Source organism: Pseudomonas rustica, from assembly GCF_049959085.1.
Classification (GTDB): domain Bacteria; phylum Pseudomonadota; class Gammaproteobacteria; order Pseudomonadales; family Pseudomonadaceae; genus Aquipseudomonas; species Aquipseudomonas rustica.
Genome location: NZ_CP188200.1, coordinates 3,295,401 through 3,353,071 on the forward strand (window position 1 = coordinate 3,295,401; position 57,671 = coordinate 3,353,071).

48 protein-coding genes and 1 pseudogene (2 of these 49 cut by a window edge) are annotated in these 57,671 nt (G+C 61.0%); 19 read left to right on the forward strand and 30 right to left on the reverse strand.

Annotated features, from left to right (window positions below):
• The 6 genes from ACP3TY_RS15020 to ACP3TY_RS15045 form a co-directional block, all read left to right on the forward strand.
• Nucleotides 1-888: the 3' portion of a lipopolysaccharide biosynthesis protein gene (locus ACP3TY_RS15020; protein ID WP_053119195.1), read on the forward strand. Its footprint begins 420 nt before the window's first position; only the last 888 of its 1,308 coding nucleotides appear in the window; the start codon falls outside the window, past its left edge; the stop codon is at nt 886-888.
• Nucleotides 885-2,807, forward strand: coding sequence for a hypothetical protein (locus tag ACP3TY_RS15025; RefSeq protein WP_426617853.1), 1,923 nt, complete (start codon nt 885-887; stop codon nt 2,805-2,807). Before ACP3TY_RS15020 ends, ACP3TY_RS15025 begins: the two co-directional genes overlap by 4 nt.
• Nucleotides 2,808-3,031: 224 nt before the next feature.
• A complete protein-coding gene (locus tag ACP3TY_RS15030; RefSeq protein ID WP_426617854.1) occupies nt 3,032-3,721 on the forward strand; it encodes an N-acetyltransferase in 690 nt (229 codons plus the stop codon).
• Nucleotides 3,722-3,725: 4 nt separating this feature from the next.
• A complete protein-coding gene (locus ACP3TY_RS15035; RefSeq protein WP_426617855.1) occupies nt 3,726-4,910 on the forward strand; it encodes a GNAT family N-acetyltransferase in 1,185 nt (394 codons plus the stop codon).
• A complete protein-coding gene (locus ACP3TY_RS15040; RefSeq protein WP_426617856.1) occupies nt 4,882-5,673 on the forward strand; it encodes a ChbG/HpnK family deacetylase in 792 nt (263 codons plus the stop codon). The genes ACP3TY_RS15035 and ACP3TY_RS15040 overlap by 29 nt, the downstream gene beginning before the upstream one ends.
• A 113-nt stretch (nt 5,674-5,786) precedes the next feature.
• Nucleotides 5,787-6,479, forward strand: coding sequence for an N-acetyltransferase (locus ACP3TY_RS15045; protein ID WP_426617857.1), 693 nt, complete (start codon nt 5,787-5,789; stop codon nt 6,477-6,479).
• 209 nt (nt 6,480-6,688) lie between these two features.
• Here the strand turns inward: ACP3TY_RS15045 and ACP3TY_RS15050 are convergent, their stop codons facing one another.
• On the reverse strand, nt 6,689-7,486 hold the full coding sequence (locus ACP3TY_RS15050; protein WP_426617859.1) for a class I SAM-dependent methyltransferase: 798 nt from the start codon (nt 7,484-7,486) through the stop codon (nt 6,689-6,691).
• Between the two features lie 311 nt (nt 7,487-7,797).
• Here ACP3TY_RS15050 and ACP3TY_RS15055 point away from each other — a divergent pair.
• Together ACP3TY_RS15055 and ACP3TY_RS15060 are read left to right on the forward strand one after the other, a co-directional pair.
• Nucleotides 7,798-7,938, forward strand: a pseudogene (locus ACP3TY_RS15055) (DNA-binding protein); the annotation flags it as partial.
• Nucleotides 7,939-8,152: 214 nt separating this feature from the next.
• Nucleotides 8,153-8,500 carry a hypothetical protein gene (locus ACP3TY_RS15060; RefSeq protein ID WP_212549114.1) on the forward strand — a complete coding sequence of 116 codons (348 nt, stop codon included), beginning with the start codon at nt 8,153-8,155 and terminating at the stop codon, nt 8,498-8,500.
• A gap of 111 nt (nt 8,501-8,611) precedes the next feature.
• Here the strand turns inward: ACP3TY_RS15060 and ACP3TY_RS15065 are convergent, their stop codons facing one another.
• The 5 genes from ACP3TY_RS15065 to ACP3TY_RS15085 form a co-directional block, all read right to left on the reverse strand.
• Nucleotides 8,612-10,042, reverse strand: a complete 1,431-nt coding sequence (locus ACP3TY_RS15065; RefSeq protein WP_426617860.1) for a sigma-54-dependent transcriptional regulator — start codon at nt 10,040-10,042, stop codon at nt 8,612-8,614.
• On the reverse strand, nt 10,011-11,501 hold the full coding sequence (locus ACP3TY_RS15070; RefSeq protein ID WP_426617861.1) for a sensor histidine kinase: 1,491 nt from the start codon (nt 11,499-11,501) through the stop codon (nt 10,011-10,013). The genes ACP3TY_RS15065 and ACP3TY_RS15070 overlap by 32 nt, the downstream gene beginning before the upstream one ends.
• A 94-nt stretch (nt 11,502-11,595) precedes the next feature.
• Nucleotides 11,596-12,675 (reverse strand): SCO family protein, encoded by a 1,080-nt coding sequence (locus ACP3TY_RS15075; protein ID WP_426617863.1) that lies wholly within the window; start codon nt 12,673-12,675, stop codon nt 11,596-11,598.
• Nucleotides 12,676-12,692: 17 nt separating this feature from the next.
• Nucleotides 12,693-15,500 carry a multicopper oxidase domain-containing protein gene (locus tag ACP3TY_RS15080; RefSeq protein WP_426617864.1) on the reverse strand — a complete coding sequence of 936 codons (2,808 nt, stop codon included), beginning with the start codon at nt 15,498-15,500 and terminating at the stop codon, nt 12,693-12,695.
• 268 nt (nt 15,501-15,768) lie between these two features.
• Complete coding sequence (locus ACP3TY_RS15085; RefSeq protein WP_426617866.1) at nt 15,769-17,217, reverse strand: sensor histidine kinase; 1,449 nt, start codon at nt 17,215-17,217, stop codon at nt 15,769-15,771.
• A gap of 424 nt (nt 17,218-17,641) precedes the next feature.
• Here ACP3TY_RS15085 and ACP3TY_RS15090 point away from each other — a divergent pair, with 424 nt between their 5' ends.
• The 6 genes from ACP3TY_RS15090 to ACP3TY_RS15115 all read left to right on the forward strand — a co-directional run bounded on the left by ACP3TY_RS15090 (nt 17,642) and on the right by ACP3TY_RS15115 (nt 24,024).
• A complete protein-coding gene (locus ACP3TY_RS15090) occupies nt 17,642-18,988 on the forward strand; it encodes a hypothetical protein (protein WP_400646282.1) in 1,347 nt (448 codons plus the stop codon).
• Nucleotides 18,989-19,023: 35 nt separating this feature from the next.
• On the forward strand, nt 19,024-21,252 hold the full coding sequence (locus ACP3TY_RS15095) for an Ig-like domain-containing protein (RefSeq protein WP_426617867.1): 2,229 nt from the start codon (nt 19,024-19,026) through the stop codon (nt 21,250-21,252).
• A 70-nt stretch (nt 21,253-21,322) separates the two neighbouring features.
• Nucleotides 21,323-21,787: a curlin gene (locus ACP3TY_RS15100; RefSeq protein WP_053119098.1), complete on the forward strand. Its 465-nt coding sequence runs from the start codon at nt 21,323-21,325 to the stop codon at nt 21,785-21,787.
• A 28-nt stretch (nt 21,788-21,815) separates the two neighbouring features.
• Nucleotides 21,816-23,267 carry a curlin gene (locus ACP3TY_RS15105; protein ID WP_426617869.1) on the forward strand — a complete coding sequence of 484 codons (1,452 nt, stop codon included), beginning with the start codon at nt 21,816-21,818 and terminating at the stop codon, nt 23,265-23,267.
• 276 nt (nt 23,268-23,543) lie between these two features.
• Complete coding sequence (locus ACP3TY_RS15110; RefSeq protein ID WP_053119193.1) at nt 23,544-23,750, forward strand: type II toxin-antitoxin system RelB family antitoxin; 207 nt, start codon at nt 23,544-23,546, stop codon at nt 23,748-23,750.
• A complete protein-coding gene (locus ACP3TY_RS15115) occupies nt 23,740-24,024 on the forward strand; it encodes a type II toxin-antitoxin system RelE/ParE family toxin (protein WP_082341417.1) in 285 nt (94 codons plus the stop codon). Before ACP3TY_RS15110 ends, ACP3TY_RS15115 begins: the two co-directional genes overlap by 11 nt.
• A 173-nt stretch (nt 24,025-24,197) precedes the next feature.
• On the opposite strand, the gene ACP3TY_RS15120 is transcribed toward ACP3TY_RS15115, so the two are convergent.
• The 21 genes from ACP3TY_RS15120 to ACP3TY_RS15220 form a co-directional block, all read right to left on the reverse strand.
• The gene (locus tag ACP3TY_RS15120) at nt 24,198-24,569 is read right to left on the reverse strand and encodes a DUF6124 family protein (protein WP_426617871.1); all 372 of its coding nucleotides are present in this window, start codon (nt 24,567-24,569) and stop codon (nt 24,198-24,200) included.
• Nucleotides 24,570-25,651: 1,082 nt separating this feature from the next.
• Entirely contained in the window at nt 25,652-26,512 is an 861-nt protein-coding gene (locus ACP3TY_RS15125; protein ID WP_053119091.1) for a CsgG/HfaB family protein, read from the reverse strand.
• A 28-nt stretch (nt 26,513-26,540) separates the two neighbouring features.
• Nucleotides 26,541-26,972 carry a curli assembly protein CsgF gene (locus ACP3TY_RS15130; RefSeq protein WP_282357072.1) on the reverse strand — a complete coding sequence of 144 codons (432 nt, stop codon included), beginning with the start codon at nt 26,970-26,972 and terminating at the stop codon, nt 26,541-26,543.
• A complete protein-coding gene (csgE, locus tag ACP3TY_RS15135) occupies nt 26,969-27,361 on the reverse strand; it encodes a curli production assembly/transport protein CsgE (protein ID WP_008086660.1) in 393 nt (130 codons plus the stop codon). Before csgE ends, ACP3TY_RS15130 begins: the two co-directional genes overlap by 4 nt.
• Nucleotides 27,358-27,897, reverse strand: coding sequence for a type II secretion system protein (locus ACP3TY_RS15140; RefSeq protein WP_008086659.1), 540 nt, complete (start codon nt 27,895-27,897; stop codon nt 27,358-27,360). Before ACP3TY_RS15140 ends, csgE begins: the two co-directional genes overlap by 4 nt.
• Nucleotides 27,872-28,246, reverse strand: a complete 375-nt coding sequence (locus tag ACP3TY_RS15145; RefSeq protein WP_007919395.1) for a type II secretion system protein — start codon at nt 28,244-28,246, stop codon at nt 27,872-27,874. The genes ACP3TY_RS15140 and ACP3TY_RS15145 overlap by 26 nt, the downstream gene beginning before the upstream one ends.
• A 5-nt stretch (nt 28,247-28,251) precedes the next feature.
• A complete protein-coding gene (locus ACP3TY_RS15150) occupies nt 28,252-28,725 on the reverse strand; it encodes a type II secretion system protein (protein ID WP_008086657.1) in 474 nt (157 codons plus the stop codon).
• Between the two features lie 2 nt (nt 28,726-28,727).
• Nucleotides 28,728-30,575, reverse strand: coding sequence for a secretin N-terminal domain-containing protein (locus ACP3TY_RS15155; protein WP_008086656.1), 1,848 nt, complete (start codon nt 30,573-30,575; stop codon nt 28,728-28,730).
• Nucleotides 30,572-31,084, reverse strand: a complete 513-nt coding sequence (locus ACP3TY_RS15160; RefSeq protein WP_426617875.1) for a hypothetical protein — start codon at nt 31,082-31,084, stop codon at nt 30,572-30,574. Before ACP3TY_RS15160 ends, ACP3TY_RS15155 begins: the two co-directional genes overlap by 4 nt.
• Nucleotides 31,084-31,632 carry a GspMb/PilO family protein gene (locus ACP3TY_RS15165; RefSeq protein WP_426617876.1) on the reverse strand — a complete coding sequence of 183 codons (549 nt, stop codon included), beginning with the start codon at nt 31,630-31,632 and terminating at the stop codon, nt 31,084-31,086. The genes ACP3TY_RS15160 and ACP3TY_RS15165 overlap by 1 nt, the downstream gene beginning before the upstream one ends.
• Nucleotides 31,619-32,164, reverse strand: coding sequence for a PilN domain-containing protein (locus tag ACP3TY_RS15170; protein WP_426617877.1), 546 nt, complete (start codon nt 32,162-32,164; stop codon nt 31,619-31,621). The genes ACP3TY_RS15165 and ACP3TY_RS15170 overlap by 14 nt, the downstream gene beginning before the upstream one ends.
• A 1-nt stretch (nt 32,165) precedes the next feature.
• A complete protein-coding gene (locus tag ACP3TY_RS15175; RefSeq protein ID WP_426617879.1) occupies nt 32,166-32,969 on the reverse strand; it encodes a hypothetical protein in 804 nt (267 codons plus the stop codon).
• The gene (locus tag ACP3TY_RS15180) at nt 32,950-34,671 is read right to left on the reverse strand and encodes a GspE/PulE family protein (protein ID WP_426617881.1); all 1,722 of its coding nucleotides are present in this window, start codon (nt 34,669-34,671) and stop codon (nt 32,950-32,952) included. Before ACP3TY_RS15180 ends, ACP3TY_RS15175 begins: the two co-directional genes overlap by 20 nt.
• An 81-nt stretch (nt 34,672-34,752) precedes the next feature.
• A complete protein-coding gene (locus tag ACP3TY_RS15185) occupies nt 34,753-35,283 on the reverse strand; it encodes a response regulator (protein ID WP_008086646.1) in 531 nt (176 codons plus the stop codon).
• Nucleotides 35,284-35,502: 219 nt separating this feature from the next.
• On the reverse strand, nt 35,503-36,264 hold the full coding sequence (locus ACP3TY_RS15190; RefSeq protein WP_159815033.1) for a peptidylprolyl isomerase: 762 nt from the start codon (nt 36,262-36,264) through the stop codon (nt 35,503-35,505).
• 15 nt (nt 36,265-36,279) lie between these two features.
• Nucleotides 36,280-37,830: an ABC transporter substrate-binding protein gene (locus ACP3TY_RS15195; RefSeq protein WP_426617883.1), complete on the reverse strand. Its 1,551-nt coding sequence runs from the start codon at nt 37,828-37,830 to the stop codon at nt 36,280-36,282.
• A gap of 9 nt (nt 37,831-37,839) precedes the next feature.
• Complete coding sequence (locus tag ACP3TY_RS15200; protein ID WP_426617884.1) at nt 37,840-38,460, reverse strand: SCO family protein; 621 nt, start codon at nt 38,458-38,460, stop codon at nt 37,840-37,842.
• Nucleotides 38,457-39,107 carry an SCO family protein gene (locus ACP3TY_RS15205; protein WP_426617886.1) on the reverse strand — a complete coding sequence of 217 codons (651 nt, stop codon included), beginning with the start codon at nt 39,105-39,107 and terminating at the stop codon, nt 38,457-38,459. Before ACP3TY_RS15205 ends, ACP3TY_RS15200 begins: the two co-directional genes overlap by 4 nt.
• A 14-nt stretch (nt 39,108-39,121) precedes the next feature.
• Nucleotides 39,122-41,044, reverse strand: coding sequence for a YncE family protein (locus ACP3TY_RS15210; RefSeq protein WP_426617888.1), 1,923 nt, complete (start codon nt 41,042-41,044; stop codon nt 39,122-39,124).
• A gap of 945 nt (nt 41,045-41,989) precedes the next feature.
• Complete coding sequence (gene mnxG / locus ACP3TY_RS15215; protein WP_426617890.1) at nt 41,990-47,824, reverse strand: manganese-oxidizing multicopper oxidase MnxG; 5,835 nt, start codon at nt 47,822-47,824, stop codon at nt 41,990-41,992.
• A 200-nt stretch (nt 47,825-48,024) separates the two neighbouring features.
• On the reverse strand, nt 48,025-48,633 hold the full coding sequence (locus ACP3TY_RS15220) for a lytic transglycosylase domain-containing protein (protein WP_426617891.1): 609 nt from the start codon (nt 48,631-48,633) through the stop codon (nt 48,025-48,027).
• Nucleotides 48,634-48,838: 205 nt separating this feature from the next.
• Between ACP3TY_RS15220 and gspG the strand changes: the two genes are divergently transcribed.
• The 3 genes from gspG (at nt 48,839) to ACP3TY_RS15235 (ending at nt 51,089) form a co-directional block, all read left to right on the forward strand.
• Complete coding sequence (gene gspG, locus ACP3TY_RS15225) at nt 48,839-49,267, forward strand: type II secretion system major pseudopilin GspG (RefSeq protein ID WP_053119057.1); 429 nt, start codon at nt 48,839-48,841, stop codon at nt 49,265-49,267.
• 14 nt (nt 49,268-49,281) lie between these two features.
• Complete coding sequence (locus ACP3TY_RS15230) at nt 49,282-50,469, forward strand: type II secretion system F family protein (protein WP_282357050.1); 1,188 nt, start codon at nt 49,282-49,284, stop codon at nt 50,467-50,469.
• 74 nt (nt 50,470-50,543) lie between these two features.
• The gene (locus ACP3TY_RS15235; protein ID WP_426617893.1) at nt 50,544-51,089 is read left to right on the forward strand and encodes a hypothetical protein; all 546 of its coding nucleotides are present in this window, start codon (nt 50,544-50,546) and stop codon (nt 51,087-51,089) included.
• 1,078 nt (nt 51,090-52,167) lie between these two features.
• Here ACP3TY_RS15235 and ACP3TY_RS15240 read toward each other — a convergent pair.
• Nucleotides 52,168-53,067, reverse strand: a complete 900-nt coding sequence (locus ACP3TY_RS15240; protein ID WP_159815779.1) for a LysR family transcriptional regulator — start codon at nt 53,065-53,067, stop codon at nt 52,168-52,170.
• Nucleotides 53,068-53,295: 228 nt separating this feature from the next.
• On the opposite strand from ACP3TY_RS15240, the gene ACP3TY_RS15245 reads away from it, so the two are divergent.
• Nucleotides 53,296-54,315 carry an alpha/beta hydrolase gene (locus tag ACP3TY_RS15245; RefSeq protein WP_159815778.1) on the forward strand — a complete coding sequence of 340 codons (1,020 nt, stop codon included), beginning with the start codon at nt 53,296-53,298 and terminating at the stop codon, nt 54,313-54,315.
• A gap of 108 nt (nt 54,316-54,423) precedes the next feature.
• Nucleotides 54,424-55,851, forward strand: a complete 1,428-nt coding sequence (locus ACP3TY_RS15250; RefSeq protein WP_426617895.1) for a mechanosensitive ion channel domain-containing protein — start codon at nt 54,424-54,426, stop codon at nt 55,849-55,851.
• Nucleotides 55,852-55,936: 85 nt separating this feature from the next.
• Here the strand turns inward: ACP3TY_RS15250 and ycaC are convergent, their stop codons facing one another.
• Both ycaC and ACP3TY_RS15260 read right to left on the reverse strand, forming a co-directional pair.
• A complete protein-coding gene (gene ycaC, locus ACP3TY_RS15255; protein ID WP_007913541.1) occupies nt 55,937-56,560 on the reverse strand; it encodes an isochorismate family cysteine hydrolase YcaC in 624 nt (207 codons plus the stop codon).
• Between the two features lie 71 nt (nt 56,561-56,631).
• Nucleotides 56,632-57,671, reverse strand: the 3' portion of a protein-coding gene (locus tag ACP3TY_RS15260; RefSeq protein ID WP_282354532.1) for an amidohydrolase. Its footprint extends 799 nt past the window's final position; the window shows 1,040 of its 1,839 coding nt (coding positions 800-1,839); its start codon lies off the right edge, out of view — the gene reads right to left on this strand; it ends in the stop codon at nt 56,632-56,634.

Sequence of the window (57,671 nt, forward strand, 5' to 3'; positions counted from 1 at the left end):
TCGGGTGGCGTGGTCGCGTTCAATGCCTTGCGTCTGGTCGAATCGCTGGCGCCGCTGCTGCTGTTTCTCGCGCTGTTCTGGATGTGGAAAAGCGCCGCCCTCGAAGCCGCGCTGATCAGTTGGCTCGCCGGAATCAGTCTGGTGGTGCTGGCCGGTTGGGTCTGGCTCAAACGCGCACAGCCGTTACAGCTGCAATGGGATCGCGCCAGCCAGAAAGAACTGCTGCGCTACAGCGCGCGCAGTCATCCGGATCTGCTGTTTCAGCAAGTGATATTGCGCTCGGATTATCTGTTTATCGGCGCCCTGCTCGGCAGCACCGCCCTCGGTCATTACGCAATGGCCAGCGCCGCCGCCGAACTGCTGCTGATCGTCCCGGAAGCGGTAACCACGCCACTGATGAAACGCCTGCTGCAACAAGACGAAGGCATGGACAAGGTCACGCCGCTGGCCCTGCGCCTGACCGCGACGGTGATGCTCGGCGCGTGCCTGACCATGGCGGTGATTGGCGAATGGCTGATCGTCACGCTGTTTGGTGCGGTGTATCAACCGGCCTATCCGGCGCTGCTGGCTTTGCTGCCGGGGCTGTTGGGCCTGTGCTACGCAAGCATTTTACGCCTGGACTTGCTCGGTAAAAACCGCCCCGGCACGGTGTCGATGCTGATGGGTTTGGGCGCGCTGCTGAATCTGGCGCTGAACCTGGTGATGATTCCGGCTTACGGCATCGTCGGCGCGGCGGCGGCTTCGTCGATTGCGTATCTGGCGGTGACGGTGGCGATGCTGGTGCTTTATTGCCGCTTGAGCGGCGTGCCGTTCTGGCAAACCCTGATCATCCTGCCGCGCGACGTCACACCGATGTGGCTGATGCTGCAACGGCGGAAAACCGCATGAAAGGCCTGGCCCTGCTGCTCGGTCTCGGCCTGTCGCTGGACGCCTTTGCGGCGTCGATGCGCTGGGGCGAGATTCGCGACGGCAGCCTGTATCTGCAAGCGGATCGTCCGGACACGGTAACCGTGCGCTGGACACCGGCGTGGCAGGCTGAGGCCAATGAAGAACATGTCTATTTGCTCGATGGCCAAGGCAAGTTGCAGGGTGATCGGTTCATCAAGGCCAGTGAAACCCGTGGCAGTCAGAGCTGGCCGCTGCTGCCCGGCGCGGCGAGTTATCGACTGGAAATTCCCGGCTACAGCTTCCGCAATTACCGCGTCGAACATGACGAGCGCACGGTGGCGTTGTTCGCCCCAGCGAAAGTGCATTTCAGCGCCGATACGCACAATGGCGACGAGTTGTATTTCAAAGTCGCAGCGGGCGAGCACGCAGTGCTGGCCGGCAAGTTTCATGGCGGCGTCAGCGGTTTGCAGGCGCAGCGCGTTGGCGATGATCAGCAACTGACGTTGGCACTGAAACCCTATCGCGCCTATTGGCAGTTCGATCAGGTCGCCCTGCCCGTCAGCGAGCGCGAACAGATCTGGCGCCTGCGTTTGCAAGGCAGCGGCAAAGCAGCGTTCTGGCTGGATGGCACGGCCAACCTGTTTGCGCAGAATCCGCAGCAACTGAAGCCGCTGCGCGAAGACGCCGGGCACACCCGTTTGACCCTGCACGACAAAGTCCTCGGGCGCACGCCGGATCTGGGCATCGCCCTGCCCTACGTGATGCCGCCGCCGGCCAGTCACGCCGTGCTGGATGCGCTGAAACCGAGCGCTGCGAGTTACTACAGTTTTGTCGATGTGACGGCGAAGAACCCGCATTTCGAAGACGCGTTCCGAAAGGTGTATCAGGATCGTTTCGGCATCAAACAAGACATCACCTTGCTCGCTGGCAGTCAGCGGCAGGCGGATCTGCGCGCCGATGTGCAGAGCAACAGCGGCCTCGATGCGTGGCTGGCCAGCACCCGAGCGCTGGGCGGCAAAGGCACGCATTACATTGGTTTTGCCGATGAGCCGAATCTCAACTATTCGAGCTACGCGCAATATCAGGCGATTTTCGCCAGCATGGCCCGGCAGGTGCGCAGCGATCCGGCGAATGCCAAGGCTGGTGTGCGCATTGCCATGCCGGCCAGTTCGCGACTGGTCAACGGGCCGTTTGCCGACAACGCGGCGGATAAACGCGGGATCGATTGGGCGCGGCGTTTGCTTAGCGAATCAGGCGATCAGGTCGATGCGCTGGCGTGGCACGAATGGATGATTCGCGACCTGCTCGCCACGCGCGTTTATCGCGACAGCGTGCGCCGCGCCGCCGACCTGGTTGGCCTCGACAGCAAAGGTCAGCCGCGCAAGGCCTTGCTGCTCGATCAGACCAATATGTCCAGCGGCTCCAGCCTCAGCCCCTACGATCAGGAAACCCACTACGCTTCGCTGTGGTGGGCGTCGGTGGTGATCAACGCTTCACAGGACGGCTTGTTGAGCATGCTCAACTGGTTCCAGGCTGCCGATGAGCCGCAATATCCCAAGGGCATGTTGCGGGTTTCGGCGGATGAACAACGTTTCGAGTTGAAACCGGTCGGCCTGGCGCAACAGTTTATCGCCCAGCATTGGCTGCATCAGGTGTTGTGGCTGGAGAACGATTCCTTTGAAGTCGATGTGCTGGCGATGGCCGGCGACGATCAGCGTGGCTTGCTCGGGGTGAACAAGGGCACACGCCTGCAGCGCATGGAACTGAGCGGCGCCAAGTGCCCGCTGCACAACGGCGCCTTGCGCTACTTCGGCACCGACAACCGCAGCCGCGACGCACCGTTCACCTGCCGCGATGGACGCGTCAGCTTTGATCTGCCAGGCCAGACCCTGTTTGCACTGAGCTGGATCGCGTCATGAAGCCAATTCCGAACATTCATGAGAAAGGCCAGGCGAACTTTAACCCCGATGTGATTGAGCTTTTGTGGCGAGGGGATTTATCCCCGTTCGGCTGCGCAGCAGTCGTCGCTTCTTATCCTGTTAAAGCGGGGCCGCTTCGCAGCCCAACGGGGATAAATCCCCTCGCCACAGGAGTTCTCTCACCAATTGGGGTCGCTGCGCCGAAAGGTTCAGGAGCACACACCATGGGCATCGTCAGCAAACTCAGCGAGCACATCAAACAAAAAGGCCTGCGCGCCACTTTGGCGAAAGCCTGGAAACACTACGTTTTTTCCCATCAGGAACTGCTGTGGATGGAGCGTGATCTGGTCAGCCCGGTGCCGCCGCACAACCTCAAACCCTACCCGCCGTTGCAGGTAGTGAAGATCACGCCAGACAACGCCAGCGCCTTCGCCCGCAACTTCGGTGACCGCGTCGGCACCATGGCTGAACTGGCCGACGAAGGCCACACCGGGCACATGCACCTGGATGACCAGGGCGCTGCCGTGGCGTTTATCTGGGGCAGTTCGCGGGACTATTTCGACCGGCATTACTACGGCTGCCTGTTCCCGGTGAAACCCGGCGAGTTCTTCGAGTTTGGCGGCGAGTTGACCCGCAAATATTGGGGTACCGAGCTGTCGGTGGATCTGCAACTGGAGCTGTGGAAAGCCATGGCTGCACAGGGTTGCGACAAGGTCGTCGATGTCTGCGAATTTCACAATATCCCGGCGCTCAAGCTGCACCTGCGCATGGGCTATACCGAACAGGGACGGATCATGAATGTTTACACCTTGTTCAGTCGCTGGCGCTTCTACCGCGAAACCCGCTACAGCGGCTCGCGTCTGGACGCACTGCGCAAACCGTCCCGTCCACCCGTAACAGCAACGGCGGCCTGAGCCTATGGCGACGCGATTCGAATGGCGCACTTCACTGTGCGCCGCCGATTTCCCCGAAGCAGCGTATGAAGCGCTGCGTCTGCGGGTGACGGATCACACGCCGTTCAACAACCTTGGTTGGTTGTGCGCGGCCGAGCAGGCCCTTGGTACGGATGAGCGTCTGCACATCCTGCTGGGTTGGGAGGCGGACGAATTGCGTCTGTGTCTGCCGCTGGTGGCAAGTCGCGAACGCTTTGCCGGCGTGCCGTTTCGGGTGCTGCATCACTTGGGTTATCCGCTGGCGGATCGCTTGGCGCTGCTGTCGTTGTTGGGCGCTGAGGACATGCGTCAGGCGCTGAATATGATTCGCCAACGTGTGCCCCACGCGCTCCTGCAACTCAATGAATTGTCCGAACCTGCCGGTGAAGAAAGTGCGCTCACCGAATGGATGGCGCACAGCTCGACCGGTGAACGATGGCTGAGTTGTCGAGTGCCGGTGCACCTGATAAGCGAGGCCGATCATCAGGAAGTCTCCGGTGATCCGCGCTACAAACTGCGTCGGGCACGCAAGCGGATCGCCGCGTGTGGCGCTGAAGTGCGCAGAATTACTCCCGATGCGATGAGCATGGGCCCGTTGTTGCAGACCATCAGCGAAGTCGAAGCGGTGAGCTGGAAAGGTGACGAAGGCGTAGGTATTTTTGCCAGCGAACCCAGTCGCCAATTGATCGAACGCGCGTTCATCGCCCTCGCCGGCCAAGGCCTGGTTCGGGTGGTCACGCTGGAGTTGAACGGGCGCTGCATCAGCTATCGCCTCGGTCTGCTGGAGCAAGGTCGGCTCTACGATTACAACCTCGCCTTCCTGCCGCAATACGCCGATCTGGGCAGTGGCCGGGTGTTGCTGGAGGAATGGATTCGCTGGGGGCTCGACGATCACTGGCACTGGATCGATGCCTCGCGGGTCAGCCTGGAAAACTCCAGCCATCAACTGCACGAACGCATGACCGGACAACTGGAGCACTGGCGCTGGAGTTTTTATTCCTGGCGGCCGAGTGGTCTTGTCCTCGGCCTGGGCTTGCGCCTGTGGCATCGACTCAAGCCGCGCGTACAAGCCTGGCGGGCACGGCGTGCCGAGCAAGCGAAACCTGTTTTGAAACCTGTTGCGATCACCACGGAGGGCGAACATGCCACGCCAAGTCATAGTCAACGCTGACGATTTCGGCCTCAGTCCGAACGAAAACGCGGTGATCTTCGCTGCCTTTCAGGCCGGTGTCATCAGTTCTGCCACGGCCATGGCCAACATGCCGGCGTTCGAAGCGGCGTGCGCGATGGCCCGGCATCCGACGTTGCAAGGCCGGGTTGGACTGCACTTCAACCTGACTTACGGGCGGCCGTTGAGTCAGGCGATTCTCAAGCGTCGCACCTTCTGCGACGACCATGGCGTGTTCGACTTGAGTCTGCCGCGCCATCGGTTGTGGCTCAGTCGCGAAGACCGAGAGGCGGTGCGTGAAGAATTGCAGGCGCAGTGGCAGCGTTGCGTCGATCACGGCGTGCGGCCGAGTCATATCGATTCGCACCAGCACGTGCACAACATCTGGCCGATCGGCGAGATCGTCGCGCGCTTTGCCGCGCATCAAGGTGTGCCGATTCGACTGGCGCGCAATCTGGGGCAAAACCTCAATCTGCCCAAGCGCGTGTTCAAGGGTTTGCTCAATTGGCGCTTGCAGAGTCTGGCGGGTGTGACGGCTGACTATGTGTGCACGCCGATCGACCTGCGCAATGACATTTCGCCGACCGACGGCGTGCTGGAAATCGTCGCCCACCCGACGCAACTTGGCAGCGATTTTGGTGATGCTTATCTCAACCCTGACGAGTCCCTGAGCCGCGTGCTAGAGCAGCGGTTGACGGGCGTTCCACGGGTTTCCTACGCCGATCTGAACAAGGATTTTCTACGCGGTACCGCCGCACTCGATTGAGTTACATACCTTGCAATACTTTCGAAGATGGCACTTTGAAATGAACCCCCAAGGGTGATCTATACCCACAAAAGCGACATCCACAACACCGGGCTTCGGCCACGGAGGGCATCATGAGCTTCATCAAAAAACTACAAGAACGCATCCGCCAAAAAGGCTTGGGCCGCACTTTCGGCACGTTGTGGAAACGTTACGTGTTTTTCCATTGGGAACTGTTGTGGATGGAGCGCGACCTGGTCACTCCGGTGCCGCCGCACAAGCTGCGTCCATACGAGGGCCTGAGCAAAGTCGATATCACCGCAGAGAATGCCGTTGCCTTCAGCAAACATTTCGGTGACCGCGTGGAGACAATGGCCGAACTTGCCGCCGAAGGTCACACCGGGCACATGTACCTCGACGCTGCCGGCGATGCCGTCGGATTCATCTGGGGCAGCATTCGCGACTATCACGATCGTCACTATTACGGCTGCACCTTCCCGGTGAAGCCGGGTGAGTTCTTCGAATTTGGTGGCGAGATGATCCGCACCTATTTCGGCAGCAGCCTGTCGGTGGACGTGCAGGTGGCGCTGTGGGAAGCGATGGCGGCGCAGGGTTGCAACAAAGTGGTGGACGTCTGTGAGACGCACAATATTCCGGCGCTAAAGCTGCACATTCGCATGGGCTATCACGAGCAGGGGCGTGTGATGCACGTGTATTGCCTGTTCGGGCGCTGGAAGTTTTTCCGTGAGACGCGGTATGAGGGCTCGCGGCTGGAACCGCTGCGTAAGCCGGGGCGGCCGGTGGTGAGTGCGGCGGCGCAGGCTTGATTCAGTTCCGGAATTTGTATCGGCACTGATGTCGTCATCGCGAGCAGGCTCACTCCTACAAGGGATCTGCTATGCGCCGAATACCAGTGTAGGAGCTGCCGAAGGCTGCGATTTTTTGATCTTCAAAGTCAAAAGATCGCAGCCTTCGGCAGCTCCTACAGGGATTTGTGTATGGCGCATAGCCAATGTGGGTCGACTCACTAAAGCATTCAGACCTTGGTAGCAACCAAGGTAAAGCACATCGGCATCTGCGCCTCTTGATTCAAATACTGGTCATACACCTCTTCCCGGTTCGAGTGCGCATACTCCTTGAAGTGCGCAATATTCAGCCCCGCCGCAATCGCGCCACTGAAAATATCCCCCAGCGTATGCACAAACCAATACGACTTCGCTGCCTGCTGCTTGACCTTGCCGACGTAAACAATCGGCTCCTCCTGCACAAACGGCTCGGTGCGGAAGTAAGAGGTGGCCAGCCGATATGGATCCTCGCCGTCCGGGTCGACCATTTCCAGAAACGGATGGGTTTCATAGATCACCAGTTTCCCACCCGGTTTCAGCGTCGAGACGACATGACGGAAAAACTCGCCAATGTCCGGCATCCAGCCGAACACGCCAATGGTGATCAGCGCCACGTCAAAACGGTTGTGCAAGGACGCCGGCAAATGATGGATATCGGTCTCGATGAACTCGGCGTTGTGCGGTGAACGGCGGTTCAGCTCACGCGCCTGATCAAGAAACTCCACCGACTGATCGACCCCGACCACACTCCGCGCACCGTGGGCAAACAACGACAGACTCTCGCGGCCATTGTTGCAGCACAGCTGAATCACATCCTTACCATCGACCTCAAGCAACCCGCTCAAGGTCTCATCAAGACAAGAGAAATCCGCCTGCGCAACTTCGGCAAGCAAGGCCTGCCAGTCAGGCGAATCCTCATGATGGCGGGCGGAATCGTTCCACGCCTGTCGATTGCTCTCGATGGCGGTTTTGTTATTAGGCACTTCCATGGCGCACTCCGGACGATGCTCGTAATTGAGCGAAACCGAGTCTAGATCACCCCGCCAATCCCGATTGTTGCAAACTTGTAAGCCACTCCGTGTAGGAGCTGCCGCAGGCTGCGATCTTTTGATCTTGTTTTAAGATCAAAAGATCGCAGCCTGCGGCAGCTCCTACATATCTGAGTGTTTATGCCTACAAGTGTCGGCGAATTATCAAAACAGATAGCGGACACGGCTGACTATTCAACTCGGCTCACATGGATATCCTCACGAAGCGCAGACATCCGCCGCGCACAAAAAATGGCTAAGGAGGTTTAACCATGAGCCAGACTTTGACGAATTTCGACATGGCAGCACTGCTGGACAGTGACGAAGCCATCAGCGAATACCTGTCTCAGGTACTCGCAGACGGGGATAACGAAGAATTTCTTCGCGCAAGCGACTATGTGCTCAACGCGCGTCGGACGGATCTATGTGCAGAGCCTAGACATGCGATCCACCCGGTTTCCTGAATGTAGGAGCTGCCGCAGGCTGCGATCTTTTGATCCTGCTTTTAAAGATCAAAAGATCGCAGCCTGCGGCAGCTCCTACAGGGATCCGATGTGGATCGGGCGTTAGTGGCGTGGGCAGCTATAGTTAATAGCCTTGGGGAATACCGCACTCGCAGGTGCCGCCATGCTGATGCTCGAACGGCTGTTGTTGATGGGTTGTCTGCTTGCTGCCACTCAGGCGCAGGCGCTGGACAGCAATTTTGTGTACTACGGGCCGAACCAGCCCTTTGCCCACCCTGCCCCGTATTCACTGAATGCGACGCCGCCGCGATCTTATGAAGAGGCGGCGCCGCAGGATTTTGTGGTGATCCCGGGTGACCATGAGTTCTACGATTCACAACTGCCGACGGTGGCGGATGCGACGGTACGGGTGTTTATTCGCACGTACGATGCCGAACGCGGGATTTATGTGAATGACGAGGTGCTGGATCCCGGTTGTTTGCTGGAGTGTTTGAGCCGGCAGCAGCACTGAATACCGTACGCCCACTGTAGGAGCTGCCGAAGGCTGCGATCTTTTGATCTTGATCTTAAAACAAGATCAAAAGATCGCAGCCTGCGGCAGCTCCTACATTGTGTGCAGGGGTTACCACTGGCGTTTATCCGGGCGGGCCAGGCCGAGTTTTTCGATGCGGTAACGCAGCATGTCGCGGCTCAGGCCGAGCAGGCGCGCGGATTTGGTGACGTTCCAGTCGGTCTTGTCGAGCATCTTGCGCACCATATCGCGCTCCACCTCCGGCAGGTTCATCGACTCCATATTGCTCGCCGGCCGTGGTTCGTAGTGCACCGGCGCTTCATGAATATGCAGCGGCGGCTCGTCGACCAGGCTCATGCACACATTGAGCTGATGCGCGGCAATCGTATCGCTCGGCGCCAGCAGCACAGTTTGCTCAAGCATGTTGCGCAACTCGCGCACGTTGCCCGGCCAGGTGTAACTGAGCAGCAACTCCTCGGCCTGCTGGCTGAAATGCAGATTCGGTTTGCCGTAACGCTTGCCATGGCTGGCGAGGAAATGCCGCGCGAGCAGCAAAATATCGTCACCGCGCGCATACAAACGCGGCACTTTGATCGAAATAATCCGCAGCCGGAAAAACAGATCACGCCTGAATTTGCCCTGCTGCACCATCTGCTCCAGGTTGCAGTTGGTCGCACTGATCACCCGCAGATTGACCTTGCGCTCCTTCACCGAACCCACCCGGCGAATCGTACGATCCTCCAGCAACTTCAAGATCTTCGCCTGCAACAGCAGATCCATCTCGCCAATCTCATCGAGAAACAGCGTGCCGCCATCCGCCGCCTCCACCAGTCCGACCCGGCGATCCTTGGCGTCAGTGAACGCGCCCTTCTCATGCCCGAACAGTTCAGATTCCACCAGATTCGACGGAATCGACGCGCAGTTGAATTCAATGAACGGGCCTTTGCTACGCGGCCCATCGAAGTGCAGCGCACGGGCCACCAGTTCCTTGCCGGTGCCGGTCTCGCCTTCGACCAACACCGGTGGCAGATCGGTGTTGGCCATGCGCCGCTCGGCGTCGAGCAACTGGCCGATGGTGTGTTTCAGATACTGCATCGGCGCCGAGTCGCCGATCAGCGCCTGTAACCCGGATTTCTGCGCCTCGCGCTCCTGATAGAACGACAGCGTGCGCTCCATCCGTTCAGTGGCCAGGGCCTTGTCGAGCAGCAGTTTGAGTTCCGCCAACGCGACCGGTTTGGTCACGTAATGAAAGGCGCCCTCCTTCATCGCCACCACGGCGTCTTCGACGTTGCCGTAACCGGTCATCATGATCACTTTGAGATCCGGCGCGCTGACGCGCAGCTTCTGGATCAGGTCGTGACCACTCATGCCCGGCAGCGAGTTATCCGTCAGGACGATGTCGGGCATAAAGCTTTCCAGTCGCTCCAGCGCGTCTTCGGCCGAATGGCAGACTGTCACCTCGAAGTCTTTGCGCTCCAGGTAGGTCTGAATATTCTCGGCCAACAGTTCGTCATCCTCGACCAGCAGAATGCTGTGTTCCATATTCCCCTCCCGATGCCACTTTGAAGTTGAGACTGACGCGGGTTCCTTCCTGCTCGCGGCTGGTCAGGACGACCGAACCTTGAAAGCGCTCCATGATTCTTTTGACCAACGCCAGGCCAACCCCAAGGCCGCCCTGTTTGGTGGTGAAAAACGGTTTGAACACCAGCTGTTGCTGCGACGCGCTCATGCCCTTGCCGGTGTCGCTCAGGGTCATGCGCACGCTGTCCGGCTGCGGTGATTCGAATTCAATGCTGAGCACACCGCCCTTGGGCATGGCTTCGAGGGCGTTGGCAAACAGGCTATTGAGGATTTGCGTAAGCAGCACCTTCTGACTGACCACCGGCAGGCAATTTTGTGGACTGAATCGCACTTCGACGCCGTTACGCCTGATCAACGCATCGAAGGCACCCAAAGTGTCCTCCACCGCCAGCACCAGATCCACCGCCTCGCCGTCGTCATTCATCGGCCGTAACGACACCAGCAGTTCGCGCACCCAGCGCGACATGCGGTCGACCTGACTGATGATGTCGCCGATATTGCGTTGCGCACCGGGGCTGGCGACTTCCTGAGCCAGTTCGGCGCTGGAGCGAATCGTCGCCAGCGGATTACGCAAACTGTGCGCCACCGCCGAAGACATCTCGCCCAGCGCGACAAAGGTTTCGTTGCTGATCAATTGCTGTTGCTGGCTCTGCAGCAATTTCGCCGCGCGCCGGACAATCCAGAACAAGGCGAGAAAAATGGCTGCACCACCGAAACACGTGGCCGCCCAGATCGAGGCGAAACCACGGTCGATGCGATCAACCAGATCCGACGGTTCCTTGTAGATCTCGACCATGGCGATGACTTTGCTTTTATCGGCATCGAACATCGGGATGTAGTTCTCGATGAACAGGTATTTCGGCTCGCGCAGCAGACGCTGTTCCGGACGCTCGTCGTCAATCTTGTGGTAGCTGGAGGACACCGGCACTCTCATCTCGAACGACTCGTCGAGTTCGTCGTCATCGTCGATATGAACGCCGATCAGCTCGGCGTTGGTCGACCAGATCACCGTGCGATCCAGCGCATAAACGGTCGCCAGTAAAATGTCCGGCAAGTGTTCGACGTGATCGAGAAACTCGGTGCGCGCCGACGCCTGTAACGCCGGATCAACATCGGGATAGTGGTTATCCTGGCGCGGGTCGAGCATCTCGCCCATCGTCCGGTTCGGATTGATTTTGGCGTGGCGCATTTCCGCCTCGCCGATGGCCTGAACAAATTGCGCGGTCAGCAGCGCGTCACGCTCGACGCTTTCGGTGACCACGAAGCGCGTGGAGATGTAACCGAGCCCCAGCGCCACGGCCGCAATGATGAAAAAACTGGCGAGCGTGAACCAGCGCAGCAGATCGAACTGCTCACGCCAGCCCTTGCCTGCGACCGATGCGTTCGGTGCAGAGGTTTTTTGTGCTTCCAGTCGCTGCATGGGAGTGCCCTGGAGTGTTTGTATCGAACCGGTTACAGCCCTTAGTGTAGGTGGCTATGACCGCGACACACGGTTCAATGATGCTATTTTGCCGCTAGCGCATCTGACTCACCGTCGCGGCGCTATCGCCCGGTTTTACTGGCGTCAAGCCGCCGTCGGCCAAGCCTTTGGCGGACGTTTGCTGACGTTCGGTTTCGTCACTGAGGAAGTCGATGATCGACTGCGCCGACGCTTCGTCGAGGCGCAGGTTGGGCATCGGAATTCGCTCGAATTGTTCATACAGTTGCAGCGCGATCGGATCTTTTTCCGCAAGCAAGCGATCCGGTTCACGAATCCAGCGATTCAGCCATTTCGGATCACGATTACGGGTCACGCCAATCAGGTCGGGGCCGATGTTGCGCATGCCGATGCCCTGGCCATCCTGCGGGCCGAGGCTGTGGCACGAGGCGCAGCGGGTGCGAAACAGTTCTTCACCGTTGCTCGGCGGGCGAATGTCCGGGGCGTTGGCGTAACTTTCTTCGATGCTCGGCTGCTTCCAGTTCTGCAAGGTGTTGGCCAGTTGATCGGCAAGAATCCACGGATTTTCGAATGGCGAAGCTTTCATCCAGCGCCCGGTGGTTTGATTGCCGACGATCAGGCTGAGGTTGTGATCCTTGCTGCGGCCGTTGTCGACACCTTCGATGAACAGCCCGAGTTTCTTGCGCAGGTCGGTGACGTCTTCGAATTCGCCGGTGAGAAACTTCCAGCCCGGCCCGACCTTGAAGCGTTGCGAATAGGCCTTGAGCACGTCGGGCGTATCACTCAGCGGATCGATGCTGATCGAGTAAAAGAAAATGTCCTGCCCGACCCGATCGCCGAGCAGTTTCTGCACCTGGCGCAGGCGCGCGGTTTCCAGTGGGCAGGAGTCGCTGCACGAGGTGAAGATGAAGTTGATCACCACCACTTTGTCTTTGATCAGGTCATCGAAAAAATGCACCTGCCGACCGTCCTGATCGGTCAGCAAGGTATTGGGGAAATAGTCGCCACCCCACGGGGTGGCGGATTCGCTGGCCGCGGGCGGTTGGCCGACGCTGGCCTGATGTGCCAGCAGCACGCGGCTGCCGAGCACACAGACCACCAGCATCAGCACCAAGTGCATGCCCAGCGCGCGGGAACGCGGTGTGGGTGTTGGCATGACGGTGCGCTCGCGGTTCATTTTTTCACGGTCACTTGCGGGCCGAAGCCATCGCCATTGCGGAAGGTTGGCAGCGCGGCGGAGTTGACGTAGCGCACGCCGTCCCAACTTGGCAGAGGCGTCGGCATCAACTGCAGTTGCCCGGGTTTTTCAAGGTCCCAACGCAGCAGCATCGAGTTGTCCTCATGCTGAGTGTTGTGACAATGCTCCATGTACGTCCCGGCAAACTCGCGGAAGTTGATCGCCATCTCGACGCTGTCCAGTCCATCGTTTTCCGAGCCGATGCGATAGACGTCTTTGCGCGCCCATTTTTCCCATTCAGGCGGTGCCTTGCCGCCGCGACTGAGGATGATCCCCTCCTCGAAGTGCACGTGCACCGGATGGCTCCAGCCCTTGCCGCCGGCCTTGATGTTCCACACCTCCAGGGTGCCGAAACCGGTGACCCCGGCGTCGGTCGGGCCGCTGGACAATTTGGTCGAGGCGTTGAGGCGCCGCGGATCCATGTGGAAGCCGAACCCGCCATCGGTCTTGACCGTCCACGGCGCTTCATCAGTGCCGTCGGAACGGCCGAAGGTGAAGGTGCGGTGACGGGCGTTGGCCAGCAGTGCTTTGTCGGCAGCGTTGTCGCGGTGAATCTTCAGCGGAATCATCACCAGCCCTTCAGCCTTGCCCGGTTTGGCCGGCTCGTAGGCTGCCGGATCCATCGCCAGATCCTGGCCGGTGTAGGCCTTGACGTTGAGCTGCAAGACTTTGCCCACCGCCGGATCACCCTTGTCCCACTGCGGGCCTTTGCTGCTCTGTTTGATTACCGCGAGGTATTTCTCGGAGAGCACGTCGCCCAGCGAAATCACGTCTTTCGGCCCCTTGCCGTCGTCGTGGGCCTGCAAGTTGAGGAAGAACAGTTTGTCGCCGGGCTTGATGCCGTTTTTGGCGAAGTTGACGATGATGTCGAAGCGCTCAGCGATACCTTGGGTCGGCAAGATCGCGTTGTGGTTCTGTTTGTCGCCATCGGCATCGAGATCCATCGAGCCGTCGAATGGCACGCTGTGCTCCATGATGTTGCCGTCGTTGGCAATCATGTGAAACGGCACGCGGCTGTACGACACGCCAGAGTTTTTCGGCCCTTGAAACTCGCCGCTGCTGCCTTTGATCTCACGCACCAGCGCCAGTTTGAAGTAACGCGACACCGAGCCGTTGAGGATGCGGAAACGGTAGCTGCGCGCACGCACGTCGAGGGTCGGTTTCCACTGCCAGTTGACCAGCATCTGATCACCGAGAAAGCCGTCGGTGTTGAACGGGTTGAACCACAACTGCCCTTCCTGATCCCACGCCTTGTCGGCGAACACCAGGTTGACGTCGTAGTCGCGGTTACCCCACGGCAAGGCGCTGCCGCTGGGCAGGCGCAGGTTGACGCCGTCGTTGACCGACTCGTTGCCGCGATCCAGCGCGCTGTAGTAATTCATCATCGCCGCGTTGCCCTTGTAGACATTCTGCGCGGTGAAATCGAGCATGTGATCGTGGAACCAGTGGGTGCTCATGGTCTCGCGCCAGTCGCCGCGAATCTTGATGGTGCCGTGGTCGCAGGTCTTTTTCGCCGGGGCCAGGTCGTTGACCCACAGGGTTTCCCCCGGTGCGCAGGGGAACGCTGCGCGCGGGTCTTCAGCCTTGGTGTTGATACTGTCGTAACCGGCGAGCTGGATCGGCCAGCGATAGTCGTAGAACTGCCCCGGGAAGAAAAATGCGTTGGCGTAACCATCGCTTTCCGCCGGCGCGTGACCGTTGTGCTCGTGGGTACTGATGGTGTGCAAGCCGAACCCTCGGTTGGCCGCCGGATCAATCGGCAAGCCGTTGTAGTGACGCATCATCACCGGCTGGCCGTAGCGCACCATCAACAATTTCGGCGGCAGCGTGCCGTCGAACGTCCACACCGCGTTGTGGTTCTGCACCGGCATGTTCGGGTGAAAGCGCGGGTCGACGCCTTTGGCCGTGCCGTCCGTCAGTGGTACACCGGCGACGTTGTGGTACAGGCCGCCGGGGCCGAATTCGCCCACGGCGTAATGGTGCATCTGCACGCTGTCACGCAGGCCGCCATTGATGCGCGCACCGGTTTGCGCGGTTTTGTAGGCAACTTGCGGGTAGAACTCGTTCCAGCGCTGGTGCGCCCAGCCCTTTCCTGGCGGCCGCCCTTCTGCCGACGAACCGATATGGCGGTTGAGGAACACCTCGATCTGCGCCTGCCACGGGTTGCGGTCGACAATGTTGGAGAACTGGCTGGGGAATGGCGTCAGGCCCGGTTGACGCAAGAACGCGTCGAGCGCAGTGCCGGGTGGCGCACTGCGGGCGACGTTGTTCGGATCCTGCGCGGGAGCCGGGCCGATCGCGGCCGGCGGAAATGGCAGCGGCGCGGCGGGAGTGGTCGGGTCGAGTTTTTCCGGGCCGAACTCTTCGAACAACACCAATTGCTGGGTGAACGGCTGCGCGCCATAGAGCGGGCTCGGCTTGCCGTTGGTGGGGTAGTTGAAACTGGTCTGCACGGTCGGCGGCAGGCTGTTTTCCGCACGCGGAGTGTCACGCGAGCCTTTGACGCCGTCGGGCAAGTCGAAAGAATCTTCGTTGGCCTCGGGCATGGTCAGGATGGCGTTGAGCGCCGTCGCCTCATCCGCCGGCTCGTCGTAGTAGGCCGACGGATCGGACGCTTCGGGCTCGCGCTCGTCATCGATCGGGCTCGCTCGAACGCCGGCCATGGTGCCGAGGGTCAACAGCAGAAAGACGCTCAGCGGCGTCAGCAGGAAGGTGTTGCTTGGGTTTCGCGTTGTTCTGTCCATCACCAGCCGCCTCATCAAGGAAGGGGTGATGGTGTTTTGCAACTAGTGCGCCAAGAATTTATTTCCAGTTGTTACAGGGGCTTGCGGGGGCTGCGGGTGTCCCCTCTCCCCGGTGACCGGGGCTTGACACCCAGTGATGGGGGAAGTTCATAAGAATTTTGGGGCATACATAATCCCTGTAGGAGCTGCCGAAGGCTGCGATCTTTTGATCTTGTTTTTTAAGATCAAAAGATCGCAGCCTTCGGCAGCTCCTACAGGGGTTAGCGAATTACTCGACGAGTTGGAAGGCCAGGCGCACGGTGGTGCCCTCGCCTTCGCGGCTGTGCAGGGTTACGCCGCCGCCGAAGCGTTCCATGATGCGTTTGACCAGCACCAGACCGACGCCGAGGCCGCCGGCCTTGGTGGTGAAAAACGGCCGGAAGGCCATGGTGCGCTGTTCTTCGTTCATGCCTTTGCCGGTATCGCTGAGCACCACGCACACGCCGCGATCGTCGCTTGGTTCGAGGTTGATGGTCAGCGTGCCGCCCTTGTCCATCGCCTCCAGCGCATTGGCCAGCAGGCTGTTGAGGATCTGCGTCAGTTGCACCGGCTGGCTCAGCACCATTGGCGTGTGCTTCGGCTGAAACACTACTTTTACGCCTGCCCTGGCGATCTGCTGTTCGAAGGCGACGATACTCTCGTGCAGCGCCGCCACGAGGTTTACCGGTTCCGGGTCATCGTTGAGCGGACGCAACGACTGCAGCAATTCGCGCACCCACTTCGACATGCGATCAACCTGGCCGATGATGTCTTTGATGTTTTTCTCTGCCGGGCCGGCGTCGAACTCCAACGCGAGCTCGGCGCTGGAACGGATGGTCGCCAGCGGATTGCGCAGACTGTGCGCCACGGCGGACGACATCTCGCCCAACGCAACATACGTTTCATTGGCGATCAGTTGTTTTTGCTGCACCGCGAGCAAAATCGCCGCGCGCCGCACGATCCAGTACAAGCCCAGATAAATCAGCCCGCCGCCGAGCGCAGTGGCCAGCCAGATCAACGTCAGCCCGCGCTCCATGCGCGCGATCAGGTCTTTGGGTTCCTTGTAGATCTCGACCATCGCTGTGACGTTCTTGCCGTCGGCGTCGAACAGCGGGATGTAGTTTTCGATAAAGATGTAGTCCGGCGGAATGACGAACTTCTGTTCTTCACGCGCCTTGTCGACGTCGTGATAGCTGGCCGACACCGGAATCTTTTCGTTGAAGGCGCGATCAAGGTCTTCGTCGGCATGGATGCTGGTGCCGACGAGAACCGGGTTGGTCGACCAGATCACCTGGCGATCCGGCGCATAGATGTTGGCGAGGATCACGTCGGGCAGGTGTTCGATGTGATCAAGAAACTCTCCGCGCGCATCGGCCCGGGCTTGTGGATCGACATCGGGAAAATCCTTGTCCTGGCGCGGGTCGAGCAACTCGCCCATGGTGCGCACATTGGGGATCGAGACGTGGCGCACTTCGGCTGAAGCGATGGCCTGAATGAATTGCGCGGTGAGCAAGGCGTCGCGCTGCACGCTTTCCTCGATCACAAACCGCGTCGACACCGCGCCGAGCGCCATGGCCACGGTGGCGATTACCGCCATGCTGATCAGCGAAAACCAGCGCAGCAGGTTGAACGGCTGCTTGCGCGAGCCCAACCGTAGCGTGCCCTCCTCAACCGGAAGCGATTTCGACTGCATGTTCATGGCGGCGACTTCCCGATACATCCCTATAGGGTTATAGCCCACGGGTGGGGGTTTGCCCGGTTGCGGGGATATCGACCCGATGCACACCTGCCAAACCCACCGCAAATCCCTGTAGGAGTTGCCGAAGGCTGCGATCTTTTGATCTTGATTTAAAAATTCAAAAACAGGATCAAAAGATCGCAGCCTTCGGCAGCTCCTACAGGGGTTCTGTGTTTGGCGGGCCATGGATGTTCATCCCCATCGTCCCCGATTCTGGGGAATTGCGCCCTTTTCCCGCCTGTCGCGCTCAGCACTTCTCGAGCGCGAAATCCCTCTACCCCGGCCCTCTCCCGCCCATTCACCGCACCTTGGCATGGAAGGTGTACAGGCCCTCTGCAACTGACCCACCCCCAAGGGGCAGGTACTTCGATAGAGGGATTAACTCATGCACCCTTTACTGTCCAAAACCGCGACCGTCCTGGTCGTGAGCGCCTTGGCCCAGGGCATTGCTCAGGCCGCTTTGTTTGCTGTAGATCCGGGCCCGTACACGCCGGCCAGTGGCGGTTTCGCCAATTGGTATCAGGACACCCACGGTCGCACCCTCGATCTGTGCCTGTCGAAAGCACTCAGCTCGCGAGTGCCGAGCGCACCCGGCGCACCGTCGTACATGTGCTCGCTGCTACCGACCCCCGGCGTGTTTGACGACACCCAACCGATCGTCTTCCCGAGCAACTTTCCCGACGAAGCGTTCTGGTTCACCGGCGAAACCACCCTCGTCGACGCCGCACGCGGGATCGACCTGACCTACGTCAGTGCCATCGAAGCCGCGTTCGCCGCCGAAGAACCGGTGGAAGGTGATCAAGTCAGCTTCGCGCGAATCCGTATTCGCGTCGACGTGCCCACTGCGGGTACCTACGTCATCACCCACCCGTACGGCGTCGATGTGTTCAACATCGACACCCCCGGTCGCCGTGCGATCAACATGACCCGCGACATCGGCATCGGCACTCCGAAAACCTATGACGGCGCACTCAAGGGCGACATCGGCCCGTTCCTGCGTAGCGTCAACGGGCCGTACACCGAGACCAATCCGCTGACCGGTGCCGCCGAGCAATTCGTCGGCGACCCGAACCTTTCCGAAGCGGTGACGGGCAGTCCGTTCAACACCAACTTCGTGCGCATCGAAGGCCCGAATGGTCTGGATCTGCGTTCCACGACGTTTGCCGTCTCCGGCAAATTGTCGACCGTCGTGCGGCCAACGCCGATGATCGCGCAGCGCAGCACCTACTCACGCAAGGCCGGCGACAGCGCACCGGTGGCGCAGCAAGACGTGTTCGTCCTCGCGCCGCCGGCACCGGGTACGGCGGCCGTCACCAGCAGCACGCCCGTGCTGAACATGACCGAAGCCAACAGCACCGGCAGTTGGTATGCGCAATCGGCGGTCAACCCGACCTTGCCGACCACCTTGCAAGTGACCGCCGACAACCACTTGGCCATCGCCAGCAGCACGCCGACCACCCTGCCCATGGCCCTGACCGATCTGGTGGTGATCCAGAGCGCGCAATACAGCCTGAGCTCCGGCCAACTCACCGTGGTGGCCTCGACCAGCGACGAAACCTCGCCGCCACTACTCACCGCGACCTCCGGCAGCGGCGCCGCCATCGGTGCGCTCGGTGGCGACGGCGCGGTGAAAACCCTGGCCACCGGGATCTCGCCGATTCCACCGGCCAAGGTGCGCGTGACGTCGTCCAACGGCGGCAGCGACACCGAAGAAGTGGTCATCGTGCAATGAACGCTCACATGCCCAGATCCGCATCAGGAGGCATCATGAACAAGTGGCCACGCTTTGCGCTCAACGCGCTCGGGCTCGCTCTCTCGCTGACCGGCAGTGCCTATGCGCAACTCGCCGCCGTCGACCCCGGCCCCTACACCTTCGCCACCGGGAAATTCCCGATGTGGTATCAGGACGAAAACCAGCTGTCGATGGAGCTCTGCCAGTCGCGCGCCGCCAGCTCGCGAGTGGCGGCCAGCGTGCCACCGGCCTACATGTGCATCCTGCTCGCCGAGCCGGGTATCTACGATGATGCTCAGCCGATGATTTTCCCGGACAACTGGCCGCCGGAAGCGTTCTGGTTTCTGGCCGAAACCACCATCGCCAACAACGCCGCCGGTTACGGGATGGACGCCTACGTCGCCGGGATTGAAGCGGCGTTCGCCTCGGAAAATCCGGCCGATGGTGATCAGCAAAGCTTCGCGCGGATTCGCATCCGGGTGAACGTACCCCTTGCCGGCACCTACACCATCACTCACCCGTATGGTGTGGAAACGGTCAACGTCGCCGCGCCTGGCCGGCGGGCGATCAACATCACTCGCGACATCGGCATCGGCGCACCGGGCAATTTCAGCGGTGCTGTCGGTGGTGCGATCGGCCCGTTCCTGCGCAGCGTCAACGGGCCGTACACCGAAGTGAACCCGGACACCGGCGCCACCGAAACTTTTGTCGGCGACCCGAACCTCAACGAAGCGGTGACCGGCAGCCCGTTCAACACCAACTTCGTGCGCATCACCGGGCCTGCCGGCACCATCCAGTCGAACGTGTTCAGCCTGTCCGGCAAAGTGCTCGACAACCGTCAGCAGACCCACGTCGACATCGACCGCGCGACCTATCGCCGCACCGCCGCTGGCGTGCGTGCCGAGGTGTTCGCCAAGGCTGACAGCAGCTCGACCCTGTGCTTCCGCGAAACCGTTGCGTTGCTGCCCGGCCCACCACAAACGCCGTGCCAGACCAATCTGCTGGGCGACAACAACGGTCTGTTCTTCGGCCATCGATTGGGCACCGGTGCTGTCCCTCCGGTAGTGGTCGTGACGGCCACCAACCCGACCGGAACCACTCGGCCGACGGCCGTATCGGCCAAGCTCACCGACGTGGTGAAAGTGCAGACCGCACGTTACAACTGGGCCAACCACAGCCTGCTGATCGAGGCCACTTCGAGCGATGAAGTGGCGATCCCGGACATGGTTGCCCAAGGCTACGGACGTTTGTCGAAGACCGGCACGTTGCAACGCATCACCGTCGCCGACCTGACCCAGCCACCGGCCACCGTGACGGTGAAATCCGCCGCCGGCGGCAGTGACACCGAGGCGGTCGTCGTGGTCGGCACTGCGCCGAACACCGGGGAAAACCAGGCGCCAATCGCCAACGCCGATGCTGGCAGCACCAGTTTTGGTGTGCCGATCACCCTCAGCTTGCTGACCAACGACAGCGATCCCGATGGCGATAATCCACTGGGCATCACCGCGTTGACTCAACCGGCGGCCGGTCAAGGCACCGTCGCACTCAACGGCAGCACCTCGGTGGTCTACACCCCGCCAGCGGTGGTGAACGCGCCACTGACCACGACCTTCACCTACAAGGCGCAGGACGCCAAAGGTCTGGCCTCGGCCAACCCGGCGACCGTAACCATCACCGTCGCGCCAAACCAGGCACCGACCGCCGTCGCCGACAGCGTCGCCACTCTGGGCGTAGCGATCCCGATCAACGTGCTGGCCAACGACACCGATCCGGAAGGCAACGTGCCGCTGGCCGTCAACAGCCTGACCCAACCCGCCGCCGGACGCGGCACGGTCAGCAGCAACGGCACGGTGATCACCTACACCCCGCCCGCCACCGTCACCACGGCGTTCACCACGACATTCACCTACATCGCTCGGGACAACTTCGGTGCCCTGTCGACGCCGGCCACAGTCACGGTGCAAGTGTCGCCACGGCCAGCGGCGGAAACCTTCGCCGTGACCGCATCGACGGTGCAGGCACGCTCCGGCGGACGCTTCAACTGGGACTTCACCGGCACCTCGTCAGTGACCACCGGCAACACCATCACCGTGCAGGTCACCACCCCGACCGGGCTGGTCACTCTTGGCACCACCACGGTGCCGTTGACCGGACGCTGGCGGCTGACGCTGAACAACACGACGGTGGTGCCATCGGCCAACCCGACCGCGACGATCCGCTCATCTCAGGGCACCGTGCGCACGGTCTCGGTGACCACGCTGTAAGCCAGATCCCCAGCCACTTTCGGGTGGCTGGGGCCCTTCAAATCGGTTAACGCCTGACAGGATGTAAGCCATGAACACGCCGACCGCCGCCCTGCTTTGCCTGCTTCTGCTGTGCAGCAGCGCGGGCGTGCGCGCCGACGACCTGATGGACAACGACGACCTGGCCCCGACCAGCAGCGACCTCGGCGAACTGCCCCCACCCGTGGGTCAGCAAGCCCTGATCGATCAACTCGGCCAAGCCAACGTCGCCCTGCTGCAACAAAACGGTCAGTCGCTGCTCGGGCAGATCGTGCAGTCGGGCAGCAATCAGGAGGCGTACATCCTGCAACAGGGCAGCGACTTGATGGCCCTGATCAACCAGAACGGTTCCGGCAACGCCGCCTCCATCACGCAAAACGGCAGCCACAACCGCGCGCAGATTTCGCAAAACGGCAACAACAACGACGCCAGCATCGAGCAGGCCGGCGCGGGGCTGCAAAGCGCCGTGACCCAGTCGGGCAACGGCATGAGCGTTTCGGTCAAGCAATACCGCTAAGCACTGCAAATCATCGGAGAGTTCAATCATGTTCAAACTGACGCCCCTCACCGCCGCCCTGCTGGTCATGATCAGTGCCCAGGCCATGGCCGACGACAGCCTGTCCAACCAGAACCAGGCCGGTACCGCCAACATCGCGGACGTGAAACAGACCCAAGCCCCGTTCAGCACGGCCACCCAGACGCAACTGGGCCAAGGCAACGACGCCGCCGCCGTGCAAGACCACGCCACCAGCGTGATCACCCAGGACGCAGTCGGCGACTACAACGCCGGCTACGCCGAACAACTTTACGAAGACAACGCCACCATCACCCAACAGCAGGTCGGCGCCTTCAACACCGCCCACGCCAGCCAGTCGCTGGGCTTCGGCTCACCGAACAGCGCGCTGCAACAACAGCAAGGCACCGGCAACTTCTCGTTCGTCTATCAGGACTCGCAGAACGGCAGCGAAGGCAAAACCTTCCAGTACGGCGACAGCAACGAAGCCAACATCGAGCAACTCTATGAAGGCAGCGGCAACAGCGCGGTGATCACCCAATTCGGCACCGCCAACTACGGCACCGCCGAACAAGTCACCCACAACGGCGGCCAGATCGGCATCAACCAGGCCGGCGAAAACAACTACGCCTACGGCGACCAGCGTGACGGCACCGGCGGCAACATCACCATCAACCAGTTCGGCAACCTCAACGGCAGCGAAATCTGGCAAGACGCGCAACTGGCCAGTCAGGCGACCGTCAACCAATACGGCGACAGCAACGAAACCGTGGTCGACCAAAGCTTCGGCGAAAACAACACCGCCGCCGTCACCCAGGTCGGCAACACCAACGCGATCTACGCCGACCAGTTCGAATCGGTCAACTCGACCCTCGCGCTCTATCAAGTCGGCAACGGCAACGTGCACTTCACCTACCAGAACGGCGACAGCCACGTGCTCAGCGCCACCTCCGTGGGCAACGACAACAAGGTCTACGCCAGCAACTGGAAAGGCCCGCAACTCGGTGGCCAGTTCGGCAGCAACCAACGCGCGACTGTCACTCAGGCGGGGAATGCCAACGTCGCCAGCTTCACTCAGGATGGTGTCGGACAAGTGATGACCACGCAGCAAACCGGGACGGGCAACAAGACCACGGTCAGCCAGGCAGAGTCGTATAACGAGCTGTATTTTGAACAAAATGGCAGCGACAACATTTTGATCTCCGATCAACGCGGCACGGGCAACCTGGTGCAGGGCTCTTCGAATGGCACCGGCAACAGTGCTGATTTCGATCAGTCAGGCTCGGGTAACCAGGCGTACACCGCGCAGCTGTATGGCAGTGACAACCAGATCACTGTGAAGCAGGCGGACACCATGAACGTGGCGTATGTGACCCAGGGTGGGACGGGGAACATTGCCAATGTTGATCAGAGTGGGGTTACGCAGACAGCGAATATTCAACAGTATGGGTCGGCTAACCAGGCGACGGTGTTGCAGCAGTAGGGGTTGGGTGTTGATGGACCGCGATTCTCTGGTGAGGGGCGTCGCGGTTTTTTTTGCGCTGACGCTTGAGTTACGTCCTACAGAAAACGGAACGTTTTTAGAAATCCGGGGAGTTTTCTGACAGGTTCTGGCGGTTGGCCGTCGGAAGCGCAGGCTCTAGGATTTGCCGGGACAACTTGATCCTCATGGAGCTTGGCCTACATGCAATTCATCCAGACAGCGACGACAGCGATACCGTTAACGAATAGACTTCGAGGCACCAAACCCGGAGGTTCTATGATCGACCCGTCCTTGATCGACCCATTGTGCCCTGTTGTTTCGGATCTTGGTCCCGAGGAGCAGGCTGCGAGTTATGACCGTTGGTTTCGGGCCGAAGTACAGGCCTCTCTCGATGATCCGCGTCCGAGTATTCCCCATGAGCAAGTGATGGAGGAAATGAATGCCTTGATGGAATCAATGCGCAAAAGCGCTGATGCAGATTAAGTGGCGACCCAAGGCTCGGGTCGAACTCTCGAAAATCCTGAAGTACATTGGCGAGCGAAATTTTGTAGCGGCGACTGCACTTCACAAGTCCGTCGTAAAAACTACATCTGCGCTTTGTTGGCATCCCCACCTGTATCGCAAAGGTCGCTCTCCCGGCACTCGAGAGATTGTGGTAAGCCCGAACTATCTCGTCGTTTATCAAGTGGCGGACCACATTGAGATTGTGAGCATCTTGCATGCGCGTCAGGAGTACCCTCGACGCGACCCCGGTTAGGATCGCTTCCTCGTCTCAACACAAGAAACCGTGCTTCCCGTGGAGGTACGGTTTTTTTGATCGTTCCCACGCTCTGCGTGGGAATGCCTCTCGGGACGCTCCGCGTTCCAACTCGCGAATTTGACGCAGAGCGTCAAGGGCTGCATTCCTTTGCTGCGCGTGGGAAAGATCAATCAGCCATCCTTCAACTCGACGTGATCCAAGGCTTGGTTGACTGCCAGTTCGCCCAGCATGACGACTTGAGCGATGCCCAATGCTGTCTTGCGCTGTGAGGTTTCCAGGGAGGCGGCGAAGTTGATGAGCATTTCGCTGGCCGAGCCGAGGGTTTCGCTGGCGTTGGCTAGCAGGGATTCGGTGTTGTACCGGGGGTTGGCGAGGTACATGGGTTCCGGCTCGTTGGCGCTGGACATGATGTGGGCGGCGGGATTGAGGTAGAAATCGAGGGCGCGGTCGGCGGCTTCGTGGAGTTTTTTGCTGTCGACTGAGGCGTAGGGGGATGTGGTGTTGGTGTCTGGTTCTGGGGGGTTGGGTGTTGGTTTTTTCATGGTGATTCTCTCTCATTGATGGTTGCAGCTGGCCCATTCGACTTCCAGGAAAAATGGGTGGCAGCTGTACGCAGGCTGGAAATCCGGGAGAGAGCAACCCGGCAGACACGAATGTCTCCCGCGCACAACCGCCATAACAGAGTGCACACAATGAAGTGCGCAAGCATACGTTATGAAAGGCGTATCTGCTCTCTCGTGTCTTCGGGTTTCCATGCCCGATCGCTGAATTGGCAGCGACACACATAGGCTAGAGACCGCACGTCCGACGGGCAACCTGAAAACCTTGTGGGAAGGTTCCGCTGATTCAGACACTTCTCTAAACACACTTCAGATCGCTGCCCTCACCCTAGCCCTCTCCCGGAGGGAGAGGGAACTGACCGAGGTGTTTGGGTGAGGTACGCCGACGTGAAATACCGAGCTGAACTCAGATTTTGAAGCTTTGAAGCAAAAGCCCCTCACCCTAGCCCTCTCCCAGAGGGAGAGGGGACTGACCGAGTGGTTTGGTAGAGGTACGCCGACGTGCGATACCGCGTTGAACTCAGATTTTGAAAGGCCCAAAAATCGGCTCCCTCTCCCTCGGGAGAGGGCTGGGGTGAGGGGCGAATCCACCACAAATCCAAAGCCGACCACGCTGTGCTCCTCACCACTCAATAGGCCGAGTGTCAGCTCGCCTGCTCTTGATCTTGATCCACGGGCGACGTCGGAAGGCTGAGTGGAGGGATTGATCCGGGCGTGGGAGCGCAGCGACCGTTTGGCGCAGCCAAACACAGCGAGAGGAGGTGCAGCGAAGCAAACCGTAGGCGCTGCGCCCGGATCGATCACGGAGCGAAGGAACCCCGAGCTTTAGCGAGCGGGCCGTACGTAGGAGCAAGCGTTTTTTTGCTTACTTTTTTTAGGCGTTTGTAAAAAAAGTGAGTCGCCGTCAGGGCGAAACCCTAGGTGGCCGTTGCCGCAGGAATGGATATGTACTCAGTCAGAAAGAACCCCAGCGCCTGACAAAAAGCCTTCGCGAGCAGGCTCACTCCTACAGGTTTAAACCGGTTTCGGCCAAAAGAACCTGGTCGGCCCGAAGGCCGCCACGTTCACTCCGCCTCCGGATCCACCTTGTTCTGGCTCAAATACCGATTCAACACATCATCCTGCCCAGGCACAGAAGCGTCCCCCGCCACCTGCCACAACCGCCGCTCAATCCCCTGCGCCACCATATGCCCCACCGCCGCCTCAATCGCCGACAACACACACAACTGCGCCGGCTCATTCGTGGTGTAGCCAACCTCCGCCTCAAGCAACTTCTTGAACTCGATAAACTTGAAAATCCCGGCACTACGCGCCACCGAATAAATCGTCTTGCTGGTCATCACATTCGACAACACCTGCCCACTGCGCACATCCACCGCACGCAAGTTCACAGTCACCTGATCCACCCGATATTCCCGAGAAATATCAATCCCCAAATACCGCGCCCCTTCCCCACCGCTACGCACATTCGTGTCATACGCGATGATCCCGCCCTCAAGCATCATGTTCGCCGCCTGCAACGGCGGCAGCTCACCCTGAATATTCACCGGCGTATTCGGCTTCTTCTGCGACGCGCGAATGATCTTGCGTTCGGTCAACAGGTTCTGCAGCCCTTCCCGCTCCAGCACCACAAACCAGCCACTGGCCTGCATCGCGTCCATCAACATCGACGCCGCACCCTGAGTCACACTGGTGGAAAACGAACTCGCCGGCGTCGGCTTGTACTGCCCGGTCTGATCACGGAACCCGTACACCACCGCCATCAACCGGCCCTTGGGCCGCGGCATCTTCAGCAAGTCGTAATAAGTCGAGGCCCTGGGGGTCAGGGTTGGAGTTTCGGTGTCCTGCTCGGCCGACATCGGCTCACGCAGACTGCACCCTTGTAATGTCGCCAACAGCAGCCCTAACGCGATGATCTTTTTCATGTCCGTTCTCCCCGGAACCGTCAGCCCGTCATGGGTTGAGGCCGTTCACCTGAATTTCCGAAACCTCACCGGTCGCTCGATCGGTCACTTCAATGCTCAGTGCCCCGGAGTCGTCGATGACGTTGACGATAAAAGAGTCAGTGGACAGGCTCCCCGTGTTGCCGGTGGAGATGTTGTCCAGCAACTGCCCTAGCAGCCGCGATTGCAATTGACTGGTGAAGCGCTCCAGCGCCGAGGTGCCGGCCACCGCCGAGCGGCTCTTGATGTCCGGGTCGTCGTGATCGTTTTGCGCCTGCGCGTTGTTGAGCAACCATGTGCCGTTGAGCGGGTTGCCGCCGAACGACGGGTTGACCGGCGTGTAGACCAGTTCAGTGGCCTGGACAGCGGCAGCGCTGGCGAGCCCGATCAACAACCCCGAGATCCACAATCCGCTGCGCCGTGAGAACGTTTTGCTGTTCATAGTTCGTCCTTCTCAAGGTCGGTGGTGTCCTGCAACAGAGCCTCCAGCTTGCGCTGGACAACCTGGCGTCGAACCCAGTCGGCGGCCGCGTAGGCCTCGTCCTTCAGTTCCACGGTGTTCGGCGGCAGGAAGCGCCGATAAACCAGGCGTTGCTGATATTCCACGGTCACCAGGCTGCCCCAGCGCGCGTCGGGCCGCTCGCGCACCACCAGGTTGAAATCCATCGGGCTGGTGTCGCGCAGGCGTTCACTGAACGAGTAATAAAAGTCGTGGCCGATGTGCGAGATCGTGTCGTCGACGATGAAGCCCATCATTTCGTCTTCTTCACCGGCGCTGGCGCAGCACGCCACAGCGGTAAGGATCAGCGCACACCACCACTGACGAGTCATGGCTGCAACGCCTGAGGCAAATTCGATTGCCCTTTGGCCGGGCCATTAGTGCCCTCAAGAAAGGCTTTCTCAGCAACGAACTGCCAATCGGAGTAACGCTGCATGCCATCGAAATCCGACCACTGCGTCGGGAAGTCCGCCTGCTTCAACGGCAGCTCGGTCGACGGGCTGTTGAGGCCGGTGATGCGTCCGTCAAAACCGCGTTGCAGCGCCCATTCACCCTGACCGATCGGATCCGGATAGAGCTGACGCAAGTGATGCTTAGCCTCAGGAAAACGCTGATCGTCGAGCAGGTCTTCAAGCTCTTTCGGGTACTGCGCCAGCCCCGGCGAGCTGCGGTAGTAGCTGCGCAGCGCCTGTGCGTATTGGGTGCCGACCCAGAGCAACTGACGCTCGCGGTCGCGGCGTGAAGCGGTCGACCACAACTCGCCGGCACTGGCCAGGCCCATGCCCATCACCACAATCAGGAACAGCACGCCCAGGTAAGTGAAACCACCCTGCTGCGCACGGTTACCACTCGGAATACTGGCTGCCATCACGCGCCCTCCCGGTAGCACCGCTTTTGATGTCGGCCACACCACCGGCAACACCGTCCGGTGGCGCGATCAGCACCCACTGGTCTTTGCGTTCGGTGATCGGATCGAGTGGCGCATTGCGCAGGTAACGTTGCTCGATCAGTTGCTCAATGGAATCCGGATAACGACCGGTATCCCCGTAGAAATGATCCAGCGCCTCACGCATCGCCGACAGGCTCTGGCGCAGCGTGGTTTCCTTCGACGCCTCGAGGCTGTTGAAGTAGCGCGGCAGCGCGATGGTCATCAGCGTGGCGATGATCGCCATTACCACCATCAGCTCCAGCAAGGTAAAACCTTTTTCCCGACGCATGAGGTTCACCACTCGCGATAGGCGATGCCGTTGAGGCCCTTGCCCCGGGCGTGGGAATAGACGTCGAAAACGTCCTCGCCATCGCGCGGGTTTTGAGCCGAACTGTTGTAGGCGCGCACGCCCCAACCCCCTTCATCATCACGTTTGGCCGTCACCAGCGGATCACGCGGGATGCGGCGTAAAAAGTAGAACTTGGCGCCTTTGGCACTGCGCACATCGCGCACGCCTTCGACCAGCACTTTCAGGTTCGGCGGGTAGCCGCTGCTGTTCAGCGACTTCTCGATGTAACCGGCATCGAACGCGCGTTTGTAGGCGTCGATACCATCGCGAATCTGGTACAGCGCATTGCGCAACTCCTGCTCCTTGCCACGCCGCACCAGGGTCTCGGTCAGTGGCGCGGCCATGCTCGCCAACAGGCCGATCAGGGCCAGCGTCACCACGACTTCGATCAGGGTGAAACCGCGTTGGGAGGCGTTCATGATCAAGGCTTCTCGACGGTGACGCGGGTGGTGGCCACGGCCGATTCACCGACGGCACGCGGCTGCGCGGCCGGTGACGGCATCACGTAGCTCTGCGAACGATCCGGTGCCTGGATGTGCATGCTGGTTTCGGTGCCGGTGGAGAACTCCATGTCCGACGGGCTCTGATACGGCAGGTTGCGCACGATCCGTGGGGTGATCGACAGCACCAGTTCGGATTTGCCGATGGTGTCTTTGTTGCTGCCGAACAAGCGGCCCAGCCCGGGAATGTCGCCGAGGCCCGGAATCTTGTTGCCGGTAGCACCGTGATCGTTGCGCACCAGCCCGGCGAGGATCTGCGTTTCGCCGTCGTGCAGACGTAGCGAGGTCTGCGCGTTACGGGTATCGACCTGCACCGGGATCGTGCCCTGACGGGTCGGTTCCAGCGGCGTGGCGTTACTCACTTCCAGCGCGATCTTGATCGCCACTTCGTTGTTCAAATGCACGGTGGGCGTCACTTCGAGCTTCAGACCGACATCCAGGTAGGTCACGCTTTCAGTGATCACCGGCCCCTGCGTCGACGGCACCGAGGTGGCGCTGATGATCGGCACGCGCTGACCGATGTGAATGCGCGCCTGCTCGCGGTTGCTGACGCGAATCACCGGGCTGGCGAGGGTGTTGATGTCGTTGTCCTGCGCGTTGATCTTGGCTTGCGGCGACGGGCCGATGGAGATGCGGTCAGAGTTGATGCCCTTGAGTTGGCCCAATAGCGTGACCGGCGAACCATCGGAGTTGACCACGCCGAAGGTGCTCGGCCATTGCAGGCCAAGGTCGAGAATGCGCTGGGTGGCGACTTCCATCACCTCCACTTCGAGCACCACTTCCGGGTTGGACTGGTCTTGCGATTGCAGGAGTTTCTCGGCCATGCGCACGGCGTCTTCGGTGTCGCGCATGGTCAGGGTATTGAGGCGTTCGTCAACGAACACGTCGCGGGTCTTGAGCATGGTTTTCACCATGTTCAGCGCGGTGTTGGCGTCGATGCTGGTCAGGTAAAAAGTGCGCATCACCAGTTCCTGGTAATCCTTCACTTTCTGCGGCGAATCCGGGTAGATCAGCAAGGTGTTTTCGTTCACCACTTTCTGGTGCAACTGGTTCTGTTGCAGCAGCAGGGTCACGGCGTCTTCGATGCGCACGTCACGCACGAAGATTGTGGCTTTCATGTCTGGGCGCAGGTCTTTGTCGAAGATGAAATTCAGCCCGGCAACCTGCGACAGCACTTCGAAAATGGTCTTGAGGTTGGCGTCGCGAAATTCCAGGGTCACCGGGCGATCGAGCTTGGTGCGCAGTTGCGGATAGGCGATCACATTGCGGCTCTGCACCAGACGAATGTTGCCTTGCAGCTCCAGCGCACCGTCGTTGTTCGGGTCGAGTTCGAGGATCTGTTTGACCTGACGATCGGCGCCATAAATATCGCCGCGACGCAGGTCGCCACGGGCCAGCTCGAGTTTCTCGTCCATGCTGCGCAGGTAATCCATCTGCTTCAGGGCATCCTGAGCGCGGCGGTTATTCGGCTCGATGGTCAGCACTCGTGCGTAAGCGATACGTGCCGAGGCGAAGTCGCGGCGCGAGCGATCGGTGTCGCCGGAGGTCAGCAGCGCGGTGATCGCCTTGGCCCGGCCGCTGTTGAGCAGCAAGTGCAATTCGGTGTCGCGAGGATTTTCACGCAGACCTTCCTCGATGCGGGCCAGCCCCGCCTCGTACTGACCCTGTTCAATCAGGTCGGCGGCTTCCTTGTTGGCCACCTGCGCAGAACTGCACGCGGCCAGCCCGGCGCACAGGCCCAGGCTCATCAGCAAACGGGAACGGTTCATTGCGTACTCCCCACAGACAGGGTCTGCGACAAATGCAAAGGCAGATAGACCAGGCTCAATTCCACATCGGAAATGCCGGTGATCTTCCAGGTGTCGTCGATCACATCCCCGTTGCGCACGACGTAGATTTTTTCGCCGTTCTGCAAAAACACTTGCAGGTCGCTGCGGTCGTGCAGCCTGCCGACGAACTGAAACGGCACCGGTGGCAGGCTCGGGGCTTGCACCACTGTTGCGGGATTGACGGCAATTTCGGTGACCGTGGCCAGGGTCGGCGCGGCCTTCCAGCTCTTGGCGGCGAACAGATCACCGGCCGGGCTCAAGTCCTTGATCGGCGCCTCTTTGGCCTTGGCGATGCTGGTCGGCAGCGCACTACGGGTTTTCCCCGGTGTGGCGACGGCCACTTGCTTGGAATCGGTGTCTTCGCTCGGCGAGAAATACGCCGGTAACCACGCCAGCGCAGCGGCCATACCGAAGAACGCTACCCACCCTGTCACGCGCTTGGTATTCATCACGACCTCGACAGGAAAAGGGTCATACGGATCCGGCCATTGAGGTCGGTGTCGCCAATCTTTTTGCGTTGCAACTCGAGGTCTTCCACCACCACCGCCGGCAACTGGCCGAGCAAGGCGTGCACAAAGCGGCGCAGTTGCGGGTAGCTGCCGCGCACGGGAAGAAGGATCTGATAACGCGCCAGATGGGTTTTCGGGTCGACGCCGAGCGCATATTCGCCGCGTGCCAGGGTGATGTGTTCTTGCGCTGCGAGGGCGTAGATGCGGTCGATGGCGACGGTGGCCTGCGGCTGCGCCGGCAGTTTGTTGCGAAAGTCGTCGAGCTGACGCTGCGGCACCACCGGCGGCGCGATACTGCCGTCTTCAACCTTGGCCAGGTACTCGGTGGCTTCCTGAGTCTGCTGGCTCAAGTGCTGCAAGGATTGCCAGCCCGGCAGCAAACCACCGAGCGCCCAGGCCACGGCGACCAGCAGCAGCGCCAGTCCGGCGAGGCCAGGAATGCCGAGGCCTTGCAGGTATTCGTGGACGATCAGTCTAGGGATTCGCATCGCCCATCTCCCAAGTCGCCGACAGGTTGAATTGCACCGGTTGTTCCGGCGATTTGACGACGATCTCGTGGCTCAACAGCGAGACGTCGGACAGCTCGTCGCTGGCTTCCAGACGTTTGTGGAAGTCGAGCATCGCTTGCAGATCGCGCGCCTCGGCGCTGATCCGCACCTGGCCTTTGCGCGCATCCGGGGTCAGGCTGAGCAGCGCGACGTCATCGCGCGGCATCGCTTCGAGCATGGCGAACAGGCGTTCCCACGGGCGGCGCAGTTGCTGCGAGACCTTGCGCATCTCGGCGAGGTTCTGCGCTTGCTCGCGGGTTTCCGCCGGGCTCAGGGTGGACTTGGCGCCGTTGTCGCCGGTGAGCTGACGCTGAGTGGTTTGCAGGTGGCACTGTTGCTGTTCGGTGTGCGCGTCGAGGTGCTGTTGCACGCCAAAGCACAACAGCGCCAGCAGCACGCCGCCGCCGAGCAAACTCCAACCTAATGGGCCGGAACGTGGACGCGGCTGAAAGTCGAGATTGAGCGCGCGCATCTCAGGCCACCGCCCGGGACATGACGTACAAGCCGTCACGCACAGTCATCGAATCGTCTTCAAGGGTGCGCAACTGCACACCCGCCACGTCCGGATGCGCATCGAGGCGCGCCGGCGCATGCAGATAAACGTTGAAGGCGCGTTCGCTGGTCGAGGCCTGCAGTTGCCGTTCGCGACCGATCAGGGCACTCAGCGCGGCATCGCTGTCGCTGCCGCCGACCGAACGCACGCCGGCCCAGCGCCCTTCCCTTGCCAGCAACAACACGCTGCGTTGCGGCTCGGCGACAACAAAGAGGAAGTCGCCGGCATCGAGGCTTTTGTCGAAACGGTTGAACGCCGCCATCAGGTACGGCTGCACCGAACGCAGACGCAAACCGCGACCGCTGACCAGCACCCGCAAGCGTTCCAGCAAGTCCTGCGGCAAGGCGCTGGCGATGCGGTCGTACCCGGCCGGTTCGGCGGACAGCACCAGACTCCAGGCTTGGGTTGGCGCGCCAAACAGGTCTTCGAAACACAGTTGGGCAAAGCCGCGCAGCTCCTCAGGTCTGCTGATCTGCGCGCTCCACGGCACCAGGCAAAAACGGCTGAAGTGCCCGGAAATGACCACGCTCAATTCGGCACCGGCACCGGCGTGTTCACCGAGCAGGCGGTCGAGGGTGTCCAGCGCCACCGCGTAGCTCTGGAAGCCTTCGTCGATGTAACCGACGCTGCCCAGCCACAGGGTGTCGCTGCCGCGCCGTTGACCGAGCCCAACACCGCTGGCGCCGAGCACGGCGACAAAACGCTCACGAGATAAATGTGACACGGTTGATCTCCTCCAGCGTGGTGCGACCTTGTTCCACCAGCTCCAGCGCCGATTCACGCAGCAGGCGCAAACCACGGGCGCAGGCCAGGGCTTTGATTTGTTTGATCGGTTGGCGCTCGACGATCATCTGGCGCAGCTCGTCGTCGAGGTGCAGCAACTCGGCAATCGCCGTGCGCCCGCGATAACCACTGCCCCGGCAATGCCCGCAGCCCTTGCCGTGAACGAAGTGGTAATGGTCGACTTTCTGCGGATCGAGGCCGGAGGCGCGCAGCTCTTCATCGCTCGGATTGACCGGCGCGCTGCAACTGGCGCACACCAGCCGGATCAGGCGCTGGGCGAGAATCGCGTTGAGCGCCGAGACCAGGCTGTACGGGTCGATTTCCATTTGGGTGAAGCGGCCAATCACGTCGAAGACGTTGTTGGCGTGGATGGTGGTGAACACCAGGTGGCCGGTGAGCGCCGATTGCACGGCGATCTGCGCGGTGTCCGGGTCGCGGATCTCGCCGACCATGATTTTGTCCGGGTCGTGGCGCAGGATCGAGCGCAAACCCCGGGCGAAGGTCAGGCCTTTTTTCTCGTTGACCGGGATTTGCAGCACCCCCGGCAGTTGATATTCGACCGGGTCTTCGATGGTGATGATCTTGTCCACGCCATGGTTGATCTCGGTGATCATCGCGTACAGCGTGGTGGTCTTGCCGCTGCCAGTCGGGCCGGTGACCAGCACCATGCCGTAGGGTTCGGCGGCGAGGCGGCGCAACTGGCGCAGGGTTTCGTCTTCAAAGCCCAACGCCTGCAATTGCACGCCGCAGACCTTGTCGGCCAGATCCTGTTTGTCGAGCACACGCAGCACCGCGTCTTCGCCGAAAATGCTCGGCATGATCGACACACGAAAGTCGATCTGGCGGCCACTGATGCCGATTTTGAAGCGACCGTCCTGCGGCACGCGTTTCTCGCCGATGTCCAGTTCGGCCATGACCTTGACCCGCGAGATCACCTGCTCGGAGAACTCCGTACCCTGGACTTTGCTGATGTTGTTGAGCACGCCGTCGATGCGGTACTTGATCACCAGACCGTTGCCGGTTGTGCCGAGGTGGATGTCGCTGGCGTGCATTTTCAGCGCGTCGTAGAGGGTCGAGTTGACCAGTTTCACCACGCTGCTGGCGTCTTCGCTGATGCTGGTCAGCGACAGGCTTTGCAGGGTGTCGATTTCGTGATGGGTCTCGCCTTGAGCGTTGAGCGATTCGACGGCATGGAAGCTTTCTTCGTGGCGGGCCAGATAGGCTTTGAGGTCATCGGCGTGCACCAGATACAACGGCGCGCCGTGCAGGCAATCATCAATCCAGGCCAGCCGTGCCGGGTCGAAGGGATCGGCAAACACGCCGATGACTTCGTCGTTGTGGCGCAGCAGGATGAATTCACGTTTCAGGCATTGCGCGAGGGTGACCCGGTCAAACACCGGCGTCGCGGCAAACAGGCTGTCGGTGTCGAGCACCGGGTAATGCAGGGTGGCGCCGAGGGCTTGAATGAACGGCATTGCTGCCAGTTCGCACAACACGCCGAGCGCCTCAAGGACGCGTTCGCCGGAAGTGGCGGCCCGCGCCCGGGCCTGGGACAACTGTTCGCTGGAAAAATGTTCACTGGAAAAATGCGCAGGGGCACTTTCGGCCGGCAGTGGTTCGACGACAACGGACAGACGTTCCATGGCTTGCTCTCCAACCGGGGCTCAGAGCCCTGTCGGCGCGGCAAACCTTGGCGGCAAGTGCCGGAACGTCTGATCGCGCCATTACTCCCCGGTGAGCATTTGATCGTCGTCCGGTGCCATGGCGTGCAACTGTCGTCGCCTATCCGCCAACACCCAACTGCCATCGTACAACTGCAACGGGAAGCTCTCGGTCCTGCTCTGGCGTCGTTCGACAAAGCCCTCGGAAGGGCTCGCACCGGGTTTCGCTTCACGCTTGATGCCAAGAAGGTCGCAGACCGCTCGGGCCAGTTCCGCCAAAGGAAACGGTTTGAACAGGATGTGGCTGACCCCCAGTTGCCGCGCCCGCTCACAGACTTCAGCGGTCGGGTGACCCGTTATCAGCACAAAATGGCACGTCCTGTTCTGGCGGACTGCGTCGAGCACCTCAAAGCCTTCCATATCGGGCAAGCGGTAATCGAACACCAGCACGTCGGGGGCAAAGGTTTCGGCCAGGCCGATTGCCGTCGCTCCGTCATGTGCAATCCGGACGTCCAGCCCCTGCGCCGACAGATAATCCTGAAGGTTTTGTGCAAGCAGCTGTTCGTCTTCGACAACCAGTACTTTGTTAACCAAGGTCGACTCCTTGAAACAGCAGGTCCGATGACCCCGCCCTGAGAGTGCGCCTTACCAGGGGTAACGCACACTTCATGCCAGGCTGAGTGCCGGTAATTTTATGTCTTCATGTCCTTGAAATTAATGACAATGCCCGCTCGTCCCGGTACCCCGTTCCCCAGAAACGGGGAAGCACCTGAATGGGCATCGAAGCCATTCCCCACTATTGGGGGGGAACCTTCAGTCGTCGTCAATTCGTTCGATCCTGTTCTGCACCCGTAATTGCGCGAGCACTTGGCGACGAGCCTGTGTCTGTTGCTGTCGGGCGAGCTGTGCCCTGACTGTGTCCAGCCCCTGTAAATCTGGGACATCGGCGGCCTCCAAGTGGTTCTGCAAATAAATCACATGCCAGCCGAACGGTGAACGCACCGGTTGGCTGGCGAGCGCTGCCCCGCTGATGATCGAGGCGCGCATTTGCATCAAGCGTAGACGCGCTGCGGCCACTGTGGCTGCATCGGCTTGCGCTGGCACGCGGATCAACAGTTGTCGGGGTTGCAAAGTGTTCGCGCGGATCAGCTCGGCGAATACCTGCTGTGCGGCCAATTCGCGGCGGGTGTACTCGGTAAAAGAAACCTCGTCGAAACCGGCATCCTGCAAGCGACGCTGGAATTTATCCGGGCCACCGATGGCACTGCGCATCTGCTCGATCTGTTGACGCACCGCTTGCTCGTCAATCTGCACGCCACGTTTTTGCGATTCCTGCCAGAGCAATTCCTTGTCGATCAGCGTTTGCAGCGCAGCCTGTCGCAGCTGTTTATAGGCTTTGGGATTACGAATGCTCGCCACCGCGCGGCCCTGATCTTCGAGGTATTCGGCAAAAAATCGCTCGAAACGATAGCCAGAAATTTCCTCGCCATTGACCCGCGCCACCGCCGGTTCGTTGTTGGCCCAGACCGCCGGGAGCCAGCAGGTCAGCAGCATTAACAGCCTTGTGAGCTTCATGATCGGGGCCTCCGTTCAGGGGCTGGCAACAATCGGTTTGTAGGGTGCGACCAGATAAAAATGCTGATCCGGCAAATCCACGGTGACCACGTGCGCGCCGCTCAAGCCCAGGCGTCGACCGGGGCCGAAACTCAGGCGCGGGGTCAGGCCGGTGTCGAAGTCATGCAGCCCCTCCAGCGCCGCCACCAGTTTTTCGCGGCTGGCGTCGCGGCCAGCCTGTTTCATGCCTTCGCTGAGCAGCAGCATCGAGGCGTAGGCGCCGACTTGCAGCACCGCATGCTGGGCGCCGAGGCCTTGGCCCTCGCGCAAAAGCGTCAGACCGATGCGTCCGGCCTGCGTCCAGTCGCTGGGCACGAACGGATAGGCGAGAAACACGCGACGGGTAAAGCCGCTGGGCACTTGCAGCAGATCACCGGCCACCTGGCTCGACGCCGCGAACAGGTACGGCACCTGCCCGGCGCCCTGCAGCCTCGTCGCCAGACGACTGAAACCACCGCCGCTGCCCAGATAAAACACCGAGCGCGAACCCAACGGCAGCGCCTCCGCCGCCGGGTCATAGGCTTGCAGATTGACGTTCTGCCAGCCGTGATCTTGTAAATACTGACCGAGGTTTTGCGCGGCTTGCGTCTGCATCAGGTCAGCGGGATAAGCGATCAACGTCGGCCCTTGCAGCACGCGCAGGCTCGCCGTGGCGTAGTCGGCCAAGGCGATCAGTTGCTCGCGCAAACCGGGCAACGGCTCGAAAATCTGTGGACTGGCCTGCATCGAGCCGAGCAACGACAGCGCGCCGATCAGCGGCACGCCGGCCTGTTCCAGACGCGGGCCGAGTTCGCTGTCGAGGGCTGGCACCATCGGCGCGATCAGCGCAAATACCTGTTCCTGCTCGATCAGTTGCTGCAAGGCCTGTTCGGCACTGGCGCGATCCGGACCGGGGTCGATCACCGTCAGGCGCAGTTGCCGACCGTGAATGCCGCCGGCCTGATTGATCCGCGCGACACTGCCGTTGAGCACCGCTGCAATGGTCATGCCCTCCTCGGCCAACGGGCCTTGGCTCGGCAATAACGTGCCGAGGTGCAAGGTCTCGGCGTCGAGGCCGGGGTCGCGCTCATCGGCCAGGCGCTTGAGATAGGCGGTGAGATTACGCTGATCCTTCATCGACAGCAGAAAGCGCGGCATGCTCGGGTCGAGGCGATTGTGGCCGGGATCGCGGCCCTGCTGAATCACCGTCGCCAGCGTGCTTTCTGTGTAGGCCGGATAACTGCGGCCGTTGACCTGCTGCTGGCCGTAAGTGCTGGTCAGTCGTGCCCAGTTCAGCGGCGGCGGACGTAAGCCGCCTTCGGGCCGACCGAGGCCGTCGGCGCCGTGACAGTTCGCGCACGGCAGGCTGGTGGCCGGCAGCAACACGTCCGCCGCGCCGACCCGCGCCATGATCGCCTCGCCGCTGGCCGACAGACCTTGACGGTACAGGCGTTTGCCCGCCGCTTCTTCCGAGCTCAGCGGCGCAGCATTCGCGCCGAGGCTGATGCCAGCGAGCAGGATCAGGGCGAGTACGCGGCAGCGTTTCATGGCGCGGGCTCAGCGACCGGCCACGGGCATTGTCAGCAACTGCAAGCGCTGGGCAATGGCGGCGGCCGGGGCGTCGGGGCGAATTTTGCTCCAGCGTTTGTTGGCGACATCGCCGACGATCAACTGCGTCGAGTGCTGCTCGGGCGTCGGCACGATCTGGCCGATGCGACTCAACACCAGATCCATCTGCGCCTTGTCGCCGGTGAGAAAAAGCCAATGAGGGTCATCGGAACCCTGCTTCAAGGTGTAAGCCTTGAGCACCGCCGGCGTGTCGCGCAGCGGATCACTGGTAAGGGAAATGAAGGTGATGTCCGGAGCCTTGTCGCCCAGCAGCTCGCGGACTTCCTTGAGCTTGCGGGTGATCAGCGGGCAGGCATCGTTGCAACTGGTGAAAATCACGTTGAGCAGAACGATGCGGTTTTGCAGGGCGTCGCTGTAGAAGCGCAGGGTCTCGCCGTTCTGATCCTGCAACGGCGTGTCGGTGAACCAGGCTTTTGCGTCGTGCGTGCCTTTGGCCGGGGCGGCGGCAACCGTCGCCGGCGGCTCTTGAACGTGACCTTCGTGGGCGAACGCGACGTTGCTGAAAATCCAGAAACACACGGTCAGGGAGATCCAGTCGAGCAGTCTCATGGCTGTTGCTCCATGGCGATGGCGGTGTGTTTGGCGTGGGTGCGCAGGCCGCTGAGCTTCTCGACTTCCTTGGCCAGCAGCTCTGGATCGGTGAAGCCGTAGTAGCGCATCCAGTGGCGATTGTTGCCGTCGCCGACGAGGATCAACGGCTGATGATTCTTGAGGTCGCCACTGAAACTGCCGAGGCCTTTGAGGGTTTCATTGATCGATTGTGGCGAGCCGGTCAGCCAACTCCAGCCCGGGCCGCGCTGAAAAGTGCGGGCGTAATCCTGCAGGCGTTTCGGGTCGTCGCGTTGCGGGTCGATGCTGATCGACACCAGTTGCACTTCCTTGCCGACCCGCGCGCCGAGCTGTTTCTGCACCTTGCCCATGATCGACGAGACCACCGGGCACACCGTCGTGCAACTGGTGTAGATGAAACTCATGACGACAATTTTGCCTTGCACCAGGTCTTGTTCCAGACGCACGGTTTTGCCGGTCTGGTCGAGCAGCAGCACGTTGGCGAACTTGACCTGGGTGTGTTCTTGCGTGCTGCTGGCGGGGGCTTTGTGCCCGGCGTGTTCGTCTGCCGAGTGGGCGTTGGCGTGTTGAACGCCGAGGCTCAACAGGCACAGGGTCAGCAGGCCAGTGGATGCAAATCGGTTCATGTCGAAACTCCTCTTCAACGGGCCTGGCCGGGGGTGACCCGAACACTGGCAAAGGTCTTGTCATCGAAACCGGCGCCCAGAGAGGCGGCGCGCACATGCAGGTACCAGGCGCCGCTGCGGTCGAGGCTGATCGGCGCTTCATACACGCCGTCGGCGACTTCCAGTGCCGCGACTTCACGCGGGTGTGAAGTGGGCGCGAGGTAGTAGCGCAGCTGCACGTCTTTAACGCCGCTGCGCTGGGTTTTGTCTTTGCCTTGAACGATGCGGAAGCGCACGACATACGGGTCGTTGAGCGCCACGGCAGTCTTGTCGAGGAGGAACTCGACTTTCGGCTGGCCGAGGTGTTTTTGCGGTTTGCCGTCAGAATCAATCTGCGCGGTAAAGCAGTGAATGATGTTCGGTTGGTTGAGCAGAAACGCCACGTCGAAACGCCCCGCTGCCGGCAGTTTCACCCGCGCGCTGTACAGGCCCGGCGAAACTTCACGCAGACTGCGGTCGATGACCATCGCGGCGCGGGCGATCTGGCCACGGTTGGGGTAACCGGACATCGGCGCGTTCATGCCTTCGGCGTAGAAGTAGGTGGTGTTGTCGACCGGGTTGACCACGAACACTGCGTTGTCGTCGCGTGAGACGGCGAGGCTGGAGGCCAGCGGCAAGTCACCGGCCAGGCGCGGTGCTTGCGGCCCGGCTTCGAAACCCTGGCTGATCGGCTGGCGACCTTCGCCGAGCGAGGACAGGTTGATCATGGTGACTTTCGGTGAAGCGAGTCCGCGGATGTAGGCATAGGCCTGGGTGAACACCACTTGGTAGGGTTCGGCGCTGACCTCCAGATCATGGATGGCGCTGTTGGTCGCGGCATCGATGACGCTGGCGCGGTTTTCCACGGTATTGAGGACCACACCGAAGCGGCCGTCGGCGCTGAAGCCCATCGGGCCGAGGCCTTGTTGCAGTTTGAGCACCCGGCGGATGGCGTGGGTGCTGGCGTCGATCACGGTGACGGTGCCGTCCTTGCCATCGGCGACGTAGACGGCGCCGGACAATGCCGAATAGGCGACGGATAACGGGTGAGAGCCGGTTTTGATCTGCTCGACGATGTTCAGAGTGGCGATGTCGATCACGCTGACGGTGCCGTCGTCGCGGTTGCTGACGAAGGCGAAGCGGCTGTCTTTGCTGAAGGTGATTTCGTGGTGGCCGCGTCCGGTCTGTAAATGTTTGAGGGATTTGAGGCTTTGGGCGTCGATCACGGTGACGCCGGAGTCTTCGGTTTTGCTCGCGTTGTTGCCGACCCAGAGCAGGCGTTCGTCCGGTTGCAGGGCGACGCGAAACGGTTGGCTGCCGGCGCTGATCGAGTCGATGACTTTGAATTGTTCGCTGTCGATGACGGCGATTTCCCCGGCAGTCGGCATGGAAACGAAGACGCGTTTGTTGTCTTTGGGGGTGACCCAATCCATCGGCGGCTGCTTGAGCTCGATCCGCGCGAGGGTGCTGGTGATGCCGCCGACTGATACCGATGGATCGACCACGGCGATGCTCGCGTCGCGGTTCATCACCAGCAGGAAATAGCTGTTGAGGTCGAGCAACGGCCGCGCGCCGATGTTGGATTTGAGGAACACGCCGACCCGGGCTTTGCAGCTCTGCTCGCGGCCTTGGGCCTTATCGGCAGCGAGGGTTTGCGGATCGACCCAGGCACCCGGGGCCACGCCGGAAAGAGGCTGGCCGGAAGCGCTGTCGCTGATGCGGAACTGCACATCGGCGAACTCGCCTTCACGCAGTTTGCCGTCGGCGGCCAGTGGCTTGAGATCGAAATCCACCGCCACGCCATCACGGTTCAGCGTCTGCCCCGCGCCGGTTTGCGCCAGCGCAATCTCACTCAGCGTCAACAACGCCCCGGCCATGGCCAGCGTGCAAATACCGATGATGTTGATGATCCTGTTCATCTTTCACTCCCCTACGCATTCCAGCCAAACGACGCGATCCCTGTGGGAGCGAGCCTGCTCGCGAAAGCAATCTGCCAGCCACCCCACCTGTTGCCTGCGCCGCCCTCTTCGCGAGCAAGCCCGCTCCCACAAGGGATTTGCATGCATCCCGCATCCTCACCGCCACCACTGCCCACTGTGGGATTTGCATGCATCCCGCCAACCTCACTGCCAACCGCAGACCCCGTGGGAGCGAGCCTGCTCGCGAAAGCAATCTGCCAGCCACCCCACCTGTTGCCTGTGCCGACCGCTTCGCGAGCAGGCTCGCTCCCACAAGGGATTTGCATTCATCCCGCATCCTCACCGCCACCACTGCCCACTGTGGGATTTGCATGCATCCCGCCAACCTCACTGCCAACCGCAGACCCTGTGGGAGCGGGCTTGCTCGCGAAAGCAATCTGTCAGCCACCACACCTGTTGCCTGTGCCGCCCTCTTCGCGAGCAGGCTCGCTCCCACAAGGGATTTGCATTCATCCCGCATCCTCACCGCCACCACTGCCCACTGTGGGATTTGCATGCATCCCGCCAACCTCACTGCCAACCGCAGACCCCGTGGGAGCGAGCCTGCTCGCGAAAGCAATCTGCCAGCCACCACACCTGTTGCCTGTGCCGACCGCTTCGCGAGCAGGCTCGCTCCCACACGGGATTTGCATGCATCCCGCCAACCTCACTGCCCACCACCGCCCCCCTGTAGGCCTTCGCCTGCTCGCGATGGCGTCATCCGCCCCACCATTGAAAACCGAGTTGCCCCCATCGCGAGCAGGCTCGCTCCTACAGGGGATTCGCATTCATCCCACCGTCCTCATTGCCAACCATCGCTCTGTAGGAGCAAAGCTTGCTCGCGAAGCTTTTAGTGCCACACCCCTTCCAAAACCGAGGCGCGGCCTTCGCGGGCAAGCCTTGCTCCTACGGGGTCGGCGCCGGTTCCGGTTCATTGGTCACGCGCAGCAGTCCCCATAATCCGGAGGTGTTGCCGTAGGCGGCGTAGTCGCGGAACAGGTAATCGCCCGGTATCGCATTGCTGCCGCCGGCGCTCGGGATCATGAAGCTGAAGTGCGCGGCCGGCAGGATGCTTTCGTGGGCGCCGATGTACATCGACATCGGGTTGTAGCCGAAGCGCACGGAGCCCACGCCCGGCGAGCCCATCGGATAACCACCGACATCGCTCTTCTCGGCCTGGAACGGGTTCACCGACCAGACGTGCCCGTCGAGCTGGAACGTGGTGCCGCGACTGCCACCGCTCGGCATCAGAATATGCGTGCGGAACGGTTGCCCCGGTTTGGCGTAGAGCACCGGCGTTTGCGGATCACCACCCACCAGTGCATTGCTGTAAGCCATGTGCGCATTGACCATGTCGCCATAACCCGCGCCATCGGCATGACCAAACGGCGCGTCCGGGGCGAGGCCGAAGCGGTACCACAGCGGCTCGGTCTTGTAGTTGATCGCCATGCTCGAGTTGTCCTGCGGATCGGTCGGCACGCCGAAGCCTTCAGCGGCAATCCCTTCCACCGGCCGGCCATTGGCCCAACGGGTGTTCAACGCCTTGTGCCAGACCATCGCGAAGTCGCGGTAGCTGGTCTGCCCAGGCGCCGTAACCGTGGCGTTGACCTTGCGCGCATCGTCGACCCAGGTTGCGCCGATCGGCAGAATGCTCATCGCTCCGCCAAGGCCTTTTTGTGGCTGCTTGATCACGTCCGCCGGGGTGAAATTCAAGCCGCCGAACTCCACCGCCGTGGCATTGATGTTGTCGACGCTGCGACCCAGTTGAGTCACCGGTTTGCCTTCACGCTCCAGATGCCCGGCGTAGTACTGATAAGTACGCGTCGGGTACGCGCCGCTGTTGCCAACGCGCGGTGGCACGGTCTGGATCGGGTTGGCGCCGACGTTGGCGCCGTCGGATTTGGTGATGTCGTACGCCAGCAATTGCGCGTGCAGGCCGACGTGGCTGGACGGCCGCATCAGGTTGTTGCTGAAGGTGGTCGAGCCCAGACCGCTATTGCGATCACGCTTGACCATGCCTTGCATCACGGCAGTCTGGGTCAAGTCAGGCATCACGCTCGGCAGACGGTTTTCCAGAGTGATGTTGATGCAATCCCCTGCGGCTGCACGCAACACCAGCGGTTCGACCGGGATGCCGGGTTTCAGCTTGCCACTCACCGGATCGAGATCGGATTTACGCACATACAGAATCGCGGTCGGGTCATGCAGCGGCCCACTCTGCCCGCCAATCGTAATGGTCTCGCCATCCTCCGGATCGGTCACGGTGACTTGTGGAATGCTCACCGTGCGCGAGTTCAGCACCAGGGTGCCGCCCGCCGGATTCAGCGGCCCGCCGACATGCTGACCAAGCCCTTGCGGATCGCCAATGGTCAGGCCCAGCGCATTGCCGAGGATGTCATTGGCCAGCGCCGCGACCACTTCATAGTTGCGCTGTACCGTCGGCCGCGTGCCGATGCCGTTGGGGTTGGCGCTGATCCGTGGGCAACTGCCCTCGAACGCCACGGTGTTGCGCATGCCCGCCGGATTCGGGTTGTTGGGGATGGCATACAGGTCGTTGCGTTTAGCGGTGTAGTTACGCATCACGCCCCAGATACCGCTCCAGTAGCCTTCGATCGAAGCGTCCATCGAGTACAAATAGTCGCCCGTGGTCGCAGCGGAACTGGAGAGCATCGACACCGGCGCAATAAAGCCCATCTGCTCGGAGATGCCGATCATTTGCGAGGCGCGCCAGCCGGAGTTGGAGCTGTTGCCGAACCCGGAACCGCTCTGCAGCCATTTCACGCCGTGCAGGGTGACGTTGTGCTCTTCCTCATGGCCGCCGGCATGCACCCGCAGCCGCACGTTGTCGCCGGTGTAGGTGCGCAGCATCGGCGTAAACGGATCGCCCGGTTCGGCGCCGCCCTTGTTGATGTGCGGCGGAAACAGCGTGGTGCCGCCGGTAGGCCCGGTGGCGGCGGTGAGCAGATTCGGCGCCAGGTTCATCGCCGGAATTGCGCGGTCGGTACGGCTTTGCATGGCGAACGACAGATCGCCACCGAGGCCATCAGCCTGCATGCCGCGCTTGCCATCCGGGCCGACCTTGTTCGGGTCGTACACGCGCAGGGCCAGCGGTTCGTTGCGATAGTTGACGACGAACATGCCCGGATCATCCACCGAAATTGCCTGTGGGCATGGCCGGCTCGGGCAGCCCGGCACCTGACCGCCCTGCACTTCCAGCACGCCTTCGAGCAGGTTGCTAGCGTTGTTACGCACCGGCGGGTTGATCGCGTAGCGGAAGCTGTCGGCAGTCGCCGGGAACGCTTGCGCATTGGGCACACCGTTGGGGCCGGCACCGACATAGACGCCGGCCTCATAGGCGTGCTGGAAGTCGCTGTATTCGAGGAAGAACTCGCGGAAGCTGTCGTTCTTGCCGTCGCCATCGAGGTCGCCGGTATTGATCACCGCTTGCCACGAGGTCGGCCCGCCGTCCTGACGCGCGCCGCTGTACAGAGGCTCGCCGGTTTCCGCATGGAACCAGGTCGAACCGGCCGGTTCCGCCAACACGGTGGCGTACAGACCAATCTGCTGATGCGTCGATGGGCCCAGGTGGTCGTGAGTGAAAATGGTGCCGAGGCCGCGATCGACGCCTTTGATGTTCACCACCGGATCAACGAACCAACGCTGCATCGCCGTGCGCGCACCGAGCCAATCGGCGCGGCCGTACTGACCGAAGAACGGATGGTTTTTGGCTTTCGGGCAAGCCTGGGTGCCGTCGCGCGAATCGGTGGCGGCGCACTGGTTGAACTCGCGGATCGCGTGAATGCGTTCCTGCACGGCGCCCGGCGAGAGCACGCCGTCTTCATAGTTCCAGCCGTTGGAGGAGCCGTCCGCCGAGGTCAGATCCCACTTCGGCAGGTGAATATGCTGGCCGATCACATCGGTCGGCGTGCGCACCTGATAGTCGTCCATCTCGTAAGTGGCCGGCACCAGGTTGGTTTGCTGGTATTGCACGCAATCGAAGGTGTTCATGCGCATCACCAGCGGCTCTGGCGGACGCTGCTTGGTGATCACCGGCCAGGCGTCTTCCCACAGCGCCAGAATGCGCGCCTGCGGGAAGTGATAACCGACCTTGTTGTACACCGCGTCGAACTGAATATTGGCGGCTTTGTAGATCCGAGGGCGGTCGGCGGTGAAGCTTGAAGCGCCGACAAAGGACATGCCGTCTATGCGGTCACCGCTGGCGAACTCACCGCTGCCGGCGCTGCTGGTCAGGCGTTTTTGCCGATCGTCCATGCACGGTTCGTAGTACGGCGCGCCGGCCATTGGCAAGGCACCGTTGGTACGGAACGCCTTGGCCACCACTTGATTGCCGGGCAGCAAGGCATAGCTTGGGTGATCTTTTTTCGCGTGAAAGGCCATCGCCGCTTGTTCGACTTCGGTGCCTTCTTCCGGCAGGTAAATCGGTTTGGCGCGGGTGACTTCCTTGGAGAAATCCAGCGAGGTGGTCACGGTGTGCGCTTCGCCACCGGCCGAGACGCCGTCGAGGGTATGCCGTTGCAAGCCACCGTCCCAACCACCGGACTGCGCCGGGTCAAGGTTGGCCCACAGCGCTTTGCCGCTGGCCTTGAGCGATTGCGCGGTAGCGGCGTCGAGCATGTCCAATGGCGGGGTTGGTGGACGTTGGCCCACCGAGCTTTCCATGCCACCGATCCAGAATGGATAGCCCGGGTTTTTCAGGCTGCCGTCGGCATTGCGGTTGGCTTCGCTGCGATCGACCAGCGCCAGCGAACCGATGGCTTGACCACCGGCGTTGCCGCCATGGTGCTCGCCGTCGTCATCGCCCTCTTCTTCATCCTCGTCGTCATCATTGCCGGCGATCAGGGTTTCACCGATTTTCGGCACGACCACGACTTTGCCCGGCATCGGTGCCATGGCTTTGCCCGGTAGCGGCACTATCGCTGGAATCGGTGTACCGGCGACGATTTCGCCGTCCGGCAAGGCGCGCGCGCCGGTCGCCGGTTTGCCACTGCGCAAGGCAAACGGTTCGCTGTGATAACCGTCGGCGCCCTGCTGCGAAACGTCGAGTCGAGTGCCCTCTTCAAACACATCGTGTACCCGCCACATGGCCCACATGCCTTGGGCAAAGTGCGGATAGAAATGGCAGTGATAGATCGCATCGCCGGCCACGCGGTTGCGGTTGCCCGAACCACCGTTGGCGATTTCATAGGTGTAACCGGCGCCCGGGCCAATGCCCTGGGCATCGACGTAATCGGAATTGTCGTCGTTGGGGTTGAACAGCCACTGATGGCCGTGCAAGTGGAAGATGTGCTGCTCATGACCATTGTGGGTGTTGCGGAATTTGACGAAGTCACCGATGTAGCTGTGGTTGACGTTCGACGGCTCCGACGGATACAGCGCCATGGTCGCTTTCACCCCGATCTGATCGGCGCGGGGTGTCTGGCCAGGGGCGATGTTTTCCAGCCCGGCGTTGGCCGGCACGTCGACCAGCATCGCCACGTCGCCGACGGTGTGCGAGCTGAGGAAGAATTCTTCGTAGGCGCACGACAGGCAATCGTGCATCGGCCCGACGCCCAAACGGTTGGCCACCACTTCGGCGCCCATGCCGCCCGAGCCGTAATTGATCATGAACGAATCGCGAGTCGGCTCCAGCACGTGGGCCATCACCGGATCAGCCCAATAGGCTGGAAACGCTTGAGTGGCGGCAGTTTCGTCCTGGAATTGCGAGGCGAAATCGCGGAACGCTTCCAGTCGATTAGGGATCGCCGGGTTACGTTTGCCGACTGATTCCAGCGGATAAGTGCTGGGTGGGAAGCTGCCGTCGGCGTTGCTGCCCATGACAATCGCATCGCTTTCGCTGGAAATGATTTCATTGCCGTCGACCATGCCGATGATCGGCGTGCCAGCCTTGCCTTCGCGCAACCACGGCTCGCGTTGCGGGTAACGCGCCTGGTAATCAACGATCGGTTGGCCGGTGGGTGCGCGGCCCGTGGTGGCCAGGCGCATTTCTTCTTCAGTGAGGGTGTTGCGATAGGTGCGACCGCCCTTGGGCAGGACGACAACCTGGCCGAACAAGCCATTGGCGACGTTACCGGCCGCGCCCTCGCCGCCAAAGGTTGCGCCACGGCTGCTGACGGCAAACGCGCCTTCACGCTCGGCGTACAGGGTGTAAGAACGGCTCGCACCCGGCGGCACCAAGGTGTTGGCGTTACGCCCGGTGAACGAAGAAATGTCATCGATGCTGTTGACCGCTTGCAGGCCATTGACCTGGAAACCGACGTGACGGTCAGCGACTTGCTCATCGACTTTGAAGTCTTCAGCCGCGTTGGCGTTCTCGACGCCTTCCTCTTCTTCACCTTCATTCTCGAAGTGCTTGTTCGGGTTGGCCTGATAGTCGAGCAGGTTTTGCAGATTGATCGTCAGGCAATCACCCGCCGCCACGCGCAAAACCAATGGCCGTGGCCGCTTGTCCGGGCGCAGCGAAACCTTGCCCGGCACCGCTGAACCGCCGTAGGCCAGCGACATGTTGCGATCATCCACCACGTCGCGGCGCAGGGCGAACATCATGCCGTTGATGTTCTGCGCACCGAGGCGGTTGAACATCAGCGGTTGATCGAAGGCGACGACGTTGGCCACCAGGTTGCGCTCGCATCGCACGGCCGCGCTGGCCAGTTCGACGCTGAGCATCGAGGCCAGAATCAGCAGCCAGTTGAACAGAGACGGAGCGTGATGAATGCCAGCCATGATCAGTAACCTCGTAGTGGGTGCTCTTGGGAACACTTCTCGACAATTGCCTCGGAGCAATCCGCGTGCCACAAAAAATTCGTTTACCGTTCAATCGGTTACTGCAGCGACTTGAGAATCCGGGGCATATTCCCCACCGCTTTGCCCCACTTTTCGGGGCTGCCGGGTTTGCCCCGAAAGTGGGGAAAACCGGGTTGGGGTCACAGCGGGGCGTCCATCGCCAGGCCCTGCAAACGTCGGTACTGGCGCAACACATTCGGCACGTAACGCTGGGTTTCGGCGAACGGTGGGATCACCCGGCCACGGCTGAGCACCGCGTCGGGCCCGGCGTTGTAGGCCGCCACGGCGAGGGCGATGTCGTTGTCGAAGAGGGTCATCAAACGTTTGAGATATTTCGCGCCGCCCTGGATGTTGGCCTTGGGGTCGTAGACGTCGGTCACACCCAGTTCGCGCGCGGTGTCGGGCATCAATTGCATGAGCCCGCCGGCGCCTTTGGGTGAGGTCGCGCCGGGGTTGTAATGTGACTCGGCGTTGATCACCGCGTGCAGCAACGCTTCGGGCAATTCGTTGACTTTGGCGGCTGCCGACACCAGTTCCGCGTAGGGCTGATTGGCGATCATTTGCGGCTGTTGATCGAGGCTGGCCACAGGCATTTCAGCCTCGTGGATCACCCGTTCGTAGGTACGTCCGGGACGGTGAACGTTGGACAGTACATAGCTGCCCTTGGCGTCCACCGAGATAAATACATCGGCCTGCGTGGCGCCGCTGAGCAGCACACAACCGAGCAATCCGCTGGCGAGAAATTTCATGTCGGGCCTCCCCGGATCGACCCCGATAAATTGGGGGAAATGCCCCAATGGCCGATCACGTTTGAGCCATACGCAAGCACTGTGCCGACTCTTGAGAGGCCCGTATTTCAAGGGTTTCGGCGTGTCGGCCAGTTTTCAGTGAGGCTGAGCATGGCAATTGCATAAGCCCTTCAGGCGACACGGCTGCCACTCACGGGAGGTCATCATGAAGCTGCAATTTCGTCCGCGTGGCCAACGCGGTTTTACCCTGCTCGAATTGCTGGTGGTGCTGGTGGTGCTCGGTCTGTTGGCCGGGATCGTCGCGCCGAAATACTTCGCTCAACTCGGTCGCTCGGAAGTGAAAGTGGCCAAGGCGCAGATCGAAGGGCTGAGCAAAGCACTCGACTTGTATCGACTGGAAGTCGGTCACTACCCGTCCACCGAGCAGGGCTTGCAGGCCTTGGTCACCGCCCCGAGTGACGAGGCGAAATGGACCGGCCCGTACTTGCAGAAAAAGCTGCCGCAGGATCCGTGGGGGCGTAGTTACGCCTATCGCTATCCCGGCGAAAACAGCGAGTACGACTTGCTGTCGATGGGCAAGGACGGCCAGCCCGGTGGCGAAGGCGAAAACGCCGAAGTGACCAATTGGCAGTGAGCGGAGCGCGGCCCATGCGATTTCATTTGAAAGCGGTCGGCAAGGCTGGCGTGGTGTCCTTGAGCGTCGAGGCAGCGGGCGACAGCGAAGCGCGACGGATTGCCGAGGATCAGGGTCTGCGCGTGCTCAGTTCGCACGCCGACAAGCATTGGCGTTCGCTGCGATTGCGTCAGCGCGAGACCTTCAATCTGGTGCTGTTCAGCCAGGAACTGACCACGCTGCTCAATGCCGGACTGCCGTTGATCGATGCGCTGGAAAGCCTCGCCGAAAAAGAATCCGCCCCCGCTGCCCGGAAAACCTTGAGTGAGCTGGTGCGCCTGCTCTACGAGGGCAAATCGTTTTCGCAGGCGCTGGGCCAGTTGTCGGCGGTGTTCCCGCCGCTGTACGTGGCGCTGGTACAGTCCAGCGAGAAGACCGGCGCGGTCGGCGACGCGCTGGGCCGCTACGTCAGCTATCGCCAGCGCATGGACGAGGTGCGGCAGAAGATCATCAGCGCGTCGATCTACCCGATGCTGTTGTTGGTGGTCGGCGGCGGCGTGGTGTTGTTTTTGATGGGTTACGTGGTGCCGCGCTTCAGCCTGGTGTTTGAAGGGTTGGGCAATAACCTGCCGTGGCTGTCGCAGGTCTTGATGAGCAGCGGCATGTTTCTGCATGCGCATCAGGCGGAATTCTTTGGCGCGCTGGCGGCGATTGTCATCGCCCTCGCCGTCCTGCAAAAACAACCGGCGTTTCGTCGTGGGCTGGATCGGCTGGTGGAGAAACTGCCGGCGGTGCATCAGCGAATTTTCATGTATGAGCTGGCGCGGTTTTATCGTTCGCTGGGGATACTGCTGCAAGGTGGTATTCCGCTGGTGACCGCCATGAGCATGGTGCGCGGCCTGCTGACTGTGGCCTCACGAACGCGGCTCGATCAGGCTTGCGAGCGGGTGCGCGAGGGGCAATCGTTGTCTACCGCGCTGGAGCTCAATCACCTGGTGACACCGGTGTCCCTGCGCCTGCTCCGCGCCGGCGAACAGTCCGGCAACCTCGGGCAGATGATGGAACGCAGCGCCGACTTCTACGATGAGGAAATCAGCCGCTGGCTGGAGTGGTTCGTGAAGCTGTTCGAACCGCTGCTGATGACCTTCATCGGCCTGCTCATCGGGGTCATCGTGATCCTGATGTACATCCCGATTTTCGAACTGGCGTCGAGTATTCACTGACCTCGGGAACGGGTCGAATCCCTGCAACAACGCACTCTCACGTTCCCAACAAGACCACAAAGACGGAGAACGATATGCACATTAAAAAGCTCGTGCTCGCAATGGCCATCGGCGCAGTTCTGTCGGCGTCCACGGTACTGATTCCGGACAGTTTGTCGGGGGTTTCCAGTGTTCAGGCCAAGGAAGGTGGGAGTGGTGGCGGAGGGAACGGCGGCGGACATGGCGGAGGGGGTGGCGGTAGCGGCGGTGGAAACGGGGGTGGGCATGGAGGCGGTGGCGGTGGCGGTGGCGGTGGCGGTGGCGGTGGAAATGGTGGCGGTCATGGCGGCAGTGGCAATGGTGGAAGTGGCCACGGTGATGGCGGCAGTGGTCACAGCGGCAGCGGCCAAGGCTCCGGACACGCCGGCAACTCTGCCTCATCCTCCGGTCGCAACGGCACCCACGCCGAACCGGGCGATGATCACGGTGTTCACCGGGCGGGTGAAGTCGGCGACGATCATGGCGTCCATCGCGCCGGTGAAGTCGGCGATGACCGAGGCCTGCATGCAGCGGGCGAACCGGGTGACGATCGCGGTGTGCACGTCGGCGGCGAACCCGGCGATGACAAACGCGCCAACTGACCTCTAGAGCCCACCGCAATTCCTGTGGGAGCGAGCCTGCTCGCGAATGCTGTGGGTCAGCCAATGATGGGTTAACTGACAGTCCTTCTTCGCGAGCAGGCTCGCTCCCACAGGATTCGTGGTTTACCCAGATTTCACAGCCATCCATAAAGCCAATGTGGGAGCGAGCTTGCTCGCGAATGCTGTGGGTCAGCCAATGATGGGTTAACTGACAGTCCGCCTTCGCGAGCAGGCTCGCTCCCACTGGACTCGTGGTTTACCCAGATTTCAAAGCCATCCATAAAGCCAATGTGGGAGCGAGCCTGCTCGCGAATGCTGTGGGTCAGCCAATGATGGGTTAACTGACAGTCCGCCTTCGCGAGCAGGCTCGCTCCCACAGGACTCGTGGTTTACCCGGATTTCAAAGCCATCCATAAAGCCAATGTGGGAGCGAGCCTGCTCGCGAATGCTGTGGGTCAGCCAATGATGGGTTAACTGACAGTCCGCCTTCGCGAGCAAGCCCGCTCCCACAGGACTCGTGGTTTACCCAGATATCACAATCATCCATAAAGCCAATGTGGGAGCGAGCCTGCTCGCGAAGGCGTCGTGTCAGTCAATTGTGTTTTAGCTGACCCGACGCTTTCGCGAGCAAGCTCGCTCCCACAGGACTCGTGGTTTACCCAGATTTCACAGCCATCCATAAAGCCAATGTGGGAGCGAGCTTGCTCGCGAAGGCGTCGTGTCAGTCAATTGTGTTTTAGCTGACCCGACGCTTTCGCGAGCAGGCTCGCTCCCACAGGACTCGTGGTTTACCCAGATTTCACAGCCATCCATAAAGCCAATGTGGGAGCGAGCTTGCTCGCGAAGGCGTCGTGTCAGTCAATTGTGTTTTAGCTGACCCGACGCTTTCGCGAGCAGGCTCGCTCCCACAGGACTCGTGGTTTATCCAGATATCACAGCCATCCATAAAGCCAATGTGGGAGCGAGCCTGCTCGCGAATGCTGTGGGTCAGCCAATGATGGGTTAACTGACAGTCCGTCTTCGCGAGCAGGCTCGCTCCCACGGGGTTTTGCAGGGTTTGAAAAAACCACTGTAAGGTTTAGAGGGCGACGTTGTTCTGGTTCAGGCGTTCGCGCAAAAACTCGACCAACGCCTGCACCGGGCGCGAGGCCTGACGATGCTGCGGGTACACCGCCGACAACGTCAGCGGCTCCGGACGCAGATCATCCAGCACCGGCACCAAGCGCCCGTCCTTCAACGCCGCGCCAACAATAAACGTCGGCAAATACGTGATCCCCATTCCCTGCACCGCCGCATCCCTGAGCAACTCGCCGTTGTTCACCCGCATGCGCCCGGTGACATTGACCAACATCGGCTTACCCTGCCCCGCATTAAATCGCCATTGCACCGAACGCCCATGGCCATAAGGCAGGCAATCGTGGTTGAGCAGTTCTTCCGGTTTCAACGGCGTCCCGCGTTCAGCGAGGTAAGCCGGGCTGGCGCAATACACCCGCTCGATCGACGCGATGCGCCGGGCGATCAACGTTGAGTCTTCCAGCACACCAATGCGCAGCGCCAGGTCATAACCCTCGCCCAGCAAATCAACCGGCCGATCACTCAGATCCACCTCCACCGTGACCTCGCGATAGCGCTGCAAAAACATCGGCAGCAGACAACCGAGGTGCGCGACGGCAAACGACAGCGGCGCGCTCACGCGAATCGTTCCGCGCGGCTCGGCGGTCTGCCCGGCGATGCCCTGCTCGACCTGCTCGACTTCGCCCAGCAGGCGCAATGCCGATTCGTAGTAGCTCTGGCCCAGCGGGGTAACGTCGAGGCGCCGGGTCGAGCGATTCAACAATCGCACGCCGAGGCGTTCTTCCAACTGCATCAAACGCCGGCTGACGAACTGCTTGGACAAGCCCAACTGATCGGCCGCGGCGGTGAAGCTGCCGGAGTCCATGACCTGGCAAAAAATACGCATGTCTTCGAACGGGTTCATTGTCACTCTCTGGTGGACAGTTAAACGCTTTATAGCCGCTTTTTCACTTTCGAGCAGCTCATTAATCTGTGCTCACGGTTTGAAAACAACCCTGAACACGTAGGAGCTGCCGCAGGCTGCGATCTTTTGATCTTGATCTGCGGTGACGCGGGTAAAAGGCAAAAACAGGATCAAAAGATCGCAGCCTGCGGCAGCTCCTACATCACACATTCGAAAATGGAATTGAACATGAACATTAAACAGACCCTCGCCGCTTCCCTCCTCGCCCTGTCCATCGGCAACGCATTCGCCGCCGAGACCTCCGGTGTCGAACACAACACTCAGGCCTTCCTCAACGCCCTCGCCGCTGGCGGTGGCAAACCCCTTGAGCAACTCAGCCCGAAAGACGCCCGTGCGGTACTGACCGGTGCGCAGGCTTCGGTGAAAGTCGACTTGTCCGGTGTTGAAGTCAGCGACAAGGCGATCAAGGTCGATGGCCAGACGATCAATCTGAAAGTGGTGCGTCCGGCCAAGGTCAAAGGTGAGTTGCCGGTGTTCATGTTCTTCCACGGTGGCGGCTGGGTGCTCGGTGATTACCCGACGCACCAGCGCTTGATTCGTGACTTGGTGGTGGGCTCTGGCGCTGTCGCGGTGTACGTCGATTACACGCCGTCGCCGGAAGCGCAGTACCCGACCGCGATCAACCAGGCGTATGCCGCGACAAAATGGGTGGCTGAGCACGGCAAAGACATCGGTGTCGACGGCAAGCGTCTGGCGGTGGCCGGCAACAGCGTCGGCGGCAACATGGCGGCGGTTGTGGCGTTGATGGCCAAGGAACAGAAAACCCCGGCACTGCGCTTCCAGCTGTTGATGTGGCCGGTGACCAACGCGCAGTTTGACGACGGTTCGTACCAGCAATTTGCCGAGGGCCATTTCCTCACCAAAGGCATGATGCAGTGGTTCTGGGACAACTACACCACCAACCCCGCCGAGCGCGCGCAGATCCATGCTTCGCCGCTGAACGCCAGCGCCGAACAGCTCAAAGGCTTGCCTGCTGCACTGGTGCAGACCGCCGAGTTCGACGTGCTGCGTGATGAAGGCGAAGGCTATGCGCGGCACCTCGATGCGGCCGGCGTGGCGGTGACCTCGGTGCGTTACAACGGGATGATCCATGACTTTGGTTTGCTCAACCCGCTGAGCCAGATTCCTGAAGTGAAGGCAGCGGTGCGTCAGGCGGCGGCTGAGTTGAAGACTCATCTGAATCCTTAAAAACAAAAGATCGCAGCCTGCGGCAGCTCCTACATTGCAATGCAATTTTCTGTAGGAGCTGCCGCAGGCTGCGATCTTTTTACTGGCAAGCACTGCGGAGCTTCGGTCATGACATTCTTCTACACCCACCTGCTGTCTCTTAGCGCCGCCCTGCTGCTGCTCGACGCGGTGCTCTGGCACTTCACGCCGTTCACCCATCGTGCGCCAAGAGTGGCTGTGCGGCTGGCGCTGTTTCTGGCCTTCTCCGCGCTGGTGATCAATGCCGGTGTCAGCCCGCTGCAAGCCCCGCTGTTCGCCGATGACCGCGTCGCGCAACTGGGTGCAACGGCGTTGGGGATTCTCTGGTGGTTGTACGCCGCGCGAGTTTTGACGGAAGTGATCGGCCTCGCGCTGATGCGTCGCATCGGTCATAGCGGTCGTTTGCTGCAAGACGTGATCGGCGCACTGGTGTTTCTCGTGGCCATCGTTGCCGCCGCCGGTTACGTGCTGGAACTGCCGGTCAAAGGCTTGCTGGCGACCTCCGGAGTCGTCGCTATCGTCGTCGGTCTGGCGCTGCAAAGTACCTTGGCCGATGTGTTTTCCGGGATCGTCCTCAACACCACCAAGCCTTATCAGGTCGATGATCTGGTGATGATCGATGGCGTCGAAGGCAAGGTCTTCGACATCGACTGGCGTGCCACGCATCTGCTGACCAGCGCCGGCACCATGGCCGTAGTGCCCAACTCGGTGGCGGCGAAGGCGAAGATCGTCAACCTCAGCCGCCCGAACAACATGCATGGCGTGTCGATCAGCATTCAAGTGCCCAATCACATTCGTCCGCGCCGGGTGCTCGATGCACTGGATCGTACGCTGCAAGGCAGCAGCTCGCTGTTGCTGAGTCCGGCGCCAAAAGCCGTGCTGAAAGAGGCCGGCGAAACCATGTCGGAATACGTCGCCAGCGGTTTCATTGCCGAGTTGGGCAAGAAAGGCGAAGTGCGCAATCAACTGTTCGACCTCGCCCACCGGCATCTCGAAGCAGCAGGGATTTCGCGGCATCCGGACGGCGTGATCGAACCGTCGACCCGCGCACGTGCGCTGCTTGATGAAGTGAAAATTTTCCGTTCGCTGAGCAGCGAAGAACGTGATCGCCTCGCCGAATCGATGGTCGCTCAGCAGTACACAGCAGGCCAGGTGGTGCTGGGGCTGGATGAAGTACCGGACAGTTTGTTCGTGATTGCCACGGGGGTGGTCAGTGCGACGGTGCCGGATGGTAATGAGCAGACTGAAGCCGGGCGCATGGGGCCGAGTGAGGTCATGGGCGAGCAGAGTATTCTGGCTGATACGCCGTCGCAGGCTACGTTTACCGCGCTGACGTCGAGCATCATTTATCGACTCGACAAGAACCTCACTCGTCAGTGCATGGAACAGCGCACGGAGGTGGGTCGGGCGTTGAATAAATTGCAGGCGGTACGTCAACAGAACAGTCGCCTCGCGTTGATGGCTAAACCGGTGGCGGTGCGGAAAGGCGGGTTTTTGGGGTGGCTTCAAAAGCGTTGAAAGCAAAAGATCGCAACCTGCGGCAGCTCCTACATTGGAATGCGATCCCCCTGTAGGAGCTGCCGCAGGCTGCGATCTTTTGATCTTACTTGGCGGTGAACTTGGTATAGCTGTTAATCAAATTGCGATAGTTCGGCAAACGCTCCGACAGCAAGTGCGCCAAACCTTCCATATCGTTGCGCCAGTCACCCTGCAGCTCGCACGCCACCGAGAACCAGTTCAGCAGGTGTGCACCCGCCGCCGACATCCGCGCCCACGCCGCTTGCTGCACGGTGGTGTTGAAGGTGCCCGACGAGTCAGTCACCACAAACACTTCGTACCCTTCAGCAATGGCCGACAAGGTCGGGAACGCCACGCAAACATCCGTCACCACACCAGCGATGATCAGTTGCTTGCGACCGGTCGCCTTGATCGCTTTGACGAAATCTTCGTTGTCCCACGCATTGATCTGTCCCGGACGCTGAATGAACGGCGCATCCGGAAACTGCTCGCGCAGTTCAGGCACGATCGGGCCGTTCGGGCCGGCGTCGAAACTGGTGGTGAGGATCGTCGGCAGTTTGAAGAACTTGGCGATGTCGCCCAGCGCCAGCACGTTGTTCTTGAATTCGTTCGGGGTGAAATCCTGTACCAGCGAGATCAGGCCGGTCTGGTGATCGACCAGCAGTACAACCGCATCATCTTTGTTCAGACGTGTGTAAGGAACGCTCATGGGAAAACTCCTGAGGGACGGATGGATGAAGCGTGAAGCGCCGACCGGTCGGCCGGCGCTTTGGGGGAGAATCAGAAAGCGAAGCAGGAGCAGCCGAACGCGCCCCAGAACCCGGCAAAGTCGCTGACCGGCGCGTTCGACATCCGCGCCTTTTCATGGCTGTGGGTGTGCACGGCGCAAGGGCCGCTGCACTGGTGAACCTGCGCCTGCAACGGCGAGTTCGGCCGCCAGTGGCCCGGGACTTTGACCACCGGCGACCAGTCCGGCAGCACCGGAATCGAGCGCGGCCCGAGGTCTTCGAAGTCGCCGGCAGCGTAAACAATCTTGCCGCCGACCACGGTCAGTACCGACTCGATCCACTTGATCGCTTCTTCCTCGACATGGAAAAAGTCCGCGCTCAGCGCTGCTAGATCCGCCAGTTGCCCGACCTTGATCTGGCCTTTCTTGCCCTGCTCCGAGGAGAACCAGGCGCTGCCGTGGGTGAACAGTTCCAGCGCGGTGGTGCGCGGCAGACCTTCTTCGTACAAGGCCAGGCCACCGACGGTGCGACCGCTGACCATCCAGTACAGCGACGTCCACGGGTTGTAGCTGGAAACCCGCGTCGCATCGGTGCCAGCGCCGACCGGCACACCTTCGGCGAGCATGCGCTTGATCGGCGGGGTCGCCTCGGCGGCTTGCTTGCCATAACGGTCGACGAAATATTCGCCCTGAAACGCCATGCGATCCTGAATCGCAATGCCGCCGCCCAGCGCTTTCACCCGCTCGATGTTCTGCGGGGTGATGGTTTCGGCGTGGTCGAAGAACCATGGCAAACCGTTGAAAGGAATGTCGCGATTGACCTTCTCGAACACGTCGAGCATACGGCTGATCGATTCGTTGTACGTCGCGTGCAAACGGAACGGCCAGCGCTGTTCAACCAGGTGGCGCACCACCGGTTCCAACTCTTCTTCCATGGTCTGCGGCAGATCCGGGCGCGGTTCGAGGAAGTCTTCGAAATCCGCTGCCGAAAACACCAGCATCTCGCCGGCGCCGTTGTGGCGCAGGTAGTCGTCGCCCTGATGCAACTTGACGCTGCCAGTCCAGTTCTGGAAATCGCTCAGTTCTTCTTTCG

What these genes read in the sequence shown, in the direction of transcription:
- ACP3TY_RS15025 (WP_426617853.1), top strand. Translation starts at nt 885, where the DNA reads ATGAAAGGCCTGGCCCTGCTGCTCGGTCTCGGCCTGTCGCTGGACGCC.
- ACP3TY_RS15030 (WP_426617854.1), top strand. Translation starts at nt 3,032, where the DNA reads ATGGGCATCGTCAGCAAACTCAGCGAGCACATCAAACAAAAAGGCCTG.
- ACP3TY_RS15035 (WP_426617855.1), top strand. Translation starts at nt 3,726, where the DNA reads ATGGCGACGCGATTCGAATGGCGCACTTCACTGTGCGCCGCCGATTTC.
- ACP3TY_RS15040 (WP_426617856.1), top strand. Translation starts at nt 4,882, where the DNA reads ATGCCACGCCAAGTCATAGTCAACGCTGACGATTTCGGCCTCAGTCCG.
- ACP3TY_RS15045 (WP_426617857.1), top strand. Translation starts at nt 5,787, where the DNA reads ATGAGCTTCATCAAAAAACTACAAGAACGCATCCGCCAAAAAGGCTTG.
- ACP3TY_RS15050 (WP_426617859.1), bottom strand. Translation starts at nt 7,486, where the DNA reads ATGGAAGTGCCTAATAACAAAACCGCCATCGAGAGCAATCGACAGGCG.
- ACP3TY_RS15060 (WP_212549114.1), top strand. Translation starts at nt 8,153, where the DNA reads ATGCTGATGCTCGAACGGCTGTTGTTGATGGGTTGTCTGCTTGCTGCC.
- ACP3TY_RS15065 (WP_426617860.1), bottom strand. Translation starts at nt 10,042, where the DNA reads ATGGAACACAGCATTCTGCTGGTCGAGGATGACGAACTGTTGGCCGAG.
- ACP3TY_RS15070 (WP_426617861.1), bottom strand. Translation starts at nt 11,501, where the DNA reads ATGCAGCGACTGGAAGCACAAAAAACCTCTGCACCGAACGCATCGGTC.
- ACP3TY_RS15075 (WP_426617863.1), bottom strand. Translation starts at nt 12,675, where the DNA reads ATGCCAACACCCACACCGCGTTCCCGCGCGCTGGGCATGCACTTGGTG.
- ACP3TY_RS15080 (WP_426617864.1), bottom strand. Translation starts at nt 15,500, where the DNA reads ATGGACAGAACAACGCGAAACCCAAGCAACACCTTCCTGCTGACGCCG.
- ACP3TY_RS15085 (WP_426617866.1), bottom strand. Translation starts at nt 17,217, where the DNA reads ATGAACATGCAGTCGAAATCGCTTCCGGTTGAGGAGGGCACGCTACGG.
- ACP3TY_RS15090 (WP_400646282.1), top strand. Translation starts at nt 17,642, where the DNA reads ATGCACCCTTTACTGTCCAAAACCGCGACCGTCCTGGTCGTGAGCGCC.
- ACP3TY_RS15095 (WP_426617867.1), top strand. Translation starts at nt 19,024, where the DNA reads ATGAACAAGTGGCCACGCTTTGCGCTCAACGCGCTCGGGCTCGCTCTC.
- ACP3TY_RS15100 (WP_053119098.1), top strand. Translation starts at nt 21,323, where the DNA reads ATGAACACGCCGACCGCCGCCCTGCTTTGCCTGCTTCTGCTGTGCAGC.
- ACP3TY_RS15105 (WP_426617869.1), top strand. Translation starts at nt 21,816, where the DNA reads ATGTTCAAACTGACGCCCCTCACCGCCGCCCTGCTGGTCATGATCAGT.
- ACP3TY_RS15110 (WP_053119193.1), top strand. Translation starts at nt 23,544, where the DNA reads ATGATCGACCCGTCCTTGATCGACCCATTGTGCCCTGTTGTTTCGGAT.
- ACP3TY_RS15115 (WP_082341417.1), top strand. Translation starts at nt 23,740, where the DNA reads ATGCAGATTAAGTGGCGACCCAAGGCTCGGGTCGAACTCTCGAAAATC.
- ACP3TY_RS15120 (WP_426617871.1), bottom strand. Translation starts at nt 24,569, where the DNA reads ATGAAAAAACCAACACCCAACCCCCCAGAACCAGACACCAACACCACA.
- ACP3TY_RS15125 (WP_053119091.1), bottom strand. Translation starts at nt 26,512, where the DNA reads ATGAAAAAGATCATCGCGTTAGGGCTGCTGTTGGCGACATTACAAGGG.
- ACP3TY_RS15130 (WP_282357072.1), bottom strand. Translation starts at nt 26,972, where the DNA reads ATGAACAGCAAAACGTTCTCACGGCGCAGCGGATTGTGGATCTCGGGG.
- csgE (WP_008086660.1), bottom strand. Translation starts at nt 27,361, where the DNA reads ATGACTCGTCAGTGGTGGTGTGCGCTGATCCTTACCGCTGTGGCGTGC.
- ACP3TY_RS15140 (WP_008086659.1), bottom strand. Translation starts at nt 27,897, where the DNA reads ATGGCAGCCAGTATTCCGAGTGGTAACCGTGCGCAGCAGGGTGGTTTC.
- ACP3TY_RS15145 (WP_007919395.1), bottom strand. Translation starts at nt 28,246, where the DNA reads ATGCGTCGGGAAAAAGGTTTTACCTTGCTGGAGCTGATGGTGGTAATG.
- ACP3TY_RS15150 (WP_008086657.1), bottom strand. Translation starts at nt 28,725, where the DNA reads ATGAACGCCTCCCAACGCGGTTTCACCCTGATCGAAGTCGTGGTGACG.
- ACP3TY_RS15155 (WP_008086656.1), bottom strand. Translation starts at nt 30,575, where the DNA reads ATGAACCGTTCCCGTTTGCTGATGAGCCTGGGCCTGTGCGCCGGGCTG.
- ACP3TY_RS15160 (WP_426617875.1), bottom strand. Translation starts at nt 31,084, where the DNA reads ATGAATACCAAGCGCGTGACAGGGTGGGTAGCGTTCTTCGGTATGGCC.
- ACP3TY_RS15165 (WP_426617876.1), bottom strand. Translation starts at nt 31,632, where the DNA reads ATGCGAATCCCTAGACTGATCGTCCACGAATACCTGCAAGGCCTCGGC.
- ACP3TY_RS15170 (WP_426617877.1), bottom strand. Translation starts at nt 32,164, where the DNA reads ATGCGCGCGCTCAATCTCGACTTTCAGCCGCGTCCACGTTCCGGCCCA.
- ACP3TY_RS15180 (WP_426617881.1), bottom strand. Translation starts at nt 34,671, where the DNA reads ATGGAACGTCTGTCCGTTGTCGTCGAACCACTGCCGGCCGAAAGTGCC.
- ACP3TY_RS15190 (WP_159815033.1), bottom strand. Translation starts at nt 36,264, where the DNA reads ATGAAGCTCACAAGGCTGTTAATGCTGCTGACCTGCTGGCTCCCGGCG.
- ACP3TY_RS15195 (WP_426617883.1), bottom strand. Translation starts at nt 37,830, where the DNA reads ATGAAACGCTGCCGCGTACTCGCCCTGATCCTGCTCGCTGGCATCAGC.
- ACP3TY_RS15200 (WP_426617884.1), bottom strand. Translation starts at nt 38,460, where the DNA reads ATGAGACTGCTCGACTGGATCTCCCTGACCGTGTGTTTCTGGATTTTC.
- ACP3TY_RS15205 (WP_426617886.1), bottom strand. Translation starts at nt 39,107, where the DNA reads ATGAACCGATTTGCATCCACTGGCCTGCTGACCCTGTGCCTGTTGAGC.
- ACP3TY_RS15210 (WP_426617888.1), bottom strand. Translation starts at nt 41,044, where the DNA reads ATGAACAGGATCATCAACATCATCGGTATTTGCACGCTGGCCATGGCC.
- mnxG (WP_426617890.1), bottom strand. Translation starts at nt 47,824, where the DNA reads ATGGCTGGCATTCATCACGCTCCGTCTCTGTTCAACTGGCTGCTGATT.
- ACP3TY_RS15220 (WP_426617891.1), bottom strand. Translation starts at nt 48,633, where the DNA reads ATGAAATTTCTCGCCAGCGGATTGCTCGGTTGTGTGCTGCTCAGCGGC.
- gspG (WP_053119057.1), top strand. Translation starts at nt 48,839, where the DNA reads ATGAAGCTGCAATTTCGTCCGCGTGGCCAACGCGGTTTTACCCTGCTC.
- ACP3TY_RS15230 (WP_282357050.1), top strand. Translation starts at nt 49,282, where the DNA reads ATGCGATTTCATTTGAAAGCGGTCGGCAAGGCTGGCGTGGTGTCCTTG.
- ACP3TY_RS15235 (WP_426617893.1), top strand. Translation starts at nt 50,544, where the DNA reads ATGCACATTAAAAAGCTCGTGCTCGCAATGGCCATCGGCGCAGTTCTG.
- ACP3TY_RS15240 (WP_159815779.1), bottom strand. Translation starts at nt 53,067, where the DNA reads ATGAACCCGTTCGAAGACATGCGTATTTTTTGCCAGGTCATGGACTCC.
- ACP3TY_RS15245 (WP_159815778.1), top strand. Translation starts at nt 53,296, where the DNA reads ATGAACATTAAACAGACCCTCGCCGCTTCCCTCCTCGCCCTGTCCATC.
- ACP3TY_RS15250 (WP_426617895.1), top strand. Translation starts at nt 54,424, where the DNA reads ATGACATTCTTCTACACCCACCTGCTGTCTCTTAGCGCCGCCCTGCTG.
- ycaC (WP_007913541.1), bottom strand. Translation starts at nt 56,560, where the DNA reads ATGAGCGTTCCTTACACACGTCTGAACAAAGATGATGCGGTTGTACTG.